Raw genomic sequence first — 42,002 nt, 5'->3', positions numbered from 1 at the left:
TGGGTCCCTCAAGGAGGCCTTCACGGACTGCAGGGGCCGGCGGAGCCGGTCACGCCTCAAGTGTCCACATGGGACAGTGGTCCAGCCGCAAAGAGTGTCCCTGTGGACAGTCGAGGTCGCGATCGGCTCCCGCGGACCGGGTCAGGCCGCGCCGCGAAGGCCCGACCCGAATCGCCACTCACGAACACCCGTCAGCGTGGGCGGCCCGGTACCGCGGCGGTCTCGGTGGGTGCGGCGGGGCCGGCGAGTACCGGCCACCGCGAAGGCAATCCTTGGTGGAAGCCGTTCATGAAGCGCTGCCACATCTCGGCCGGGAGAGTCTTGCCGGTCAGCTTCTGCCCGGCGGCGTCCCGCATCCGGCGCGGCTCGTCCGAGCCGACCCAGACCGCCGTCGAAAGCTGCGGCGTGTACCCGACCGCCCAGGCGCCGGCGTTGTCATCGGTTTCGTTGTACTGGAAGGCGCCGGTCTTCAGCGCGGCCGGTCGATCCTTCAGCCCGGTGGTCAGCACCTGGCTGATCGTGCCCGCGATCCGGCGGCTCAGCGCCTCGTCGCCCTTGAACGCGGGTGCTTTGTCCGACGGGCGTTCCCACACCACTTCGCCGTTCTCGCCCCGGATCTTCGACACCAGATGCGGGGTGGCGCGCATGCCGTCAGCGGCGAAGGTCGCGTAGGCGCCGGCCATGTCGCTGGGACGCAAGGGATACCGGCCGACCGCGATCCCCGGGCCGATCAGGAAGCCGTCCTTCTCGCGCAGGGTCACCGCGCCGTCGACGGCTTCGGGGATCCCCGCCGCGCGGGCGCCGTCCCGGACGGTTTCCGCGCCGAGCTTCTTCGCCAGCTCGACGAACGGGCCTTGCGCGTCCCGTCCGATCGCCTGGCGCAGCGTGCACTTGCCCGCCTCGCCGCACTGGTCCTGGAAAGTGAAGGTCTCGCCGAGGAAGTCGACCTTGCCCGGCGGTTTGAGCGGCTCGTCGACGTTGACGCCGCGTTCGAGACCGGCGGCGAGCGTGAACGGGGTGAAGACCGAGCCGGTGCCGTACGGGGTGCCGGCGTAGTCGTGCACGCTCCAGCCGCCGCCGTTGTAGGCGCGGATGGCGCCGGTCCCGGGTTCGACGGCGACCAGCGAGGCGCGGAAGTGCTCCGGCTGCCCCTGCAACCGCTCCTTGACGACCTTCTCGGCGTCGGCCTGGGCACGCGGATCGATGGTCGTCTCGACCTTCATCGCGCCGCCGCGGAGACGGTCCAGCGGGTAGCCGACCTGTTCCAGCTCGGCGAGCACCTGCTGCTTGAGGTGGTACTGCTCGTAGGTGACTCGTCCGGCGCGGGTCTCCGACGGCGGCTGGATCGCGTCCCCCGGGTAGGTCAGGGTGACTGCTTCGGCCTGGCTGACATAACCCCGCGTGACCAGCTTGTTCATCACGTAGGCCCAGCGTTTCCTGGCGTGCTCGTGGGAGGAGGCGTACGGGTCGTGCACCGACGGCGACTGGATCATGCCGGCGAGGAAGGCGGCCTCGCTCCAGGTCATCGAGTCGTCGAGCTTGCGGCCGAAGTAGGCGTTCATCGCCGAGGCCGGGCCGTAGGTGCCCCGGCCGAACGAGATGATGTTGACGTAACTCTCGAAGATCTCCTTCTTGGTCTGCTGCTGGGTGATCTTCGTGGCGAGCACCAGTTCGGAGAACTTGCGGAGCAGGGTGGCGTCGTCGTTGCCGGTGGACTTCTTGATGTACTGCTGGGTGATCCCCGACCCGCCGCCGACACCGGTCACCAGCGCGCGGCCGACTCCGGTGGGGTCGAAGCCTTCGTTCTCCCAGTAGGTCGGGTCCTCGGTCGCGATGATCGCGTCACGCAGCTTCGCGGGGACGGCGTCGTAGGGCACGAACTGCCGGTCGCCCCCGGTCGGGATCACCTTGAGCAGCTCGGAACCGTCCGCGTTCTGCAAGATGACCGTCTTGTCGAGGTCGGCGAGCACATCCTGCGGACTGCGGACGTCGAGCAGGACGTACGCGACCCCGAACGCGACCACCGGGATGCCGATCAGGAGGCCGAGCGACCAGGCGACGATGCGGCGCCACCTGCGCTTTTTCGGCTTCGGCGCAGGGGTGTCCGTGGGCTCCGACTCGGGTGCGGTCGCGTCATCCGGGTTCTCCACACCGGCTTAGACGCCCGGACGAGTGAAAAGGTTGTGGGAAAATCACCTAATCGTGTCCTCATCTCTCCGCGTTTCGTCCTCTGGATGCGGTAGTTCGTCTCGCCAACTACCGCATCCAGAGGACGAAACGCGAGACGAAGGGATCAGGCGAGGAAGGCGCGAAGCAGCGAAGCGGTGCCTTCGACGTGTTCGGCCATCGCCCGGCGGGCCGCCTCGGAGTCACCCGCGAGGATCGCGTCGACGATGGCCTCGTGCTGGGCGTTGGAGTGCTCCAGGTTCGGCTCCAGCAGCGGGATCATGTCGAGCAGCTGGTTGACCCGCATCCGCGCGTCGGCCATCGCCGTGGTCAGCGAGCCGGACGCGGTGACCTCGGCGATCGCCAGGTGCAGCCGCGAATCCTTGCGCCGGTAGTCGCCGACGTCGGCCGCCGCGGCCTCGGCGAGGGTGCTGGTCAGGTGCTGCCTGTCCGCCGGGCTGAGCGACCGCGACGCCGCCATCTCGGCGGCGCCGGTCTCCAGGACGTGCCGCAGGCCGAGCGCGTCCTCCAGGGTGACGTTGTCGACGTTCCGGCCGTCGGCGGCGGGCGGGTCGGGCAGGACGTCGTTGACGAAGGTGCCGCCGTAGCGCCCGCGCCTCGACTCGACGTAACCGGCGTCGGCCAGCGCGCGGATCGCCTCGCGCAGCGTCACCCGGCTGACCCCGAGCCGCTCGGCCAGCTCGCGTTCGGAGGGCAGCCGCTCTCCCGCGCCCACCACGCCCAGCCGGATCGCCTGGAGCAGCCTTTCGACGGTCTCCTCGAAGGCGTTGCCCGCGCGCACCGGGCGGAACAGCGCGTCACCCGCGTTCGCGACCGTGCTCGACTCCACTCTTCGAGTTTAGGCCGCCCGCGATTCGTCCTCTGGATGCACACACAGGTACCGCATCCAGAGGACTAAATGCAGGCCGTCAGCACTCGATGACGTTGACGGCCAGGCCGCCCCGCGCGGTCTCCTTGTACTTCACGCTCATGTCGGCGCCGGTCTCGCGCATCGTCTTGATCGCCTTGTCCAGCGTCACGACGTGCGAACCGTCGCCGCGCATCGCCATCCGCGCGGCGTGGATCGCCTTCGACGCGCCGACCGCGTTGCGCTCGATGCACGGGATCTGCACCAGCCCGCCGACCGGGTCGCAGGTCAGCCCCAGGTGGTGTTCGACGCCGATCTCGGCGGCGTTCTCCACCTGCGCGGGCGAACCGCCGAGGACCTCGGTGAGCCCGGCGGCGGCCATCGCGCTGGCCGAACCGACCTCGCCCTGGCAGCCGACCTCGGCGCCCGAGATCGAGCCCGTCTGCTTGAGGATCGAGCCGATCGCGCCCGCGGTGAGCATGAACGTCACGATGCCGTCGTCCGACGAGCCCCGGATGAACCGCTGGTAGTAGTGCAGCACCGCCGGGATGATCCCCGCGGCGCCGTTGGTCGGCGCGGTGACGACCCGCCCGCCCGCGGCGTTCTCCTCGTTGACCGCCAGCGCGTACAGGCTCACCCAGTCCATCGCGTACAGCGGATCGCCGACGCCGTCCTCCGCGAGCAGCTTCTCGTGCAACGCCTTCGCGCGCCGCGGCACCTTCAGGCCGCCCGGCAGGACGCCCTCGTGCTCACAGCCGTTGCGCACGCACTCCACCATGACCTGCCAGATCTCCAGCAGCCCCTCGCGGATCTCCTCGCGTGTGCGCCACGCGAGTTCGTTGCGCAGCATGACCTCGCTGATCGACAGCCCGGTGTCTTCGCAGTGCTTCAGCAGATCCGCGCCGGTGCGGAACGGGAACTCCAGTTTCGTCGAGTCCTCGACGACGACGGTGTCGGTCTCATAGGACTCGTCGCGCACGAAGCCGCCGCCGACCGAGTAGTAGGTGCGCTCGCGCAGCACCTTCCCGTCGGCGTCGAACGCGCGGAAGATCATCCCGTTCGGGTGCGCCGGCAACGACTTCCGCCGGTGCATCGTCAGGTCGGTGTCCTCGGTGAACACGATCTCGTGTTCACCGCGCACCTTCAGCAGGCACGACTCCCGGATCTCCGCGATCTTGCCGGGCACCGTGTCGGTGTCGATCTCCTCCGGACGCTCCCCGGACAGCCCGAGCAGCACGGCCTTGTCGCTGCCGTGCCCGAACCCTGTCGCGCCCAGCGAACCGAAAAGCTCGCTCTGGACCCGCGTCGTGGCGGCGAGGTCGCCGTCGGCGGCCAAACCGTCCACAAAGGTCAGGGCGGCGCGCATCGGGCCCACCGTGTGGGAGCTGGAGGGGCCGATGCCGATCGAAAACAGGTCGAAGACGCTGATCGCCATTGATCTGCCCTCCTTCCTATCTGGCCAGCAGGGAGCTGGCTTCTTGGGCCGCGGGCCCTTCGGCGGCGAGATGGGCCAAGTTCTCCGACAGCGCTTCGCCGCGGTGAGCCTTGGTCTGGGCGAAAAGGCGACCGGCCCGATACGACGAGCGTACGAGCGGCCCGGCCATCACACCAGCGAATCCCATCGCTTCGGCGGCCTTCGAGTGCTCGACGAACTCTTCGGGCTTGACCCACCGGTCCACCGGATGGTGCCGCGGCGACGGACGCAGGTACTGGGTGATCGTGAGGATCTCGCAGCCCGCGTCGACCAGATCCTGCATCGCCGGAGCCACCTCCTCCGGCGTCTCACCCATACCGAGGATCAGGTTCGACTTCGTCACCAGACCGGCCTCACGGGCCTTCGTGATGACCTCCAGCGACCGCGCGTACCGGAAACCAGGACGGATCCGCTTGAAAATCCGCGGCACCGTCTCCACATTGTGCGCCAAAACCTCCGGCCGCGAACCGAACACCTCGGCCAGCTGATCCGGGTCGGCGTTGAAGTCCGGGATCAGCAACTCGACACCGGTACCCGGGTTCAGCGCGTGGATCTGGCGGACGGTCTCCGCGTAGAGCCACGCACCACCGTCCTCCAGGTCGTCACGCGCCACACCGGTCACCGTCGAATAGCGCAACCCCATGGCCTGCACTGACTCCGCCACCTTGCGGGGCTCGGTCGTGTCCAGCGCCTCAGGCTTGCCCGTATCGATCTGACAGAAGTCACAACGCCGCGTGCACTGATCCCCACCGATCAGGAAGGTCGCCTCACGGTCTTCCCAGCACTCGTAGATGTTGGGACACCCGGCTTCTTCGCAGACGGTGTGGAGCCCTTCGCGCTTGACCAGGCCCTTCAGCTCGGTGAACTCGGGGCCCATCCGCGCGCGGGTCTTGATCCACGGCGGCTTCTTCTCGATCGGGGTCTGCGCGTTGCGGACTTCCAGCCGGAGAAGTTTGCGCCCCTCGGGGAGCGCGCTCATCGGTTGAGGTCCGCGTACAGCGGGTGCTTCTTGGCCAGCAGCTCGACCCGGGCGGACAGCGACTGGCGCAGGGCCTCGTCGAAGTCCGGGCGCAGCGCCTCGGCGATGATGTCGGCGACCTCGGCGAAGTCCTCGGCACCGAAGCCGCGGGTGGCCAGCGCCGGGGTGCCGATCCGCAGGCCTGAGGTGATCATCGGCGGGCGCGGGTCGAACGGGACGGCGTTGCGGTTGACCGTGATACCGACCGAGTGCAGCCGGTCCTCGGCCTGCTGACCGTCCAAAGTGGAGTTGACCAGGTCGACGAGCACCAGGTGCACGTCGGTGCCGCCGGTCAGCACGCGGACGCCCGCTTCGGAGCAGTCCGTGCGCGAAAGGCGGTCGGCCAGGATCTTCGCGCCTTCGAGCACACGCTGCTGACGCTCGCGGAACTCCTCGCTCGCGGCGATCTTGAGCGCGACGGCCTTGGCGGCGATGACGTGCTCCAGCGGACCGCCCTGCTGGCCGGGGAACACCGCCGAGTTGATCTTCTTGGCGAGCTCCTGACGGGACAGGATGATGCCGCCGCGCGGGCCGCCGAGGGTCTTGTGCGTGGTCGTGGTCACGATGTCGGCGTACGGCACCGGGCTCGGGTGCAGCCCGGCGGCGACGAGACCGGCGAAGTGCGCCATGTCGACCATGACCTTCGCGCCGACCTCGTCAGCGATGCGGCGGAACTCGGCGAAGTCGAGCTGACGAGGGTACGCCGACCAGCCGGCGATGATCAGCTTCGGCTTGTGCTCCTTGGCGAGGCGCTCGATCTCCTCGACGTCGACGATCCCGGTCTCCTTGTCGACGTGGTACGCGACGACGTTGTAGAGCTTGCCGGAGAAGTTGATCTTCATCCCGTGGGTCAGGTGACCGCCGTGGGCGAGGTCGAGACCGAGGATGGTGTCACCGGGGTTGAGCACCGCGACCATGGCGGCGGCGTTGGCCTGCGCGCCCGAGTGCGGCTGGACGTTGGCGTGCTCGGCGCCGAACAGGGCCTTCGCGCGGTCGATCGCCAGCTGCTCGATGACGTCGACGTGCTCGCAACCGCCGTAGTAGCGGCGGCCGGGGTAGCCCTCGGCGTATTTGTTGGTCAGCACCGAACCCTGCGCTTCGAGCACGCCCACCGGGGCGAAGTTCTCCGAGGCGATCATCTCCAGGGTCGACTGCTGCCGGTCGAGTTCGGCCGCGACGGCGGTGGCGACCTCGGGGTCCACGTCGGACAGGGCGGCGTTGAACATCTCAGTTCTCCTGGGTGAGGACGGCGTACGCCTGGGCGTCGAGCAGGGCGGGCACGTCGCCGGACAGACGCACCTTCAGGAGCCATCCTTCGGCGTACGGGTCCGAGTTGATGAGCTCGGGGGTGTCCGTTGTGGCCTCGTTCACCTCGACGACCTCGCCGTCCACAGGTGCGTACAGCTCGCTGACCGACTTGGTCGACTCGACCTCGCCGAACACTTCGCCCGCGGTGACGGTGTCGCCGACCGAGGGGAGCTGGACGAACACGATGTCACCGAGCGACTCGGCGGCGAAGGCGGTGATGCCCACGGTGGCGACGCCGTCGACGACGTTCAGCCACTCGTGTTCCTTCGTGTACTTCAGTTCCTGGGGGATGCTCATGGTCGTTCAAGGGCCTTTCAGGCGCGGGAGTAGAAGGGCAGGGCGACGACCTCGACGGGCTCGATCCGGCCCCGGATGTCGACGGAAAGCTCGGTGCCGGGCTCGGAGTGCTCCCGGTCCACATAGGCCATGGCGATCGGGTAGCCCAGGGTCGGCGACAGGGCACCGCTGGTGACCTCGCCGATCTCGGTCTCGCCGGACAGGACGGTGTAGCCGTGGCGCGGCGCGCGGCGGCCGGCGCCCTTGAGCCCGACACGAACCCGGGGAACGTCCTTCTTGGACAGCTCTTCGAGCGCGGCCTTGCCGACGAAGTCGTTCGGCTTCTCGAACTTGACGACGCGGCCGAGACCGGCCTCGAACGGGCTCAGCTGGAGGCTGAGCTCGTTGCCGTACAACGGCATTCCGGCTTCGAGGCGCAGCGTGTCGCGGCAGGCGAGACCGGCCGGGAGCAGGCCGTGCGGCTCGCCGGCCTCGGTGAGGATGCGCCAGACGGCGGGGGCCTCACCGGCCGGGACGTACAGCTCGAAGCCGTCTTCGCCGGTGTAGCCGGTGCGGGCGAGCAGGACGTCGTGACCCTTCACGACGGCCGGGACGCTCGCGTAGTACTTGAGCGCGCCCAGGTCGGCGTCGGTGACGGCGCCCAGGATCTCGACGGCCTTCGGGCCCTGGACGGCGATCAGCGCGACGTCCTCGGACTTGTTGTCGACGACGGCGTCGAACCCGGAGACCCGCTCGGCCAGCGCCTCCGCGACCACGGCGGCGTTGCCCGCGTTGGCCACGACCAGGAACTTCTCGTCTTCGAGGCGGTAGACGACCAGGTCGTCCAGCACGCCGCCGTTCTCGTCGCAGATCATCGTGTAGCGCGCCCGGCCCGGCTTGACCCCGGACAGGTTGCCGACCAGCGCGAAGTCGAGGGTGTCGGCGGCCTGCGGGCCGGTCACCTCGATCTCGGCCATGTGGGACAGGTCGAACAGGCCCGCGGTCTCGCGGACCGCTTTGTGCTCCGCCAGCTCGCTGCTGTAGCGGATCGGCATAGACCAGCCCGCGAAGTCGGTGAACAACGCACCCAGTCCTTTGTGGACTCCGTGCAGGGACGTCTCTTTCGACATCAAGTGCCTCAGTTCTCGTAGGCGTTGAGCGGCGGGCAGGAGCAGACGAGGTTACGGTCCCCGCGGGCGCCGTCGATGCGACGCACCGGGGGCCAGTACTTGGCCTTGCGGTTCACTCCGGCGGGGTACACGGCCAGTTCGCGGTCATACGGCAGGTCCCAGTCGCCGACCAGGGTTTCCGCGGTGTGCGGGGCGTTGCGCAGCGGGCTGTTGTCCGCTGCCCACTTGCCCTTCGCGACGGCGTCGATCTCCGCGCGGATGGCGATCATCGCCGCGATGAAGCGGTCGATCTCGCCGAGGTCCTCGGATTCGGTCGGCTCGACCATCAGCGTGCCCGCGACCGGGAACGACATTGTCGGGGCGTGGAAACCGTAGTCGATCAGGCGCTTCGCGACGTCGTCGACGCTGACGCCGGTCTCCTTGGTGAGCCCGCGCAGGTCGAGGATGCACTCGTGCGCGACCAGGCCGTCCTGGCCGGTGTAGAGCACCGGGTAGTGCTGGTTGAGGCGCTTGGCCACATAGTTCGCCGCGAGGACGGCGACCTGGGTCGCGGCGGTGAGCCCGCCGGCGCCCATCATGCGGACGTACGCCCAGGAGATCGGCAGGATCGACGCCGAGCCGTACGGGGCGGCGCTGATCGGGCCGACACCCGTTTCGGGGCCGGCCTTCTCCAGCAGCGGGTGGTTCGGCAGGTACGGCGCGAGGTGCGCGCGGACCGCGACCGGGCCGACGCCGGGGCCGCCGCCACCGTGCGGGATGCAGAAGGTCTTGTGCAGGTTCAGGTGCGAGACGTCGCCGCCGAACTCGCCCGGCTTGGCCAGGCCAAGCAGCGCGTTGAGGTTCGCGCCGTCGACGTAGACCTGGCCGCCCGCGTCGTGGACGATCTTGGCCAGCTCGTCGATGCCGTGCTCGTAAACACCGTGCGTGGACGGGTACGTCACCATGATCGCGGACAGGGTGTCGCGGTTGGCGTCGACCTTGGCGCGCAGGTCTTCGAGGTCGACGTTGCCTTCGGCGGTGCACTTGACCACGACGACGCGCATCCCGGCCATGATCGCGGAGGCGGCGTTCGTGCCGTGCGCGGACGACGGGATCAGGCAGACCTCACGCTCGGCCTGACCGTTGGCGCGGTGGTACGCGCGGATCGCGAGCAGGCCGGCGAGCTCGCCCTGGCTGCCCGCGTTCGGCTGAAGCGACACCTTGTCGTAGCCGGTGACCTCGGCCAGCCAGCCAGCCAGCTGCTCGACCAGCACGTGGTAGCCCTCGGCCTGGTCGGCGGGGGCGAACGGGTGGATGCCCGCGAACTCGCGCCAGCTGATCGGCTCCATCTCGGTGGTGGCGTTGAGCTTCATCGTGCAGGAGCCGAGCGGGATCATGCCGCGGTCGAGCGCGTAGTCGAGGTCCGAAAGGCTCCGCAGGTAGCGCAGCATCGCGGTCTCGGAGCGGTGCGAGTGGAAGACCTCGTGGGTGAGGTAGTCGCTCTGGCGGCCGAGGCCGGTGGGCAGCGCCTGGGTGCCTTCGGCCTGGTTCTCGACGCCGAACGCGTTGAGGACCTTGGCGATGATCGCGGGCGTGGTGACCTCGTCGACGGCGATGCGGACGTGGTCGGCGTCGACCGGGCCGAGGTTGATCCCGTTCTCGCGCGCGACCGCGACGACCGCTTCGGCCTGGCCGGGCATACGGGCGAGGACGGTGTCGAAGAAGCCCTCGTGGACGACCTCGACACCGCCGGTGCGCAGCGCGTCGGCCAGCCCGGCGGCGAGCTCGTGGACGCGGGTCGCGATGCGCTTGAGGCCGTCCGGACCGTGGTAGACCGCGTACATCGCGGCGAGCACGGCGGGCAGGACCTGCGCGGTGCAGATGTTGGAGGTCGCCTTCTCGCGGCGGATGTGCTGCTCGCGGGTCTGGAGGGCGAGGCGGTACGCGGGGTTGCCGTCGGCGTCGACCGAGACCCCGACGAGGCGGCCCGGCAGCGAGCGCTCGAGCCCGGCGCGGACCGCCATGTACCCGGCGTGCGGCCCGCCGTAACCGAGCGGGACGCCGAAACGCTGGGTCGAGCCGGCGGCGATGTCGGCGCCGAACTCACCCGGCGCGGTGATCAGCGTGAGGGCGAGCAGGTCGGCGGCGACGGTGTACAGCGCGCCGGCGGCCTTCGCTGTCTCGGAGATGGCGGAGTAGAAGCCCGCGCCGCGCAGCACGCCGGAAGCGCCCGGGTACTGGACGACGACGCCGAAGAACTCCTCCGGCAGGCCGGTGAGCAGGTCGCGGACCTCGACCTCGACGCCCATGGCCTCGGCGCGGGTGCGCACGACGGCGATGGTCTGCGGCAGGCACTCGGCGTCGAGGACGACCTTGTTGGACTTCGCCTTCGACGCGCGGCGCATCAGCATGACGGCCTCGGCGACGGCGGTGGACTCGTCGAGCAGGGAGGCGTTCGCGGTGGCGAGACCGGCCAGCTCGGAGACCATGGTCTGGAAGTTGAGGAGGGCTTCGAGACGGCCCTGCGAGATCTCCGGCTGATACGGCGTGTACGCCGTGTACCAGGCCGGGTTCTCCAGCACGTTGCGGCGGATGACCGCCGGGGTGACCGTGTCGTGGAAGCCGAGGCCGATCATCTGCGTCATCGGCTTGTTGAGCGCGGCGAGCGCGCGAAGCTCGGCGATGGCGTCCTCTTCGGACGCGGCGGGAGGAAGTTCGAGGTCACGCGTGACGCGGATCGCGGACGGCACCGCGGCCTGCACCAGGGCGTCGAGACTGCCGTAACCGACCTCGGCGAGCATCTTGGCCTGCTCGGACTCCGAGGGGCCGATGTGCCGGTCGTCGAAGGACGTACTGGTCAAGGGAGCTCCTTTACTCAGGCGCCGGATAGACCGGTGCGCTGGGAACTCCCCCTCTGTCATGGCACCTGAGAGTTTCACCGCCCGTGGACAGGACGGCTTTCACCTTGGGTGAGGCGCACTTGCGCGCCTGCTTTCCAGAGTGGCCTCGCGGAAGCGGTAGTGGGTACCTGAGAGATTCCGGGGAGTTTGCTCCTTCGGTGCCCCACCACGTTCGTGGGGGCTCTCCCGCTCCAGCTCGACGGCCCGATCTGCAGTTGTGCGCACACCGTACCTGGCGTGTTCAGCGCAAGTCTACTTGTAGCCGGGCACGTCACTTGTCCCGCTCGCGCGGACACTCGACGTGCCCGGCGGGACTCGCGTGATCGAAGCCGGAACTCGCGTGACTGAAGCCGTGACTCGCGTGTTGGAAGCCGTGACTCGCTTGATTGAAGGCGTGACTCGCGTGATTGGAGGCGGAACTCGTGAGTCACGGCTCTGATCACGAGTTCCGGGTCCAAGCACGCGAGTCACGGGCCTGATCACGCGAGTTACGGGCTTGAGCACGCGAGTTACGCGTTCTCCATCATCATCTCGGCGGTGATGGTGCCGCAGAGCTCGGCGCAGCGCATCATCATGTCGGCGGCCTCGGCCAGTTCGGGGTCGCCGGTCCTGGCGCACTCCTGGGCGCACATGCGCATCATCTGGGAGGCCAGGCCGCACGTCTTCGCGCACATGCGCATCATTTCGAGGTCGGCGATCATGGCCGAGCAGCGCATCATCATGTCGGCGCTCATGCGGGACATGTCGCCGCAGGTCACCATCATCATCCCGAGCTTGGCGCCGCCGACCTCCATGCAGCGCGTCATCATCTCCTCGCACCTGACGTGGCACTCGTTGCACAGGTCGATGCAGTCGCGCATGGCGGTGCTCATCTGCCGGGTCATTCTCGGGGCCTCCTCGGTGGTCCTGGATGCTTCGCGCTCTCAGGACTACAGCGCAGGTCAGCGGGCCGCCATCCCGGCCACCGGGACGAGTGACGGCTCGCCCGCAAGTCCCCGCAAGCAGAGACCCGGGCACGGGCTGAAAGGAGCCTTCACCGCGTGAGACGAGAGGAAAGCGTCTTTCGGACCCCGGGGCCGAGTACGGCGGCCACCCCAGTCCGTGAAGGCCTCCTTCCCTACCTTGAGAGTAGTGAAGGAGGCCTTCACCGACAGAGCGCTCGCCCCAACTACCTCAACGTCACCAAGCGCCACAGCGTTGCCGCGTGAAGGCCCCTTTTCCTCGGCTGAGCCGAGTGAAGGGGGGCCTTCACGTACTCGAAGCCGCCCCAGGCCACATCGGTGCTGGTCCGTGAAGGCCTCCTTGAGGGACTCTGGGTCCCTCAAGGAGGCCTTCACGGACTTCGCGACCAGGCAAAACGCATTCAGAGGACGAAATGCGACGGGGGTCAGAGGGGGGTGACGTAGGCGCCCGAGATGCCGCCGTCCACCAGGAACTGCGAAGCGGTGATGAACGAGGCGTCGTCGCTGGCCAGGAAGGCGACGGCGCCCGCGATCTCCTCCGGCTCCGCGAACCGCCCGACCGGCACGTGCACCAGCCGCCGCGCGGCCCGCTCGGGGTCCTTCGCGAACAGTTCCTTCAGCAGCGGCGTGTTCACCGGACCCGGGCACAGCGCGTTGACCCGGATGTTCTCCCGCGCGAACTGCACGCCCAGCTCACGGCTCATCGCCAGCACCCCGCCCTTGGACGCGGTGTAGGAGATCTGCGACGTCGCCGCGCCCATCACCGCGACGAACGACGCCGTGTTGATGATCGAGCCCTTCCCCTGGCGTCGCATATGCGGCAGCACCGCCTTGCAGCACAGGTACACCGAGGTCAGGTTGACCTTCTGCACCTTCTCCCAGGCGTCGATGCCGGTGGTGAGGATCGAGTCGTCCTCGGGCGGGGAGATGCCGGCGTTGTTGAACGCCACGTCGACCGAGCCGAAGGTGTCCACAGTGGTCTGGAACAGGGCTTCGACCTGGTCGGCGTCGGTGACGTCGGCCTGCACGAACAAGCCGCCGACCTCGTCGGCCGCCGCCTTGCCCGCCTCGGCGGAGATGTCGCCGATGACGACCTTCGCGCCTTCACTCGCCAGTCGCCGAGCGGTGGCGAGACCGATGCCGCTGCTGCCGCCGGTGATGACCGCGACACGGCCTTCGAAACGCTGCACCATTTAATCCTCCGTGCTGATAAAGACGTTTTTGGTCTCGGTGAAGGCGTCGACAGCGTCCGGCCCGAGCTCGCGGCCCAGCCCGGACTGCTTGAACCCGCCGAACGGCGTCCAGTACCGGACGGACGAGTGCGAGTTCACCGAAAGGTTCCCCGCTTCGACGCCGCGCGCGACGCGGAAGGCGCGGCCGACGTCGCGGGTCCAGATCGAGCCGGACAGGCCGTACTCGGTCTGGTTGGCCATGGTGACGGCGTCCGTCTCGTCGGCGAACGGGACCACCGCGACGACCGGGCCGAAGATCTCGTCCGAGGCCAGCGGATGCCGCAGGTCCGGCGGGGTGACGACGGTCGGCGCGAACCAGTATCCGGGGCCGACGGGCGCGTTGCCCCGGAAGGCGACCGGCGCGGAGTCGTCCACATAGGACGACACCTTCGCGTGGTGGCCCGCCGAGATCAGCGGGCCCATCTCGGTCACCTCCAGCCGCGGATCCCCGACGACGACGCCGTTCACCGCGGGTTCCAGCAGCTCCATGAACTTCTCGTACACATTCGACTGGACCAGGATCAGCGACCGCGCGCAGCAGTCCTGCCCGGCGTTGTCGAACACGCCGTACGGCGCGGTGGCCGCGGCCTTCTCCAGGTCGGCGTCGGCGAAGACGATGTTCGCGTTCTTGCCGCCGAGTTCCAGGGTCACCCGCTTCACCTGCGCGGCGCAGCCCGCCATGATCTGCTTGCCGACCTCGGTGGAGCCGGTGAAGACCACCTTCCGCACCGCCGGGTGGTCCACGAACCGTTGTCCCACCACGGATCCCTTGCCCGGAAGCACCTGGAAGACGCCCGAAGGGATCCCGGCCTCGCGGGCGAGCTCGCCGAGCCGGATCGCGGTCAGCGGGGTGAGTTCGGCGGGTTTGAGCACGACGGTGTTCCCGGCGGCGAGCGCGGGCGCGAACCCCCAGCCCGCGATGGGCATCGGGAAGTTCCACGGCACGATCACGCCGACCACGCCGAGCGGCTCGTGGAACGTCATGTTCACGCCACCAGGGACCGGGATCTGCTTGCCGCTCAATCGCTCGGGTGACGCCGAGTAGTACGTCAGCACGTCGCGGACGTTGCCCGCCTCCCAGCGCGCGTTGCCGATCGTGTGCCCCGCGTTGACGACCTCCAGCTGGGCGAGGTTCTCGATGTCGGCGTCGACGGCGTCGGCGAACCGGCGCAGCAGCCGCGCCCGGTCGCCGGGAGCCACCGCGCGCCAGGCGGGGAACGCCGCGTGCGCGCGGGCGATCGCCGCGTCGGTCTCCTCGGCCGAGGTCAGCCCGACCGACCTCACCACCTCCTCGGTGGCGGGGTTGATCACCTCGAACGTGGTCATCCGTTCTCCTTCGCAGCTTTAACCAGCGCTTCGAAAAGCCTGATGTCGTCGGGATTCTGTTCGGGGTGCCATTGGACGCCGAGTACGAAGCGGTCGCCGGGCAGTTCGGCCGCCTCGATGGTCCCGTCGGCGGCCCAGCCCGTCGCGACCAGCCCGTCGCCGAGCCTGTCGATGGCCTGATGGTGGTAACACGGCACCTTGGTCTCGGTGCCGAGGATCGACGCCACCCGGCTGCCCTCGGCAAGGGTCACCGTAGTGGTGCCGAAGGTCGCGGGCGCGGGCTGGTGATCGGCACTGTCCAAAGTGTCCGGCAGGTGCTGGGCGAGTGTCCCGCCGAACGCGACACTGAGCACCTGAAGTCCCCGGCACACCCCGAGCACCGGTTTGCGGGCGGACAAAGCGGACCGCAGCAGCCCGAACTCGAACGCGTCCCGGTTCGGCCTCGTGTACGTCGTCGCGTGCTGCTCCTGGCCGTAGCGCGCCGGGTCGACGTCGGCGCCGCCGACCAGCACGAGACCGTCCACGGCGGACACCAGCCGATCGTGCGCGCCGCTCACCGGCGGCAGCAGGACCGGGACCCCGCCCGCCGCGACGATCCCGTCGACGTAGACACGGTGGAGCAGCGCCACTTCGGTCTCCCACACCAGGAACTTCGCGGGCTCCAGATAAGAGGTGAGCCCGATCAGTGGTTCAGAGCCGTTCGAAGCCACGGATCCTCTCCCAGTCGGTGACGGCGGCGTCGTACGCGGTGAGCTCGACCTTCGCCGCGTTCAGGTAGTGGTCGACGACCTCGTCCCCGAACGCTGTCCTGGCGAGTTCGCTCCGGTCCAGCAAGGCCGCGGACTCGCGCAAGGTCGTCGGCACGGTCGGTTTGTCCGAGCCGTAGGCGTTGCCGTGGAACTCCGGCTCCAGCTTCAGCTCGTTCTCGATGCCGTGCAACCCTGCCGCGATCAGCGCGGCCACCGCGAGATACGGGTTCACGTCGCCGCCGGGGACGCGGTTCTCGGTGCGCAGCGAGTCCCCGTGCCCGACGACGCGCAGCGCGCACGTGCGGTTGTCGGTGCCCCACGCGACGGCCGTCGGCGCGAAGCTCCCGGGGACGAAACGCTTGTAGGAGTTGATGTTCGGCGCGAAGAAATAGGTCAGCTCGCGCAGCCCGGCGAGCTGCCCGGCGAGGAAGTGCTCCATCAGCGGGGAGAACCCGCCGGGACCGTCACCGGCCAGGACGGGCTCGCCCGCGGCCGAGCGCAGGCTGATGTGGATGTGGCAGGAGTTGCCCTCGCGTTCGTTGTACTTCGCCATGAACGTGAGGCTCTTGCCCTCCTGCGCGGCGATCTCCTTGGACCCGGTCTTGTAGACGCTGTGGTTGTCGCAGGTGGTCAGGGCGTCGGCGTAGCGGAACGCGATCTCGTGCTGGCCGGGGTTGCATTCGCCCTTGGCCGACTCGACGTACAGCCCCGCGCCGCCCATGTCGTTGCGGATCCGGCGCAGCAGCGGCTCGATCCGCGAGGTGCCGAGCATCGAATAGTCGACGTTGTACTGGTTGGCCGGACGCAGGTCCTGGTACCGCTTGTCCCAGGCCGACTCGAAGGTGTCGTCGAAGACGATGAACTCCAGCTCGGTGCCGACGAAGGCGGCGAGACCGCGCTCGGCCAGCCTGTCGAGCTGTCCGCGAAGGATCTGGCGGGGCGAAGGGGCGACGGCTCCGCCCTGCACCCGTTCGAGGTCGGCGAGGACGAGCGCGGTGCCCTCCTGCCACGGGAGCAGGCGCAGCGTGTCGAAGTCCGGGCGCATGACGAAGTCGCCGTAACCAGTTTCCCAGGACGACATCGCGTAGCCGTCCACGGTGTTCATGTCGACATCGACGGCGAGCAGGTAGTTGCACGCTTCGGTGGCGTGCTCGACGACCTCGTTGAGGAAGTATTCGGCGGCGCAGCGCTTGCCCTGCAGCCTGCCCTGCATGTCGGTGATCGCCACCAGCACCGTGTCGACGGTGCCGTCCTCGACCAGTTCCCGGAGCCGATCCAGCGTGAGCATCCCGCGCCTGTTCGCCATCAGCCTCACCTAAAGGTTCGAAGCGGTACCTTTGCGGGTTCTTCCTACCGGGTCAGCCGGACGCGGTCAACTCGGCTAATGGTCTGATTCGTTACCCATTTCGGACCGTAGCCGGTCCCTGGGCGGATTGTCTGTGATGCCCGGCTGAGAAGATGCTGTGAATCCCGCCGCATCGGGAGGAGATCCGCGCATCCGGGACGTTGTACGGATCAAGAGAGGGGAGAAGGAATGACACAGGCATTCACGCAGCAGACCACGTTCACCGAGCCCCAGGGGCGGGCTCAGCTCCCGACGCTGCCCAGCGGGTGGCCGATCGGCTCCTACGAGTCGTACTCCGAAGCGCAGCGTGCGGTCGACCACCTCGCGGGAACGGACTTCCCGATCACCGACGTCACCATCGTCGGTGTCGAACCGATCCTCGTCGAGCGGATCGCCGGACGCATGGGCTGGAGCAAGGTGCTCACCAGCTCGGCACTGTCGGGCGCGATGTTCGGTGTGTTCCTCGGCCTCGTGCTGAGCCTGCTGAACCCGGGCGCCGGACTGGTGCCGATCCTCGTCGGCCTCGTCGGCGGTATCGGGTTCAACCTGCTGTTCGGCGCGCTGGGATATGCGTCGTCGAAGAACAAGCGCGGGTTCATCTCGCAGAGCCAGCTGGTCGCCCGGCGCTACGACGTCCTGGCCCAGCCGCGCAACGCCGAGAAGGGCCGCGCCCTGCTGGCCGACCTGGCCGCCAGGAGCGCGTTCAACCACTGAGCCTCACCCCGCGCGAGCCGGCACCTCTTCGGGAGGTGCCGGCTCGCGGCTTTCACGGGGTCAGGCGGTGCAGGTCACGCGGGAAAAGCGTCGCCTGCCGGACGTTCGGCAGCCCGAGCAGCCGGGCCGTCCACCGTTCGAGACCGAGCGCGAACCCGCCGTGCGGCGGCATCCCGTGCGCGAACACGGCCAGGTAGTCCCGGTACGGCTCGGCGGACTCCCCGCGAGCGGCCAGCGCGGCGACGTAGTCCGCGTGCCGGTGCAGCCGCTGGCCCCCGGTCACCAGCTCCAGCCCGCGGAAGAGCAGGTCGAAACTGTTGGAGTACTCGGGCCGCTCCGGGTCCGGATGCGTGTAGAACGGCCGCTTCGCCATCGGATAGCCGGTGACGAACAGGAATTCCGAGCCGTGTTCGCGCCGCGCCCAGTCCGAAAGCAGCCGCTCGTGCGCGGGCGCGAGGTCGGGCTCACCGCGCGGGTCCTCGCCGGACAGCCGCGCGATCAGCTCCTGCGCCGCCGCGAAGTGGATCTCCGGGATTTCCTCCGGCACCACCACTTCCGCCGAAGGGACGGCGGCGGCCATACCCGCGATCGCTTCCCTCAGGACCGCCATCACGTCGTGGTGGTCGTCGATGAAGCCGAGTTCGGCATCGAGGCTGGTGTACTGCGCGAGATGCCGCGCGGTGTCGTGCGGTTCGGCGCGGAACACCGGGCCGATCTCGTAGACCCGCTCGAACACCCCGGTCAGCGCTTGCTTGTAGAACTGCGGGGACTGCGCCAGGAAGGCCCGCTTCCCGAAGTAGTCGATGCCGAAGACGTTCGCGCCGGATTCGGTGGCCGACGAGACGATCTTGGGCGTCTGGGTTTCGGTGAATCCGAGGCCGTCGAGCGCCGACCGGAACCCGGCGACGCTCGCCGCCGCGACCGTGAACGCCTCCTTCAGCCGCGGATGCCGCAGCGCGACGGCGGCGTTGTCCAGCACCGTGGGCAAAGTGGCCTGCACCGTGGGCCGGTAGAGGTCGAACGGCGGCGGCTCGGCGGGTTCGGACAGCAGCCCGACCGACGGCCCGGTGAGTTCCAGGCCGCCCGGCGCCTGCGGATTGACGGTGACGAGGCCTTCGACCTCGACCACGGTCTCCTCCGGCGGGCCACCGGGTTCGGTGAGAACGACCTGGGCGAGCCCGGTTCGGTCCCGGATCACCAGGAAGGTGACGGATTTCAAGCGGCGCCGGCGATGCACCCAGCCGGCGACGCGGACATGGCCGCCGACGTGCCGGGGCAGGTCGGCGACGAGGACACGCGAGATCATCACAACTCCTGTACGGATATGCGCGACCCCTTGGGAGTGCGGGCGAGAAGGGAACTCGCGGTACCACCGCACTTTCGCCGCCGCCCTGGACGAGCGGCGGCCTCGAAGGCCCGGTGACGAGGGCCGGACGGCGGGGCATGGGGCGCGGACGCCGTTCCTCCCCGCACTCGGGAGGGTCTTCACCGAAGGGCGCGAGGCCGCTTTCCCAGCTACCGGCGGCTCTCTGGGTCTCGCGTGCTCCCTTGGCTACTCGTCTCCGTCGACGCGTTGCCGGGAAGGCTACGTCCTCCGGCGCCGTTCCCGCATCCGGAATTCGGCGCGCGCCAGCCCTCGCCGTCCGGCGATGCCGAGTTTCGTGTAGATCCGCCGGAGGTGGTTCTCGACCGCTTTCGGGGTGACGAACAGTTCCTGGGCGATCTCGCGGTTCGCACGACCGGACGCCGCCAGATCCGCGACCCGCCGCTCGCTCGCCGTCAGCGACGACGGATCGGCGAGGGCCGTCCGCCGGGGCCGGTCCCCCAAGGCTTCCAGCGCCGCGGCGGCGCGGGTGCGCAGCACGGCCGAGCCGCATTCGGCGGCCAGTTCGATCCCGCGGTTGAGCGGGGCGCGCGCGTCCGTGCCCCGCGTCGCCTCGCCGAGGTCGACCAGCGAACGCGCGAGATGCAGCCGGGCGGGCGACCGTTCCAGTACCCCGACCGACTCGGTCAGCAGGTCCAGCCGCCGGTCGCCGTCGGCGTGCGCGAGCAACCGCAGCGCCGCGCCGATCTCCGTCGTGGTCCCCCACTTCCGCGCGATGATCACCTGCTCCTCGGCCAGCTGCAGCGCGTGGTCCGACTCGCCGAGCTGCAGCGCGGCGCGCACCGCCGGGACCCGCCACGGAATGGTCGGCGGGTCGACGCCGACGGCGCGCATCTCGTCGCGCTGCAAGAACGCCTGTGTCCTGGCGAGCACGGGATTCCCGACGGCGAGCGCGATCAGCGCGCGGGGTTCGTGCAGCCACATCGTCGGCATCATGCTCGGGCCGTCGCCGTGATCGCCGTCGAACCGCGCCAGCACCTCGGCGGCGCCTTCGAGATCGCCCCGTTCCAAGGCGGCGTAGGAGAGGAAATGCGTCGCCGTCGCCCGCATCGCGATCACCTGCGGCGACGGCTCTTCGGCGCCGATGGCGGCGAGCGCCCCCTCGGCTTCGGCCTCCATGACGCTCAAATCGCCGAGCCGCCAGTCGAGGAACAGCGCCGCGTTGGCGACCATCGCGAACTCGACGGGCGAGCCGTGCTCCCGTACCCGTTGCCGCGCGCGTTCGATCTCCCATCCGGCTTCGTCGATCCCGTCGGCGGAGATCAGCGCGAGCATCGCGACCACCCAGCCGACCATCACGTCGATGCTCCCGGTGGCGTCTTCGAAGTAGGCGCCGTTGGCCAGCGCGCGGCTGGCGGTCGCGGCGACCTCGTCCGCGGGCCGGACCTCGTAGCGCCCCATCTGCGCGAGCAGGCCGAGCAGGGTGCGCTCGTCGGGGGTGCCGCCGCTCAAGCTCGCGTACGCGCTGAGGTGGTCGGAGGCCGTCCGCCGATGGTGCGGCAGGAACGAGCGGATCACCGCGAGCCGTGCCTCCAGATGCATCCGGCCGGGATCGCGCGGGCCGCCGGGCCGGGCGGCGATCGCCTCGCGGAGTTCGGTGACGGCGGCTTCGGGCCCGTCGACGACCGTCGTGGCCGACGCGGCGGCCGCGACGAGTTCGGCGTCGGGAACCCCGTCCGCGGCCACCAGGAGCTGTCGCCGCGCTTCGACGGCCTCGCCCGTGCGGAGCAGCGCGTGGCCGAGTTCGGCCCGCAACGCGGCGTCGTCCGGACTCTCCTCGACGGCCCGGCGCAGATGCGCGGCGGCCGTTCTCGGGTCACCCGCCGAAAGCAGCGAGGCCGCGGCCTCGCGCAGGATCCCGGCCGAGCCGGGGAGGGTGCCTCTCGGCGCCTGCGCGAGATGAGCGGCGACCCGGTCGGCCGGGGCTTTCGCCGCGCACAACGCCTTCGCGGCGCCACCGTGCAGCGCCGCACGGGCGATCGGCCCCAGGCCGGTGAGAACCGCCTCCCGCACGACGGGATGCACGAAGACGAGTTGGTCGCCGTCGGTGGTCAGCACGTGGGCCGAGATCAGCGCTTCGGCGGCGGCCGAAAGCCCGGCGACGTCCAGCTTCGCCAAGGCTCCGGCCTGCCACGGATCGCCGCCGGTACCCAGGATCGCGATCGCCCCGGCGAGCGAGACGGCGTCGTCGGGCAGCCTGCCCAGCACCGTGCGGAAAACCGCGCTGGGGCCCAGTTTTTCGATCTCGGTCGCGGTCGCGCCGGTGTCCAGCGGCAGTCCGAGCGCGTCGAGTTCGTCGACGAGAACCCTGGCCAGAAAAGGATTTCCGCCGCTGGCCTCGTGCAGCGAAGTGACCACGGCCCAGGCCGGGAGCACCCCGCGGGCGGCCATGAGTTCGGCGAGCGCTTCGGGCGAAAGCGCCTTCGGCAGCACGCGTTCCGCTTGTCGCGAGAGGCTCAGCAGGACCAGCGGCCCGGTGTTCCCGGTGGGCGGGCGGGTGGCCACGACGAGCACGATCGGCAGATCGGCGATCCGGCGGGAGAGGTAGACGAGGAATCGCAGCGACGACGGGTCCGCCCAATGCGCGTCGTCGACCGTCATCAGCAACGGCCGGACCGAGGAGAAGTCGACCGCGACCCACCACAACGCGTGCAGTGTCCTGGCCAGTTCGGCTTCGCTCGGATCGCCGGCCGCGACGTCGAGCGCCCGGAGCGCGGCGACGGCCGGACCGCCGAGATTTTCCCTGTCGTGGCGGGAAATCGAAGGCTCGACCAGCTGACGGACGACGCCCCAGGCCATCGCTCCTTCGAGCGCGTCACCGAAAGCGCGCACCCTGCCGAACCCACGGCCTTTCGCCAGCGCGTGGGTCTCTTGGAGCAACCGGGTCTTGCCGATCCCGGCCCGGCCTTCGATGACCACAACCCGGCCCTCGCCCGCCGTGGCGGAATCGAGTGCCGCTTCGATCCTCCCGAGTTCGCGCTCGCGTTCGAGAGTCGGCTCGTCGCGGTGACGCATTCGAAAAGAGTAGCGGCCATGACCTGGACCGATAATGCTCCGCCAGGTCACAAAAGGGAAATGCCGCGAAAGCCACTTTCTCGATCCCCGATGTCTTCGAAAGTGACTTTCGCAGCTATCCCCCGAATCGGGCGAAGGCGGCCCCCGACGTCCGCCCCCGCCCGGACCACCTAGCGCGTCGGCTGGGTGGAGCCCGACGGCGGCGTCACGGAAGACGGCGGCGCCTGGGGTGTCGCGGAAGGCGGCACCGGGGCGCCCTTCGGGATCGCCGCGCTGAACGGGATGTCGGCCCTTTCCTCGCAGTAGCCGCGGGAACCGTTGTAGCCGTTGCGACTTCCCTGACCGTCCTCGACACCTCGCTCGACGAGCGGGCGCGGATAGCGGTTGTCGTCGCCAACCCGCCGCTTCTCGCCCGTACTCTTCTCGCAGGCGTACCTGGTCGTGCTGAGCGGACGGCCGTTTTCGTCGTAGAGATAGATCTCCGTCAGCGGCTTGCCTTCGGCGTCGAACGCGTAGATGTTCTCCACGTCCTGGCTGCCGTACATCAACTGCGGGTTGCCGTAGTTGTCGTTGTAGTTCGGCGTGTAGCCACTGTTGTAGGAACTGCCGCCGTAGGACCGTTTCGCGATCAGGTCGACGGCCGCGCCCGCCCCGCCGAGCATGCTGCCGATGACGAACGCCGAGATCGGCACGGCCAGCCACAGCAGCCGCCGGTCGGTCTTCAGCTTCGGTCCCGCCCAGACCACCGCGACGGCCGCCAGCAACATCAACGGCAGCAACAGGACCGCCTCGGTGTCCCGAAGCATGAGCAGCAGGCCGAACACCACCAGCACCGCCGCGCACAGCACCCACCACGCGGGCTTGAGCGCCCGGAAGTAGGTCAGTCCCTTGCCGTTCCTGTTGCTCTGGAACGACTTGACGATCTCGCGGAGCTTGACCACCTCGGGCAGTTCGGTGATCGGGGCGACGCCCCGGCGGACCACGTAGGCGACGCTGATGGCGAGTACGGGAGCGATGAAAAGCAGGCCCAGCAACGGTTCCACCCGGACCCACACCGCGGCCGCGAAACCGAACAGCGCGAACCCGCCCATGGAGAACACCAGTCCCCAGAACGCGAACCGCGCTCCGCCGATCCCGGTCTTCACCTTCAGGAGAGAAGTCTTGTCGCCCGAATCGGCTGGGCGCGGCGGATAGCCACCGGACGCGCGCAATTCGGCGGCGTAGCCTTCGGGGCTGCCCAGCCGCTCGATCAAGGCGTCGACCTTGGGATTGTCCCCCAGTTCCGCCTCCATTTCGGCGAGATGGGGCCGGACGTCTTCGAGGATCTCCTCGACTTCGCTCTCGGGCAGGTCGGCGAGCGCGCTCCTGACCCTCGCCAGATACACCCGCACGGCGGTCGGATTCTGCGTGCTCATGCTGCCTCTCCCAACAGGCTGTTCATTGTCGTGGCGAAAGTCCGCCAGGTCTGCCCCGACTCTTCGAGGCGCTGACGACCCGGCTCGTTGAGGCTGTAGTACTTGCGGTGCGGGCCTTCTTCGCTCGGCACCACGTACGACGTCAGCAGGCCGGCCTTGTACAGCCGCCGGAGCGTCCCGTACACCGAAGCGTCGCCGACCTCCTGCAACCCCGCGACCCGGAGTCTTCGGAGCACGTCATAGCCGTAGCCGTCCTCCCCGCGAAGCACCGCGAGAACGGCGAGGTCCAGCACGCCTTTAAGTAGCTGACTGATCTCCACAGTCGCGTCCCTCCCAGTCTTACGCAACAGAAGGTACCACGCATTGCACAGTAGTGCGCACGGCGGAAGCCACTTGCGCCCGACCGGTGGTTCGTGGGTTACTTAGTCCAGTAATGAACCACCGCACCCGGGGAGGGTGCACGACGACTGGGAACGGAGGTGTCGTGCTCGACGAAGGAACGCCCCTGTTCGTGCAGATCGCCGAACAGATCGCCGACGACATCGCCGAGGGAAGCCTGGCCGAGGGGGAACGCGTGCCGTCAACCAACGAACTCGCCGCCTTCTACCGGATCAATCCGGCGACGGCGGCCAAGGGAATCAACGTGCTCGCCGACGACGGCCTGCTCGAAAAACGGCGCGGTATCGGCATGTTCGTCGCCGGTGGCGCGCGGCAGAAGCTGCTCACCGACCGGCGGCAGCGGTTCGCCGAGCAGTACCTCGACCCGATGCTCATCGAAGCGAGGCGCCTCGGCATCGACGACGAAACCCTGATCTCGCTCATCCGCGGGAACGGACACCGGAACGGAGGACCCGCCGCATGACGCCGACCATTTCGACCACCGGCCTGACCCGGCGCTACGGCGACCACCTCGCGCTCGGCGAAGTCTCGGTCGACATCCAAGAAGGCAAGATCACCGGCCTGCTGGGCCGCAACGGCGCGGGCAAGAGCACCTTCCTGCGCATCATCACCGCGCAGGAGTTCGCCAGCGCGGGCTCGGTCCGCGTGTTCGGGGAGAACCCGGTGGAGAACGAGCGGGTGCTGCGGCGCCTGGTGCTGGTCCGCGAGGACCAGCAGTTCCCCGACTTCAAGGTCCGCCACGCCCTCGCGGCGGCGTCGTGGTTCTACCCGAACTGGGACGCCGAACTCGCCGACACGCTGCTCCGCGACTTCGATCTGCCGCTGAAGCGCCCTGTCAAGAAGCTCTCGCGAGGGATGCGCTCGGCGCTGTCGATCACGATCGGGCTGGCGGCACGAGCGGAGCTCACGCTGCTCGACGAGCCGTACGCGGGCCTCGACGCCGTCGCGCGGCAACTGTTCTACGACCGGTTGCTCGACGACTATTCGGCACACCCGCGCACGGTGCTGCTTTCCACGCACCTGATCGACGAAGTGGCCGATCTGCTGGAGCACGTCGTGATGATCGACAAGGGCCGCGTCGTGCTCGACGCGGCCGCCGACGACCTGCGCGGCTCGGCCGCCACGGTCAGCGGGCCAGCCATCGCCGTGGACGACTTCGTTTCCGGACGCCGGGTGCTGCACCGCCGGAAGATCGGTTCGCGGGCTTCGGTCACCGTCGCCGACGCTCTCGACGCGGCGGCGAAGGCGCGGGCACAGGCCCTGCACCTGAAGCTCGAACCGTTGTCGCTGCAGCAATTGATGGTGCACACCTCCAACGGACAGACCGCAGAGGAGGCGTCCGCATGAACACCTTGGTCAATGTCGCGCGTTATCACCTGGTGGACCGGCTCCAGTACCTGGTTCTCCCGATCGGCGTCACGCTCTTCGCCTTCGGGGTGAACCTGGCGATCTTCTCGCTGCTTCCCGACAAACCCGAGGAGAACTACTCCGGCGGCCTGTTCACGTTGTTCGTGTTCATGCTCGTCTGCGGTGCCATGAGCATGACGAAGTCGCTGCCGTTCGGGCTGGCGCTCGGTGTGTCGAGGCGGTCGTACTACCTGGGCACGGTCCTGCTGGTCGCCGGGCTCTCCGCGCTGTACGCGGCGGGGATCACCGTGTTCCAGGCGATCGAGGAGGCGACCGGCGGCTGGGGGCTCGGTCTCAACTACTTCCGGGTGCCCTGGCTGCTCGACGGTCCCTGGTACCTGACGCTGCTCACGGCGTTCGTGTTCCTGACGCTGATGTTCCTCTACGGCATGTGGTACGGCCTGATCTACCGGCGCGCTTCGGTGCTGGGCGTGGTCCTGTTCGCCGCCGCGCAGGTCCTGGTGCTGCTGGGGGTGGGGCTGGTGCTCACCTGGACCGATTCGTGGTCGAAGCTCGGCACGTTCTTCAGCTCGCTGACCGTCGGCGGCCTGACCGGGGCGCTCGCGATCCTGGTCTGTGTCGCCGGTGCCGGCGGGTTCGCCACGATGCGCCGCGTCACGGTCTGAAATCCCTTCGCACCGAGGAGTTCCGTGATGGCCGTGGTTTCCGTCGTGCTTTCCGTCCTGCTGGCCGCGATCTTCGCCGTACTGGGGGTGGCGAAGGTCCTGCGTCAGCCGTCGTTGATCTCCCGGACCGAGAGGCTCGGCTTCTCGGTCCGGGAGATCCAGGGGATCGGCGCTCTCGAAATCGCCGGGGCGGCGGGCCTGGTGGCGGGTTTCTTCTGGCTCCCGCTGGGGATCGCCGCGGCGATCGGCCTGACGGCGTTGCTGATCGGGGCGGCGATCGCCCACGTGCGGGCGGGTGACGGGGCCAAGGACGTCGTCCCGCCGGTCTGGCTCGCGCTGATCGCGGCGGCGGCCGCCGTCACCGGGGTCTTCGCCGCCTAGCGAGCGGTGTCGCGTCGCAAGTCGCGTGCACTTGCGGGAAAGACACGGTGCCGTGCTCGATCATTTGCCAGTCGCCGTCCCGGCTACAGATGTTGTGAAAGCCACTTTCGCAACCTTCAGCGTTGCGGAAGTGGCTTTCACAACGCTGCGGAGCGCGTTGGGCCAGCGGTCGGAACTCGCGTGATCAAGCACCGATCTCGCGTGCTTGAACACGTGACTCGCGTGCTTGAACACGTGACTCGCGTGCTTGAACACGTGACTCGCGTGCTTGAACACGTGACTCGCGTGCTTGAACACGTGACTCGCGTGCTTGAAGGCGTGACTCGTGTATCACGGCCCCAAGCACGCGAGATCCGGCCCCAAACACGCGAGATCCGGCTCTGATCACGCGAGTTCCGGCTCCAAGCACGCGAGTTCCGGCTCTGATCACGCGAGTTCGGCTTCCCGCGCCCGGTCCCGGATGCGACCGACCACAATGGACCGTCGCCAGGCGCGCGTGACTTCCACCAGCCACGCCGCTTCGGCGGCGATGTCCGGCTCGTCGAGGTAGGTCGCCGGAATGTCGTCGGGGGCGTACCGGCGGCCCGCCCCGGAGGCGACGATCGCGGCGGCCAAGGCGGCGGCTTCGATCGTCGCGGGGAGCCGGGCTTCGGGGGTCTTCGCCTTGCGGGCCTCGGCTTCCGCGGCCGACGGGACCTCCGGATCGAAGTACGGGCGCAGCGCGAGATGGCCGTCCCGGATCTCGATGACCCTGCGGTACAAGGCGAATTCGACGCCGCCGGGCATCCCGGGACCCGGGTCCAGCGCGATTCCCGGGACGGCTTCGCGCAGCGCGGTCCACAACGGCTCGATCCGGCGGTACGTCCGGTACAGGCCGATCAGGCGGAACGGGGCGGCCAGCGCGGGCCCCCACACGCTGAGCGTCGCGCCCGCCCCGGCGAGCCCGACGCTCAGCGCCGCCAGGATCGCCGAGAGCGTGTCCTCGCCGGCGTCGACCGCGCCGGTGGTGGCGAGGACGTAGATGTCGTCGACGTCCCAGAAGGTCCAGGCCAGCGCCGACACCCCGCCACCGACGAGCAGCCACAGCCCGGTGCGAAGCGGGCCGGGATCGGCATGGCGCGCGAAGCGGGCGAAGACGATCGAAAAGGTCAGCAGGCTGATCAAGCCGTACGCGAGGAAGAGGACGTTGTACGCGACGAACCAGCCGAGCCTTCCCGGTCCGGCGGCGGTGTGCTCGCCGACGCGATAGCTGTCGGAGAGGAAGAAGAGCACGATCTCCGCGCCCACGACGACCCAGGACAGCAAGGCGTGCCAGCCGATCCGCTTGCCCTCCCCCAGTTTCAGCGAATGCGCGAACGCGACCGCGAAGGCCATCGCGCCGATCTTGAGCACGTCCGCGGCGAGGTTCAGCAGGCTGCCGATGGGTTCTTCGACGCCGACGGCGTTCTCCATCGCCGGGGTGAGCAGCATGATGCCGCCCGCGATGCACATCCCGAACGCGCTGAGGAACCACATCCGCCGCACCGGCTGGGTGTGCCTGGCCTGGATCAGCTTGTATCCGAAACCCGCGCAAGCCACCACGCAACAGAAGTACGCGATGGTCTCGGTCACGGAAGCCGTCGTTTCCGGCTGCCGAAGAGGTTGTCGACCCTGGCCATCTCACCGGCGAGGTCGCTCGCGCTCTCGTCGAGGCGCGCCGCGCCACGCACCGCCGTCCGGGCGACGCGTTGCGCCAGCAGGCTGGCGAGCAGTTCGGCTTCCTGCTCTTCGACGGCGCTGTACCCCGTGCGGCCGAGGACGCGACGGACGAGTTCGGGTGACAGGTTCGGCATGAGGGTCTTGCTGGCGGCGGCGTCGAGCGCGATCCCGTCGGCTCCGGCGTCCGCGCCGACGTGACCGCACAACAGGTGGCCGACCTCGTGCAGCAGGATGTGCCGCCGGTGCAGGGCGGTGGTGTTGGTCGGATAGAGGATGTAATCCGTGCGCTCGGTGCTCATCAACAGCCCGCACGGGCCACTGGAGGGAACGCTGACCTGCATCAATTCGATCGGTCGGCCGCGTTCGGCGGCGAGTTCGGCGATGAAGGCGTCGGCGTCGAAGGGTTCGGGCAGGGTGACGCCGTCGGCGAGACTCCGGCAGCGGCGCCACAACTCCTTGCGACGGCGATCCACTCACGCCTCCCTCTTCGAGCCGCCCCGTCCGGATTCCCTGCGGGCGATCGCGTCGATCATGTCGCTGATGGTGTCGAGTCCGTCGGGGGAAAGCGTTACGGCCCGCAGCGCGACGTCGCGGACCCCGGCGTCACGAAGGGCCCCCAGGAGCGCGAGTTCCTCGGCGATCTTGGCGCTCTGCTCGTCGTCGAAGAAGTACGCCGGCGAGACACCGAAGAACTGGGCGAGCGCCTCGAGGTGCCGTTTCGTGGGGTTGTCCCGGCGACCGGTACGCAGCTGCCACAGGTACGTCGTCGAGAAACTCTCGCCGGTGGCCTCTCGGCAGGCCTTGGCGACCTCCTCGTGGCTGTACGGCTCACGATCGGGTCTCAGCACGATCTGGAACAGCTTGTCGATCTTGTCGGCGAGCGTCGTCTTCCCGGGCTCGGTCGCGGCCACCATCCCACTCCCTACATGTCGTGCCCGTTCATGCTAGTTGACGCGATGCCCACATTCATACACGTCAGTTTCACCTCACGCGAGGGCGTGGCTGGCAACGCGGGCAGGAGCACGACGAACGGTTCATGAAGAGGTCTCGACGGATGGGCATCCCGCACCGGCCGCAGGCAGCCCTTCCTGGCCGTAGGCGTCGAGCTACCGGTCGAAGTATTCCTCCTTCCCGCGTCAGATATGTTGATCTACTGCAACGCCAAGATGAGTGCGTTTCGCTGTACAGATGTGGTTCTGCTCGACCGAATGTCACCCTGCGATGGGCTTGGCCGCTCCCAGCGTACGACCTCCGACTTCAATGTGGATGGGGGCTCAGCCGAAGAAGCAGTCGGGCTGCCTGGCCGGTGTTTGAGAAGCTTCTACGAGACGGCGGACGCCTTGACGCTCGTGTTGCTGATCGGCACGCCGATCCGGTCGCGGGCGACGACGCCGTCCTTAACGACGTAGCGCTCGACGACATGCTCGCCCTTGAAGTCCGAGTACTCCACCTGGGTGCCGGCCTGGTCGACTCGACGATCTACCCTCGGATCACGCCCCGCCACTCGGCCTCCGCCCTTCCATCGCACGTCGTAGAGCTGCTCACCCATGCAGCCGGTGACCACAAGTCTCAGGCTCTTGTCGGTCTTAAACAGGATCCTTACCTCGAAGAGTTGTGTCCCGCGCTGCGCAAGGCGGATGTGTACACCGCGACGTGCGGAGGACCATCGGGAACTAAGTTCAGCCGAGCCTCGAACCCACAGCGAAAGCTCCTGGATAGGATCCTCCAAGGTAGCCTAGCGGGCTGTGGAGAGGAGACGACTGTTGGTGAGACTCAACCTCAAGTCCGTCGAGGAGCGGGTCGCACCACTCGGAGGACGAAGCTCCTACGACCGTGAGTTCATCTTCCAACTTCTCATGGCATACGGGAAGCCACAGGGTAACGTCACGCGACTTCGCAAGGGGTCGCTCAATGTCGCGGATAACCCCGAGACCGAGGTTGCGCAAAAGAACGTCGTCTACTTCAAGGAGACCACAGACAACCCACTCGCCGTCATCGACGAGCTCAAGACCGCGCCAACCGTGGTGCGATACAGTACGCGCTTCGTAATCGTCACCGACTACGCCGAGCTCCTCGCTGTCGATACCAAAACCGGCGAAAACCTGATGATCCCAATCCAGGACATCAACCAGCACTTCACCTTCTTCCTACCCTGGGCTGGCATGGAGAAGGCGCAGTACATCGCGGAAGCACACGCCGATGTCAAGGCCGCCGAACGTATGGGCAGGCTCTTTGATGAGTTGCTCGCCGCAAACCCATATCTACTAGACCTGCCGCACGGCCGACATGGGTTGAACGTCTTCTTCACCCGCCTGCTGTTCTGCTTCTTCGCAGAGGACACGGGCATCTTCGAGGAGAACCAGTTCACCAACGCCGTCGGATCACAGACTCAAGCCGACGGCTCGGACGTCGCCGAGTTCCTCACCGACCTCTTCGCTGCCCTCGACACCGCCGAATCTAGCGATAAGCCCCGGTATTTGACTGGCTTCCCATACGTCAACGGGCGCCTCTTCAAGATGACCCCGGACGATGTGGTGCCCACGTTCACAAAGAAGGCCCGGAAACAGCTGATCGAGTCCGGGTCTCTGATCTGGCGCGGGATCAACCCGGATATCTTCGGGTCGATGTTCCAGGCGATCGTCACTCCCGGCAAGCGCTCCGACCTGGGTCAGCACTACACCTCGGTGCCGAACATCCTCAAAACCATCGAGCCCCTCTTCCTGGACGAACTCAAGGAGCAGCTCGACACAGGATTCGACTCGGTCAAGAAGCTCGAGCGGCTGCTGGAACGGATCAGCGAGATCAAGGTCTTCGATCCCGCCTGCGGCTCGGGGAACTTCCTCGTCATCGCCTACAAGGAGCTGCGCAAGCTCGAGCATGCAATCCTCGAGCGCCTCGCCGACCTCGACCCCAAGCATCAGGTCCTATTCGCCGAGTCAAAGATCAACATCGAGAGCTTCTACGGCATCGAGATCGACGACTTCGCCGTCGAGGTCGCAATCCTATCCCTGTGGATAGCCAAGCACCAGATGAACGCCGAGTTTAAAGAAAAGTTCAACGTCTCAATCCCATTGATCCCACTCAAGGAGACCGGCCAGATCCACGCCGGCAACGCCACCCGCACTGATTGGAACTCGGCCTGCCCGAACGATGGCCAAACGGAGATATTCCTGATTGGAAATCCCCCGTACGTAGGATCAAGTATGCAATCAGGCGACCAAAAGGCCGAGTTCCCAGTGGTTTTCGGCCATCGCCCATTCTCGAGGAATCTCGATTACATTGCACTTTGGTTCGTCAAAGGCGCTGATTACATTCGCGGCACACGGTCAAAACTTGCCTTTGTAACCACCAATTCAGCAGCCCAAGGGGACCACGTTGGCTTAATGTTCCCCAGCGTACTAACGGACGGAATCGAGATTGGATTCGCCTACACCTCATTCAAATGGGAGAATAACGCCAAGCGCAATGCTGGCGTTACCGTGGCGGTCATCAGTCTCCGCAACCAGTCGACTGCTTCAAAGTATCTGTACGCCGACGATCTGAAGATCGAAGCAAAGAACATCAACGGATACCTTGCCGACGGCCCGACAGTCATTATCGCCCGTCGCTCCAGTCCTTTGGGAGTTGCTCTCCCTCGGATGATACGTGGGTCGCAACCGTCGGACGGCGGGCATCTCATCCTTGACCCTGCCGAACGTAATGCACTGTTAGCCTCAGCACCGGAAACCGCTTCTTTCGTCAAGCGCTACATGGGATCGTCGGAGTTCATTAACGATGGCGAGCGATACTGCCTGTGGGTCGAGCCGGAGGATGCTTCGAAGGCAATGTCCACTCCCGCTTTAGCCCCGAGGCTCAGGCAGGTAGCGGACTTCCGTCGCGATCGAAATGACAAGACAACTCGAGATCTCGCAGATAAACCATGGCAGTTCAAGCAGCCAGCATACAGGCCAACAGAGTCGATCATGGTTCCAAGCATCTCCTCCGGGCGTCGCGATTACATTCCCATAGGCTACCTGGATGCCGACACAGTTGTCTCAAACAAGGGGTACGCGGTATATGACGCGCAACCGTGGCTTTTTGCCATCCTTACCTCACGCGTGCACATGGCCTGGGTGAATGCAGTCTCTGGGCGAATGCGCGAGGACTACCAGTACTCAAACACGATCGTCTACAACAATTTTCCCGTACCACCGCTCTCCGAGTCCGCAAAGGAACAGCTCACGTTCGCGGGACTCAGGGTGCTCGATGTGCGGGAGTACCACTGCGAAAAGACGCTTGCTGAGTTGTACGACCCGGATCTGATGCTCACCGACTTGCGGCAGGCGCATGCCGAGGTCGATGCGCTGGTGGACTCGATCTACTCCAAGCGCGGCTACGAGACCGATGAGCAAAGACTGTCGGACCTGTTCGCTATGTATGAAGCGATGACTGCCGAGGAGGCTGCCAAGGCTCCGACGAAGAAGACGAGGGGTGCTCGGAAGTGAACGAGATCAAGAAGCCGGTCAACATCGTCGATGTGACCTACGCCCGCACGGGTGGATCGGTCAACACAGACGCGTTAGGAATGCGTGAGATGCAGCAGCGCGTCTTCACCAAGCGCGATGCCCAGCACCTGTTGGTGAAGGCTCCGCCAGCCTCCGGCAAGTCACGGGCTTTGATGTTCGTCGGGCTCGACAAACTCTACAACCAGGACCGCAAGAAGGTCATCGTCGCCGTACCTGAACGGTCGATCGGGGCGTCGTTCGCGTCGACGAAGCTGACCGAGCATGGGTTCTTCGCCGACTGGGAGGTCAAGCCCGAGCACAACCTCTGCGATCCCGGCTCATCGCAGGGCAAGGTCGGGGCATTCATTGACTTCTTGAACGGCCCCAACGCGATCATGGTCTGCACCCACGCGACGCTGCGGTTTGCGTTCGAGAAGCTCGCCCCGGACGCATTCGACGGCACGGTGCTGGCGATCGACGAGTTCCACCACGTGTCCGCCGACACCGAGGCGAACCGGCTCGGGGCGCTGCTGCGCGCGGTCATGAACGGCTCGGACGCGCACATCGTCGCGATGACGGGCTCGTACTTCCGCGGCGACTCGGTGCCAATCCTGTCTGCCGAGGACGAGGAGAAGTTCACTCCGGTCACGTTCAACTACTACGACCAGCTCAACGGCTACCAGTACCTGCATTCGCTCGGCATTGGCCACCACTTCTATCAGGGCCGTTACACCGACGCGATCGGTGAGGTCTTCGACTTGAACAAGAAGACGATCATCCACATCCCGAACGTGAACTCGGGCGAGTCCACCAAGGACAAGATCGAAGAGGTCGGCTTCATCATCGACTCGATCGGCCACGTCGAGGACACCGACCCCGACACGGGGATCATCAGCATTCGCCGCTCAGACACCGGCGTGATCCTGCGGGTTGCCGACCTCGTCGACGACACGGATCAGAAGAAGCGCGCAGACACCCTGCACTATCTCGCGACCGTCGCATCGAAGGACCGTGACGCTGTGGACGTCATCCTCGCGCTCGGGATGGCCAAGGAAGGGTTCGACTGGCCCTTCGCCGAGCACGCACTCACGATCGCCTATCGCGCCTCGCTGACCGAGGTCATCCAGATCATCGGCCGCGTCACCCGGGATTCCCCCGGCAAGGAACACGCCCAGTTCACCAATCTGATCGCCGAACCGGATGCCCCCCAGGGCGAGGTCAAGGTGTCGGTGAACAACATGCTCAAGGCCATCACCGCCTCGCTGCTGATGGAGCAGGTACTGGCACAGAACTTCACTTTCAAGACCAAGCACCCCGGCGAAGGCAGTGCTCCCCCACCGGGCGTCATCACAATCAAGGGCTTCAAGGAGCCGTCCACCAACCGGGTCAAGCAGATCGTGGAAACTGACCTGAACGATCTCAAAGCGACGATCCTGCAGGACGACACTTTCGCGAAGGCCGCCGCTGGATCTGTGGCTCCGGAGACGACGAACAAGGTACTGATCCCCAAGATCATTCGCGAGCGGTATCCCGACCTGGATGAGTCTCAGGTGGAGGAACTCCGCCAGCAGGTCGTCGTAGACTCGGTGATCAAGAACGGCGAGGTCCGCGAGGTCGGCGACAAGCGGTTCATCAAGATGTCGGAGAAGTTCGTCAACATCGACGATATCAACATCAACCTCATTGACTCCGTCAACCCGTTCCAGCGGGCCTTCGAGGTAATGTCGAAGGCCGTCACCCCCTCGGTGCTACGCATCATCTCCGACGCGATCACCGCCACCCGGATCGAGTTCACCGACGAAGAGGCCTTCTCTCTGTTCCCGAAGATCCAGCAGTGGGCCAAGGTCAACGGCCGCAAACCTGATGTGCGCTCGGAAGACCCCACCGAGAAGCGCTACGCCGAGGCACTGTTGTACCTGCAAAAGCGCAAGCAACAGCACCTCGCGGAGCAACGCTCCACACAGACAGTCGACGAGTCATGACAAGTAACGAAGACTTCGCTCCAGTTGACATCCCCTACTCCGCAGTCGACATACAGGCACTGATCGACTCCGATCTCGATGGCCTCCTAGACACGCCGGAGAAGCCGAAGAAGGTCACCTCGGCCGATCGCTTGGAGCGCGCCTTTCTTGAGGTTGTCGAGTTTCGGCGCACCCACGGTCGGGCCCCCAGCTCGACAACGCGAGAGATCGCCGAGCGCAAGCTGGGAGCACGACTGGACGGGATCCTTGCCAACGAAGATAAGATCACAGCGCTCAAGAAGCTCGATGAGTTCGGCCTGCTCGACGTCCCCGAGGCTCCTGCGTCAATCGATGACCTGCTCGAGGGCGACGACTTCCACCTGCTCGACGATGACTCAGGATTGCTGGATGTGTCCGATCTACCGGGGCGGCGCCAGGTGTACGACACGGATGCCGCACGCCGCCGCAAGGCTGAGGACTTCGGGCAATTCGAACCGCTATTCAAGCAGAAGCACGCCGAGCTTCGAGCGAGCACGTCCAAGCTCCTGCCCTACCCTGGTATGGCTCACATCGTCCCCGGCGCATTCTTCGTCCTCAACGGTGTAATGCTGTTCATCGCCGAAGTCGGGGAAACCGAGTACAAGAAGTCGACCGTCCGTGAGAACAAGCGTGAACGACTCAGGTGCATCTTCGAGAACGGCACCGAGTCCTCGATGTACCGCCAGTCCCTTGCGATCCGACTCAGCGACGAGGACGGCCAGATCCTCGCCCAAACCGAGATGCCCGAGATCCTCACCGACGACGAGGTCAGCGGCTACATCTATGTGCTCCGCTCCCTGAGCGATGACCCTCAGATCGCCGGCATCAATGACCTGCACAAGATCGGCTTCTCACGGGGTCCTGTCGAGAAGCGGATCAAGAACGCCGAGAAGTCGCCGACGTACCTGATGGCACCGGTTGCTGTGGTAGCCAACTACCGCGCCTACAACCTGAGGGCCTCGGCCCTTGAGAATCTCCTGCACCGTGTTTTCGCCGAAGTGCGGCTCTGCATCACCCAGATCGACCGCAAGGGCCGGGACTACGACCCATCGGAGTGGTTCGTAGTCCCGCTCAATGTCATCGATCAGGCGATTGAGCTGATCATCTCCGGCGACATCGTCGGGTACGTCTACGACGCACGGTCTCAGAAACTGAGTAGGAACAGCTGAGCTGGCGATATGTGGAGCGTCCCGCTGGCTCCGGGTAAGCATCACCTCGGAGCCAGCGGACCTAACACCCGTGAATGAATACCCCGGAGTGAGTCTGCGCCGCCGCAGCAACTCAGCAGCTGCGTCCAAGAGCATCAGGGAGGCGACTCCCAATTGATGTGCCAGTGCGTCGACCGAATCCAACGTCAGGTTCCACTCTCCGCCCTCGATTCCAGCTGAGCGCCCAGGGCGCGACGCCTCGACAGAGCGGACCACGGCAGCATTGAGATTTCGGGGAGCTCGGCGATGCCATCCGATCATCGCCCCTTCGACGAGTCGACGTACGGCGAGATCCTGGACGACGCGGTGACCTCGCACCGGTGAGCGCCTTGGCACGTTCGATGAGTTGGGGGTTGAGATGGATACTGGTGACCGCCAGGGTGGCTCCTTCTTCGGTCTCGGATTCTACAGGTCTCCCGTCGCATCATCGCCGCGTCCGACAGATCACGGCCATTTACCAGTGCCGCGAGACACGTATAGCGAACGTTGGGATTGGCGGCAAGTCGGAGCTGCACACAGCAAACTCTGCGCTGCAAGACGGCCTCGAGGCTCCTCGCGGAGCAGTCGCGACCGCCATCAAATACCGGTGACGCCTCCTCTCGCCTGTGTCTCGCGGACAACTTCTATGCGCAGGACGTAAAGGACGTCGGAGAACGGTCATGTAGTGATGATCTCAACTGCGCGTGCGGCTCTGTTGACGCTCCTCAGCTAGCGTTTTCGCTGGCAGACTGGGCAAAAATAGCTCGAGCGGTTCATGAACGGGTCCCGCCGGATGGCCGTCCCACAGCGGCCGCACGGCAGTCCTTCCTGGCCGTAGGCGTCGAGCGACCGGTCGAAGTAGCCGGACTGGCCGTTGATGTTGACGTAAAGCGCGTCGAACGACGTCCCGCCCGCGACGAGCGCGGCGGCCATCACCTCGCTGGCGGCGGTGAGCACGGTGCGGCCGTGGGCCGCGGTGAGCTTGTCGGTCGGGCGGGACCAATGGAGCTTGGACCGCCAGAGCGCTTCGTCGGCGTAGATGTTGCCGATGCCGGAGACGAGGGTCTGGTCGAGCAGGGCGCGTTTGATCTCGGTCCGCCTCGACCGTAGCGCGCGGACGGCCTGGTCGAGGTCGAACCGCGGGTCCATCGGGTCGCGGGCGATATGCGCGATGGTGCCCGGCAACGCCGTCCCGTCGACCTCGGTGAGGTCCGCGAGCGCGAGACCGCCGAAGGTCCGCTGGTCGACGAAGCGCAACTCCGGGCCGTTGTCGGCGAAGCGGAACCGCACGCGAAGGTGCTTCTCGTCGGGCGCGTCGTCGGGCTGGACGAGCATCTGGCCGCTCATGCCGAGATGCGCGAGCATGGCCTGGCCGTCGGAGAGCTCCAGCCACAGATACTTGCCGCGACGTCGGGCGGCGGTGATCTTGGTGCCGGAGAGGCGTCCGGTGAAGTCCTCGGCGCCGAGTTCGTGGCGGCGGATGGCGCGGGCGTGCAGGACTTCGACGTCGGTGATCGTCCGGCCGGCGACGTGCGCCTGGAGCCCGGCACGGACCACCTCGACCTCGGGGAGTTCGGGCATGCCGCCGATTCTCCCACTGGGCGCCGGACGCGGGCTGAAGGGGACTTTCCCCGCATGCCATGCGACGAAAGCGTCCTTCACCGCGTCGGATGCGGTGAAGGACGCTTTCAGCCCGCCAGGGTCAGGGCGCGAGCGGCCCGACGTCCGCCTTCGTCAACGCCTTCCGTGTCCCGCCGGCCAGCAGCTCATCGGCCCCGACGTCGAACTTCCCGGACCGCGCCTGGAGATCGATGTCGGTCCCCGCGAAGGGATAGGACCCGACACCGGCGTCGATCGCCGGGCTTCCCGCGGACAGCCGGAAGTCCTGTGCCAGCTGGGGATCGACGGCCTTGTACCCGCTCGAAGGCATCCCGGCGGGCCCGCCCCAGACGATGTACCCCTCGTACTTCACGTCCGAACCACCGGGCATGCTCACGAGCGTCCCCGTCCCCAGCAGGATGTTGTTCGCCAGCACGCAGTCCTTGGGTTTAAAGTCGCCACCGTCGCCATGGATGCCGTCGGTGGTGCCGACCACGGTGTTGTACGCGACCACGACGCGGTCGGGCCGGTCGTGGAGCTTGCTGTCCGGTCCGCTGTCGGCCTCGTTGCCCGAGCCGAACACGATCCCGCGGTTCGCCGTGGAGTTCACGTAGTTGCCGACGATCTTGTGATCGTTGCCGTGGAAGCGGATCCCGGACTTCCCCAGCAGGATGTTCCCCTCCACCACGCTGCGGTCCCCGTGGCGCAGCACGATGAACCCGCGGCCGTCGCGGATCGTGTTGTACCGGACGACGTTGTCCGACGACTTCACGGAAATCGCTTCGGAGTCCCCGTCGGCCTTCTCGAACAGGTTGTACTCGACGATCCCGTCCGCCTTATACTTCTGATGGTTGCTCAGCCCGAACCGGATCGACTCGCCGCCGTTCGAACCGGTGAACTGGTGGTTGTAGAAGTAGTTGTGGTGCACGCGAACCCGTTTGGCCATGTCGTCCGACGGCCCGAGCACCTGGAGGAAGACGCCTTGGCTGGTGCGGTTCTGCAGCACGTTGTGGTCGAACTCGGTGTCGTTCCCGTTGAGCGTGACCCAGTTCCCGCCGCCGGTGAGCTGGACGTCGAGCCGGGTCAGCCGGTTGCGCGTGCTGCCCGCGGGCACGTTCAGCGAACCGCCGTGCCGGAACTTGAAGCCGCGCAGGACGACGTTCGACGCGTTCGAGGAGAACGCGAAACCCGTGGCTCCCTTGATCTCGGCCTTGGCCGACGTGTTCCGCGGTGATCGTGATCGGCGCGCTCGCCGACCCGGACCGCTTGATCGAGATGGCCGAGCCCGCCGAGTAGCTTCCGTCGGCCAGCCGGATTTCATCGCCGGGGCCTGCCTTGTCGATCGCGGACTGCAGCGCTCCGAGCGAAGTCACCCGGACGACTTGAGCGGCCGACGCCGTGGCCGGAGCGGCGACCAAGGCCAGAGCCGTTGCTGTGACGAGACAGAAATGACGCATCCGCCGACCTCTCGACAAGGCGACCCGAAAGGTCGCGTCAGTGGCGGCGGACTGCGTCGACGTTACTGATTCACCGACTCGGACGTCAACGAAACGTCCCGCTGAAGAGGACTCAGGTCGTCTTCGGCGGCTGCTCGATGTCGAGCTCGGCCGAAAGCTGGCGCCAGGCCGTCTCGGCGGCCTTCTGCTCGGCTTCCTTCTTGGTCGTCCCCGAGCCGTAGCCGAGTTCGCGCCCGCCGACGAGGACGGTGGCGCTGAACTCCTTGCGGTGATCGGGTCCGGTGTCCTCGACCTTGTACTCGGGTACGCCGAGTCCGGCCGACGCCGTCAGCTCCTGGAGACTGGTCTTCCAGTCCAGACCGGCACCGCGCAGCGGAGCTTCGGCGAGCAGGTCGTCGAACAGGTGGTGCACGAGTTTGCGCGCGATGTCGATGCCGTGCTGCTGGTACGCGGCGCCGATGACGGCTTCGAGACCGTCGGCGAGGATGCTCGCCTTGTCCCGGCCGCCGGTGAGCTCTTCGCCCTTGCCCAGCAACAGGTGCTTGCCCAGCCCGCCTTCACCGAGGCCGCGCGCGACCCGGGCCAGCGCGTGCATGTTGACCACGCTGGCACGGAGCTTCGCGAGCTGACCTTCGGCCAGATCGGGATGCGTGTTGTAGAGGTGGTCGGTGACGACCAGACCCAGCACCGCGTCCCCGAGGAACTCCAAGCGCTCGTTCGGCGGCAACCCACCGTTCTCATAGGCATAAGAACGGTGGGTCAACGACAGCGTCAGCAGCCCGGGTTCGATGGTGATCCCGAGCGCTTCGAGCAGTGGTGCGGGGTCGGCGGGCGGTCCACCGGCCGTTTTGCCCCCCATGTCGTCAGCTGCCGATCAGGCGGGCTCGACGACCTGGCGACCGTTGTGCTGGCCGCAGGCCGGGCACGCGATGTGCTGGAGCTTCGGCTGCTTGCAGGCGCGGTTGGAGCAGGGCACCAGCTGAACCGGAGCCGCCTTCCACTGGCTGCGGCGCGCGCGGGTGTTGGATCGCGACATCTTCCGCTTCGGGACGGCCACGAGTAGATCTCCTTCAGACGGTCTGCCCGCGGTCGCGAGCGAACTTGCTTCTCCGGAACGAGCTGGTGCTCGTCAGGCTTGCTTTCCGGGGCCATCGGCCTGGTCATCGCCCGTTTCGGTGTCGAAACGATCGACCAGCGCGGCCCACCGAGGGTCTATCTTCTCATGCCCGTGTCCGGGCGGGAGATCGGCCCACTTGACACCGCATTCGGTGCACAGACCCTGGCAGTCCTCGGTGCACAGCGGGGCCAGCGGGAGCGCGAGCACCACCGCGTCGCGGACCGTCGGCTCAAGGTCGATCCGGTCGTCCACCAGACGGGGGATCTCGTCCTCGTCGGTGGTCTCCTCGGTCGCGGAACCCGGGTACGCGAACAGCTCGGTCAGGTCGACCTCGACGTCCTCGGTGATCGGGTCGAGGCACCGCGAGCAGTGCCCTGTCGCGACGGCGGACGCCGTACCGCTGACGTACACACCCTCGACGACGGACTCGAGCGTCAGGTCGAGTTCGAGGCTGGAGCCGGCGTCGATGGTGATGACGTCGGGCACCCCGAGCGCGGTCTCGACGGGCACGGTGCGTTGGACGGCCTTGCTCAGGCCGGCGTGACGGCCGAGTTCGCGGGTGTCGAGCACCCACGGGCTCCGGTCGTCCAGCTGCGCAGGCCTGGCCTGCGGCGACTTGTTCTCAGACATCGGTTACCAGGGTACGCAGCCCCCGCCACCTCTTTACGGGCACGGTCCGCTACACCCTCGCGAACGCTATGAAAGGTCCTTTCCTTGCAAATTTTGCAAGGAAAGGACCTTTCATAGCGCGTGTACGGGCTCGGATCAGGCCTGGTAGTCGTAGAGCGAAGTGCGGCTGTTGCCCGGCAGGTTGACCGGCGACCGCAGGTGGTTGCGTCCGGAATCGACCGTCCGCAGCGTGGTCGCCAGCAGTTCGGAGAACTCGGCCAGTTTGCCGTCGACGTAGGCGTCGCAGTCACTGCGCTGCTTGTCGGCCTCGACGTGCGCCTCGTCGACGATGCGCGCCGCCTCGCCGTGCGCGGCCTGGACGACCTCGGTCTGCGCGACGAGCCGGGCCTGTTCGGCGCGGCCGTCCTCGATGGCGCGCTCGTAGGCGTCGCGGCCCGCCTGGATCATCCGCTCCGACTCGGCCCGCGAGCGGTCGGTGAGGTTCTGGAACTCGGCCTGTCCGGCGGCGACCATGCGCTCGGCCTCGCCGTGCGCGTCGCTCATCATCTGCTCGGCGCGGGCGCGGGCGTCGGCGAGGATGCGTTCGGCCTCGGCCTGCGCGTCGGCGACCGTGCGATCGGCCTCGGTGTTCGCCGTGGTGACCGTCTCCGCCGCCTCGGTGCGGGCGGTCTGGATCAGCTGATCACGTTTGTCGAGGACGTCCTGCGCGTCGTCCACTTCACCCGGAAGGGCGTCGCGGATGTCGTCGAGCAGTTCGAGCGCCTCCCCGCGCGGGACAACGCAACTGGAGGTCATCGGCACGCCGCGGGCTTCCTCCACGATGGTGACGAGCTCGTCGAGCGCCTCGAAAACCCGGTACACGGCCACTCCCTACCTACAGCGATCCCCACATTCCCTGACCTCAGTTTGCCCGCATCGGCGCGGTAAGGGGTGAAAGCACGCGGTACCGGGCGTGTCCCGCCCGGTACCGCGCGCCATCGCCCGCTCCTTACCGGAGAGTGAGTTCCGGATCCGTGACCAGCTTGATCAACTGGTCGTCGGCCGGACGCGAACCCCCGTCGCCCGCGCCGGTGGACACGACGACCGATGTGCCGTCGGCCCGGTACGCGGTCGCGTCGCGACCCGGTTCGACGTCGCCGGGAGGCAGTGACGGGACGGTGCCGGTGACGACCACGGTGCTCCCGTCCGTTTGGGGCAGCTTCGCGCAGTCCACCGGTTCCCCGCCGGTCACCCCGCCGAGGTCCGCGCCGAAGTCGCCGCGGGTCTTGCGGCCCGGCTCACAACTGTCTTCGAGCGAGAACCCCCGCTTGGCGGCCTCGGTCCCGAGAAGCGTGACGACCAGCGAACGGTCGGCACCGGAGGCGTCCTGGTAGCCGACCATGAAGATGAGGACGTCCCAGGTCCGCAACTGATGGACGGAGCGGATCCGGATGTCCTTCGCCCCGGTGAGCACGCCGGGCAGCGCGGTCGACAGATGCCCGGCGAGCTTCGCCTTCCGCGCCGTCAGGTCCACGTTCCCCGATACCGGGGGCGGCACGCTGCTCGGCGACGGCGCCGCCGGGGTGGGCAACACGGCCGGGCCGACCACCGGACCGGTTTCCGGCCTCACGAAGACCACCGCCGCCGCGATCATCGCCAGCGTCGCGACCCCCGTCGCGACGACGGCCCGCCGGTTCCGCGCCTTCTTCGCCGCCGTGCCGGCGACCTCGTCCGGGTCGAAGCCGAGCGGGGGCTCGGCCAGTGTGATCCCGCGCAG

General features: G+C 67.3%; 35 protein-coding genes, 2 pseudogenes and 1 riboswitch (1 of these 38 only partly in view). Of the genes and pseudogenes, 8 read left to right on the top strand and 29 right to left on the bottom strand.

Annotation, left to right across the window (positions count from 1 at the left end; translation table 11 throughout):
• Positions 1-191: 191 nt before the first annotated feature.
• The 13 genes from CFP71_RS06550 to CFP71_RS06490 all read right to left on the bottom strand — a co-directional run bounded on the left by CFP71_RS06550 (position 192) and on the right by CFP71_RS06490 (position 16,694).
• Positions 192-2,150 (bottom strand): transglycosylase domain-containing protein, encoded by a 1,959-nt coding sequence (locus tag CFP71_RS06550; protein WP_093932925.1) that lies wholly within the window; start codon positions 2,148-2,150, stop codon positions 192-194.
• Positions 2,151-2,293: 143 nt separating this feature from the next.
• Entirely contained in the window at positions 2,294-3,016 is a 723-nt protein-coding gene (locus CFP71_RS06545) for a FadR/GntR family transcriptional regulator (RefSeq protein ID WP_093932924.1), read from the bottom strand.
• A 79-nt stretch (positions 3,017-3,095) separates the two neighbouring features.
• A complete protein-coding gene (locus tag CFP71_RS06540) occupies positions 3,096-4,469 on the bottom strand; it encodes an L-serine ammonia-lyase (protein ID WP_093932923.1) in 1,374 nt (457 codons plus the stop codon).
• A 16-nt stretch (positions 4,470-4,485) separates the two neighbouring features.
• On the bottom strand, positions 4,486-5,487 hold the full coding sequence (gene lipA, locus CFP71_RS06535) for a lipoyl synthase (RefSeq protein ID WP_093932922.1): 1,002 nt from the start codon (positions 5,485-5,487) through the stop codon (positions 4,486-4,488).
• Positions 5,484-6,752 carry a serine hydroxymethyltransferase gene (glyA, locus tag CFP71_RS06530; RefSeq protein ID WP_093932921.1) on the bottom strand — a complete coding sequence of 423 codons (1,269 nt, stop codon included), beginning with the start codon at positions 6,750-6,752 and terminating at the stop codon, positions 5,484-5,486. Before glyA ends, lipA begins: the two co-directional genes overlap by 4 nt.
• Before the next feature lies 1 nt (position 6,753).
• On the bottom strand, positions 6,754-7,131 hold the full coding sequence (gcvH, locus tag CFP71_RS06525; RefSeq protein WP_020630726.1) for a glycine cleavage system protein GcvH: 378 nt from the start codon (positions 7,129-7,131) through the stop codon (positions 6,754-6,756).
• Between the two features lie 17 nt (positions 7,132-7,148).
• Positions 7,149-8,240 (bottom strand): glycine cleavage system aminomethyltransferase GcvT, encoded by a 1,092-nt coding sequence (gene gcvT / locus CFP71_RS06520; RefSeq protein WP_093932920.1) that lies wholly within the window; start codon positions 8,238-8,240, stop codon positions 7,149-7,151.
• An 8-nt stretch (positions 8,241-8,248) separates the two neighbouring features.
• Positions 8,249-11,080: an aminomethyl-transferring glycine dehydrogenase gene (gcvP, locus tag CFP71_RS06515; protein ID WP_093932919.1), complete on the bottom strand. Its 2,832-nt coding sequence runs from the start codon at positions 11,078-11,080 to the stop codon at positions 8,249-8,251.
• Between the two features lie 43 nt (positions 11,081-11,123).
• A riboswitch (glycine riboswitch) is annotated at positions 11,124-11,228 on the bottom strand.
• A gap of 400 nt (positions 11,229-11,628) precedes the next feature.
• Positions 11,629-12,003, bottom strand: a complete 375-nt coding sequence (locus tag CFP71_RS06510) for a four-helix bundle copper-binding protein (protein ID WP_005160450.1) — start codon at positions 12,001-12,003, stop codon at positions 11,629-11,631.
• Positions 12,004-12,506: 503 nt separating this feature from the next.
• Positions 12,507-13,274, bottom strand: a complete 768-nt coding sequence (locus CFP71_RS06505) for a 3-oxoacyl-ACP reductase (protein WP_093932918.1) — start codon at positions 13,272-13,274, stop codon at positions 12,507-12,509.
• Positions 13,275-14,639, bottom strand: a complete 1,365-nt coding sequence (locus CFP71_RS06500; protein ID WP_093932917.1) for an aldehyde dehydrogenase family protein — start codon at positions 14,637-14,639, stop codon at positions 13,275-13,277.
• Positions 14,636-15,349 (bottom strand): gamma-glutamyl-gamma-aminobutyrate hydrolase family protein, encoded by a 714-nt coding sequence (locus CFP71_RS06495; RefSeq protein WP_093932916.1) that lies wholly within the window; start codon positions 15,347-15,349, stop codon positions 14,636-14,638. Before CFP71_RS06495 ends, CFP71_RS06500 begins: the two co-directional genes overlap by 4 nt.
• Complete coding sequence (locus CFP71_RS06490; protein WP_208635895.1) at positions 15,330-16,694, bottom strand: glutamine synthetase family protein; 1,365 nt, start codon at positions 16,692-16,694, stop codon at positions 15,330-15,332. Before CFP71_RS06490 ends, CFP71_RS06495 begins: the two co-directional genes overlap by 20 nt.
• Before the next feature lie 228 nt (positions 16,695-16,922).
• Here CFP71_RS06490 and CFP71_RS06485 point away from each other — a divergent pair, with 228 nt between their 5' ends.
• Positions 16,923-17,447 (top strand): YflT domain-containing protein, encoded by a 525-nt coding sequence (locus tag CFP71_RS06485; RefSeq protein WP_093932914.1) that lies wholly within the window; start codon positions 16,923-16,925, stop codon positions 17,445-17,447.
• Positions 17,448-17,499: 52 nt separating this feature from the next.
• Here CFP71_RS06485 and aspS read toward each other — a convergent pair whose 3' ends face one another.
• From aspS to CFP71_RS06465, 4 genes are all read right to left on the bottom strand, one after another.
• Positions 17,500-18,753 (bottom strand): aspartate--tRNA(Asn) ligase, encoded by a 1,254-nt coding sequence (gene aspS, locus CFP71_RS06480; protein ID WP_167406017.1) that lies wholly within the window; start codon positions 18,751-18,753, stop codon positions 17,500-17,502.
• 279 nt (positions 18,754-19,032) lie between these two features.
• Entirely contained in the window at positions 19,033-21,846 is a 2,814-nt protein-coding gene (locus CFP71_RS06475; protein WP_093932912.1) for an ATP-binding protein, read from the bottom strand.
• Between the two features lie 170 nt (positions 21,847-22,016).
• Positions 22,017-23,261 carry a DUF1700 domain-containing protein gene (locus CFP71_RS06470; protein ID WP_093932911.1) on the bottom strand — a complete coding sequence of 415 codons (1,245 nt, stop codon included), beginning with the start codon at positions 23,259-23,261 and terminating at the stop codon, positions 22,017-22,019.
• A complete protein-coding gene (locus CFP71_RS06465) occupies positions 23,258-23,581 on the bottom strand; it encodes a PadR family transcriptional regulator (protein WP_005160429.1) in 324 nt (107 codons plus the stop codon). The genes CFP71_RS06470 and CFP71_RS06465 overlap by 4 nt, the downstream gene beginning before the upstream one ends.
• Positions 23,582-23,745: 164 nt before the next feature.
• On the opposite strand from CFP71_RS06465, the gene CFP71_RS06460 reads away from it, so the two are divergent.
• The 4 genes from CFP71_RS06460 to CFP71_RS06445 are packed head-to-tail and all read left to right on the top strand — an operon-like array spanning position 23,746 to position 26,074.
• Positions 23,746-24,123 (top strand): GntR family transcriptional regulator, encoded by a 378-nt coding sequence (locus CFP71_RS06460; protein ID WP_005160428.1) that lies wholly within the window; start codon positions 23,746-23,748, stop codon positions 24,121-24,123.
• On the top strand, positions 24,120-25,007 hold the full coding sequence (locus CFP71_RS06455) for an ABC transporter ATP-binding protein (protein WP_093932910.1): 888 nt from the start codon (positions 24,120-24,122) through the stop codon (positions 25,005-25,007). Before CFP71_RS06460 ends, CFP71_RS06455 begins: the two co-directional genes overlap by 4 nt.
• Positions 25,004-25,693, top strand: coding sequence for an ABC transporter permease (locus CFP71_RS06450; protein ID WP_093932909.1), 690 nt, complete (start codon positions 25,004-25,006; stop codon positions 25,691-25,693). Before CFP71_RS06455 ends, CFP71_RS06450 begins: the two co-directional genes overlap by 4 nt.
• A 27-nt stretch (positions 25,694-25,720) precedes the next feature.
• The gene (locus CFP71_RS06445) at positions 25,721-26,074 is read left to right on the top strand and encodes a DoxX family protein (RefSeq protein ID WP_093932908.1); all 354 of its coding nucleotides are present in this window, start codon (positions 25,721-25,723) and stop codon (positions 26,072-26,074) included.
• A 426-nt stretch (positions 26,075-26,500) separates the two neighbouring features.
• On the opposite strand, the gene CFP71_RS06440 is transcribed toward CFP71_RS06445, so the two are convergent.
• From CFP71_RS06440 to CFP71_RS45305, 5 genes and pseudogenes are all read right to left on the bottom strand, one after another.
• Entirely contained in the window at positions 26,501-27,685 is a 1,185-nt protein-coding gene (locus CFP71_RS06440) for an MAB_1171c family putative transporter (protein ID WP_093932907.1), read from the bottom strand.
• Positions 27,682-28,245 (bottom strand): hypothetical protein, encoded by a 564-nt coding sequence (locus CFP71_RS06435; protein WP_093932906.1) that lies wholly within the window; start codon positions 28,243-28,245, stop codon positions 27,682-27,684. The genes CFP71_RS06440 and CFP71_RS06435 overlap by 4 nt, the downstream gene beginning before the upstream one ends.
• Positions 28,246-28,686: a helix-turn-helix domain-containing protein gene (locus CFP71_RS06430; protein WP_093932905.1), complete on the bottom strand. Its 441-nt coding sequence runs from the start codon at positions 28,684-28,686 to the stop codon at positions 28,246-28,248.
• Positions 28,687-28,753: 67 nt separating this feature from the next.
• A pseudogene (locus tag CFP71_RS43380) lies at positions 28,754-28,905 on the bottom strand (zinc finger domain-containing protein); the annotation flags it as partial.
• A gap of 188 nt (positions 28,906-29,093) precedes the next feature.
• Positions 29,094-29,501: a nucleotide-binding domain-containing protein gene (locus CFP71_RS45305; RefSeq protein WP_167406016.1), complete on the bottom strand. Its 408-nt coding sequence runs from the start codon at positions 29,499-29,501 to the stop codon at positions 29,094-29,096.
• A 37-nt stretch (positions 29,502-29,538) separates the two neighbouring features.
• Here CFP71_RS45305 and CFP71_RS06415 point away from each other — a divergent pair, with 37 nt between their 5' ends.
• From CFP71_RS06415 to CFP71_RS06405, 3 genes are read left to right on the top strand one after another with little or no spacing between them, the layout of a single operon-like run.
• Positions 29,539-32,256: a class I SAM-dependent DNA methyltransferase gene (locus CFP71_RS06415; RefSeq protein WP_093932903.1), complete on the top strand. Its 2,718-nt coding sequence runs from the start codon at positions 29,539-29,541 to the stop codon at positions 32,254-32,256.
• A complete protein-coding gene (locus CFP71_RS06410) occupies positions 32,253-34,238 on the top strand; it encodes a DEAD/DEAH box helicase (RefSeq protein ID WP_093932902.1) in 1,986 nt (661 codons plus the stop codon). The genes CFP71_RS06415 and CFP71_RS06410 overlap by 4 nt, the downstream gene beginning before the upstream one ends.
• The gene (locus tag CFP71_RS06405) at positions 34,235-35,425 is read left to right on the top strand and encodes a GIY-YIG nuclease family protein (protein ID WP_093932901.1); all 1,191 of its coding nucleotides are present in this window, start codon (positions 34,235-34,237) and stop codon (positions 35,423-35,425) included. Before CFP71_RS06410 ends, CFP71_RS06405 begins: the two co-directional genes overlap by 4 nt.
• Positions 35,426-36,172: 747 nt before the next feature.
• On the opposite strand, the gene mutM is transcribed toward CFP71_RS06405, so the two are convergent.
• The 7 genes and pseudogenes from mutM to CFP71_RS06370 form a co-directional block, all read right to left on the bottom strand.
• Positions 36,173-37,024 (bottom strand): bifunctional DNA-formamidopyrimidine glycosylase/DNA-(apurinic or apyrimidinic site) lyase, encoded by an 852-nt coding sequence (gene mutM / locus CFP71_RS06400; RefSeq protein WP_093932900.1) that lies wholly within the window; start codon positions 37,022-37,024, stop codon positions 36,173-36,175.
• 121 nt (positions 37,025-37,145) lie between these two features.
• Positions 37,146-38,499 (bottom strand): annotated as a pseudogene (locus CFP71_RS06395) (chondroitinase-B domain-containing protein).
• Between the two features lie 112 nt (positions 38,500-38,611).
• Positions 38,612-39,358: a ribonuclease III gene (gene rnc / locus CFP71_RS06390; protein WP_208635892.1), complete on the bottom strand. Its 747-nt coding sequence runs from the start codon at positions 39,356-39,358 to the stop codon at positions 38,612-38,614.
• Positions 39,359-39,373: 15 nt separating this feature from the next.
• On the bottom strand, positions 39,374-39,556 hold the full coding sequence (gene rpmF / locus CFP71_RS06385; RefSeq protein ID WP_005160412.1) for a 50S ribosomal protein L32: 183 nt from the start codon (positions 39,554-39,556) through the stop codon (positions 39,374-39,376).
• A gap of 72 nt (positions 39,557-39,628) precedes the next feature.
• The gene (locus CFP71_RS06380; RefSeq protein ID WP_093932899.1) at positions 39,629-40,246 is read right to left on the bottom strand and encodes a YceD family protein; all 618 of its coding nucleotides are present in this window, start codon (positions 40,244-40,246) and stop codon (positions 39,629-39,631) included.
• A 135-nt stretch (positions 40,247-40,381) separates the two neighbouring features.
• Positions 40,382-41,107: a DivIVA domain-containing protein gene (locus CFP71_RS06375; protein ID WP_093932931.1), complete on the bottom strand. Its 726-nt coding sequence runs from the start codon at positions 41,105-41,107 to the stop codon at positions 40,382-40,384.
• Between the two features lie 127 nt (positions 41,108-41,234).
• On the bottom strand, positions 41,235-42,002 hold the 3' portion of the coding sequence (locus CFP71_RS06370) for a hypothetical protein (protein WP_093932898.1). Its footprint extends 21 nt past the window's final position; the window shows 768 of its 789 coding nt (coding positions 22-789); the start codon falls outside the window, past its right edge; its stop codon occupies positions 41,235-41,237.

Origin of the sequence: Amycolatopsis thailandensis (assembly GCF_002234405.1) — a bacterium.
GTDB classification, from domain to species: domain Bacteria; phylum Actinomycetota; class Actinomycetes; order Mycobacteriales; family Pseudonocardiaceae; genus Amycolatopsis; species Amycolatopsis thailandensis.
This window is presented reverse-complemented; position numbering and strand designations above follow the sequence as displayed.

Excerpts from the sequence above, each read along its gene's own strand:
- CFP71_RS06540 (WP_093932923.1), bottom strand. The coding sequence starts at position 4,469 with ATGGCGATCAGCGTCTTCGACCTGTTTTCGATCGGCATCGGCCCCTCC.
- lipA (WP_093932922.1), bottom strand. The coding sequence starts at position 5,487 with ATGAGCGCGCTCCCCGAGGGGCGCAAACTTCTCCGGCTGGAAGTCCGC.
- glyA (WP_093932921.1), bottom strand. The coding sequence starts at position 6,752 with ATGTTCAACGCCGCCCTGTCCGACGTGGACCCCGAGGTCGCCACCGCC.
- gcvH (WP_020630726.1), bottom strand. The coding sequence starts at position 7,131 with ATGAGCATCCCCCAGGAACTGAAGTACACGAAGGAACACGAGTGGCTG.
- gcvT (WP_093932920.1), bottom strand. The coding sequence starts at position 8,240 with ATGTCGAAAGAGACGTCCCTGCACGGAGTCCACAAAGGACTGGGTGCG.
- CFP71_RS06510 (WP_005160450.1), bottom strand. The coding sequence starts at position 12,003 with ATGACCCGGCAGATGAGCACCGCCATGCGCGACTGCATCGACCTGTGC.
- CFP71_RS06505 (WP_093932918.1), bottom strand. The coding sequence starts at position 13,274 with ATGGTGCAGCGTTTCGAAGGCCGTGTCGCGGTCATCACCGGCGGCAGC.
- CFP71_RS06500 (WP_093932917.1), bottom strand. The coding sequence starts at position 14,639 with ATGACCACGTTCGAGGTGATCAACCCCGCCACCGAGGAGGTGGTGAGG.
- CFP71_RS06490 (WP_208635895.1), bottom strand. The coding sequence starts at position 16,694 with ATGGCGAACAGGCGCGGGATGCTCACGCTGGATCGGCTCCGGGAACTG.
- CFP71_RS06485 (WP_093932914.1), top strand. The coding sequence starts at position 16,923 with ATGACACAGGCATTCACGCAGCAGACCACGTTCACCGAGCCCCAGGGG.
- aspS (WP_167406017.1), bottom strand. The coding sequence starts at position 18,753 with ATGATCTCGCGTGTCCTCGTCGCCGACCTGCCCCGGCACGTCGGCGGC.
- CFP71_RS06475 (WP_093932912.1), bottom strand. The coding sequence starts at position 21,846 with ATGCGTCACCGCGACGAGCCGACTCTCGAACGCGAGCGCGAACTCGGG.
- CFP71_RS06470 (WP_093932911.1), bottom strand. The coding sequence starts at position 23,261 with ATGAGCACGCAGAATCCGACCGCCGTGCGGGTGTATCTGGCGAGGGTC.
- CFP71_RS06455 (WP_093932910.1), top strand. The coding sequence starts at position 24,120 with ATGACGCCGACCATTTCGACCACCGGCCTGACCCGGCGCTACGGCGAC.
- CFP71_RS06450 (WP_093932909.1), top strand. The coding sequence starts at position 25,004 with ATGAACACCTTGGTCAATGTCGCGCGTTATCACCTGGTGGACCGGCTC.
- CFP71_RS06445 (WP_093932908.1), top strand. The coding sequence starts at position 25,721 with ATGGCCGTGGTTTCCGTCGTGCTTTCCGTCCTGCTGGCCGCGATCTTC.
- CFP71_RS06430 (WP_093932905.1), bottom strand. The coding sequence starts at position 28,686 with ATGGTGGCCGCGACCGAGCCCGGGAAGACGACGCTCGCCGACAAGATC.
- CFP71_RS06405 (WP_093932901.1), top strand. The coding sequence starts at position 34,235 with ATGACAAGTAACGAAGACTTCGCTCCAGTTGACATCCCCTACTCCGCA.
- mutM (WP_093932900.1), bottom strand. The coding sequence starts at position 37,024 with ATGCCCGAACTCCCCGAGGTCGAGGTGGTCCGTGCCGGGCTCCAGGCG.
- rnc (WP_208635892.1), bottom strand. The coding sequence starts at position 39,358 with ATGGGGGGCAAAACGGCCGGTGGACCGCCCGCCGACCCCGCACCACTG.
- CFP71_RS06380 (WP_093932899.1), bottom strand. The coding sequence starts at position 40,246 with ATGTCTGAGAACAAGTCGCCGCAGGCCAGGCCTGCGCAGCTGGACGAC.